The sequence below is a fragment of the Streptomyces sp. cg40 genome, from assembly GCF_050320165.1.
Lineage (GTDB): Bacteria > Actinomycetota > Actinomycetes > Streptomycetales > Streptomycetaceae > Streptomyces > Streptomyces hokutonensis.
Map to the genome: position 1 here is coordinate 10,231,489 of NZ_CP190128.1, position 57,671 is coordinate 10,289,159.

46 protein-coding genes, 3 pseudogenes and 1 riboswitch (2 of these 50 only partly in view) are annotated in these 57,671 nt (G+C 70.9%); of the genes and pseudogenes, 27 read left to right on the plus strand and 22 right to left on the minus strand.

Features of this window, described 5'->3' with window-relative positions; all coding sequences use genetic code 11:
• Together ACQHII_RS46105 and ACQHII_RS46110 are read left to right on the plus strand one after the other, a co-directional pair.
• On the plus strand, positions 1-761 hold the 3' portion of the coding sequence (locus ACQHII_RS46105; RefSeq protein WP_427924906.1) for a maleylpyruvate isomerase family mycothiol-dependent enzyme. It extends 13 nt beyond the left edge of the window; the window shows 761 of its 774 coding nt (coding positions 14-774); its start codon lies beyond the left edge, outside the window; it ends in the stop codon at positions 759-761.
• A gap of 57 nt (positions 762-818) precedes the next feature.
• Complete coding sequence (locus ACQHII_RS46110; protein WP_427924907.1) at positions 819-2,051, plus strand: 4-hydroxybenzoate 3-monooxygenase; 1,233 nt, start codon at positions 819-821, stop codon at positions 2,049-2,051.
• Positions 2,052-2,053: 2 nt separating this feature from the next.
• Here ACQHII_RS46110 and ACQHII_RS46115 read toward each other — a convergent pair whose 3' ends face one another.
• Entirely contained in the window at positions 2,054-2,812 is a 759-nt protein-coding gene (locus tag ACQHII_RS46115; protein WP_427924908.1) for an alpha/beta hydrolase, read from the minus strand.
• 457 nt (positions 2,813-3,269) lie between these two features.
• On the opposite strand from ACQHII_RS46115, the gene ACQHII_RS46120 reads away from it, so the two are divergent.
• Together ACQHII_RS46120 and ACQHII_RS46125 are read left to right on the plus strand one after the other, a co-directional pair.
• On the plus strand, positions 3,270-4,370 hold the full coding sequence (locus tag ACQHII_RS46120; RefSeq protein WP_427924909.1) for an LLM class flavin-dependent oxidoreductase: 1,101 nt from the start codon (positions 3,270-3,272) through the stop codon (positions 4,368-4,370).
• A complete protein-coding gene (locus tag ACQHII_RS46125) occupies positions 4,367-5,752 on the plus strand; it encodes an NtaA/DmoA family FMN-dependent monooxygenase (RefSeq protein WP_427924910.1) in 1,386 nt (461 codons plus the stop codon). Before ACQHII_RS46120 ends, ACQHII_RS46125 begins: the two co-directional genes overlap by 4 nt.
• Positions 5,753-5,882: 130 nt before the next feature.
• Here the strand turns inward: ACQHII_RS46125 and ACQHII_RS46130 are convergent, their stop codons facing one another.
• Together ACQHII_RS46130 and ACQHII_RS46135 are read right to left on the minus strand one after the other, a co-directional pair.
• A complete protein-coding gene (locus ACQHII_RS46130) occupies positions 5,883-6,860 on the minus strand; it encodes an ArsR/SmtB family transcription factor (protein WP_427924911.1) in 978 nt (325 codons plus the stop codon).
• A gap of 120 nt (positions 6,861-6,980) precedes the next feature.
• Positions 6,981-7,805, minus strand: a complete 825-nt coding sequence (locus tag ACQHII_RS46135; RefSeq protein WP_427924912.1) for a DUF1684 domain-containing protein — start codon at positions 7,803-7,805, stop codon at positions 6,981-6,983.
• Positions 7,806-7,941: 136 nt separating this feature from the next.
• Here ACQHII_RS46135 and ACQHII_RS46140 point away from each other — a divergent pair, with 136 nt between their 5' ends.
• A complete protein-coding gene (locus ACQHII_RS46140) occupies positions 7,942-8,766 on the plus strand; it encodes a DUF427 domain-containing protein (protein WP_427924913.1) in 825 nt (274 codons plus the stop codon).
• Positions 8,767-8,850: 84 nt separating this feature from the next.
• On the opposite strand, the gene ACQHII_RS46145 is transcribed toward ACQHII_RS46140, so the two are convergent.
• On the minus strand, positions 8,851-9,906 hold the full coding sequence (locus ACQHII_RS46145) for a hypothetical protein (RefSeq protein WP_427924914.1): 1,056 nt from the start codon (positions 9,904-9,906) through the stop codon (positions 8,851-8,853).
• Between the two features lie 206 nt (positions 9,907-10,112).
• Positions 10,113-10,185: riboswitch (cobalamin riboswitch) on the plus strand.
• Positions 10,186-10,242: 57 nt separating this feature from the next.
• On the opposite strand from ACQHII_RS46145, the gene ACQHII_RS46150 reads away from it, so the two are divergent.
• From ACQHII_RS46150 to ACQHII_RS46200, 11 genes and pseudogenes are all read left to right on the plus strand, one after another.
• Positions 10,243-10,458 carry a CbtB domain-containing protein gene (locus ACQHII_RS46150; protein WP_043260168.1) on the plus strand — a complete coding sequence of 72 codons (216 nt, stop codon included), beginning with the start codon at positions 10,243-10,245 and terminating at the stop codon, positions 10,456-10,458.
• A gap of 36 nt (positions 10,459-10,494) precedes the next feature.
• Positions 10,495-11,361, plus strand: a complete 867-nt coding sequence (locus tag ACQHII_RS46155; protein WP_427924915.1) for a CbtA family protein — start codon at positions 10,495-10,497, stop codon at positions 11,359-11,361.
• Positions 11,362-11,552: 191 nt separating this feature from the next.
• Positions 11,553-11,834, plus strand: a complete 282-nt coding sequence (locus ACQHII_RS46160) for a hypothetical protein (protein ID WP_427924916.1) — start codon at positions 11,553-11,555, stop codon at positions 11,832-11,834.
• Positions 11,834-12,934, plus strand: a complete 1,101-nt coding sequence (locus ACQHII_RS46165) for a cation transporter (RefSeq protein WP_427924917.1) — start codon at positions 11,834-11,836, stop codon at positions 12,932-12,934. Before ACQHII_RS46160 ends, ACQHII_RS46165 begins: the two co-directional genes overlap by 1 nt.
• 134 nt (positions 12,935-13,068) lie before the next feature.
• Complete coding sequence (locus tag ACQHII_RS46170) at positions 13,069-13,758, plus strand: hypothetical protein (protein WP_427924918.1); 690 nt, start codon at positions 13,069-13,071, stop codon at positions 13,756-13,758.
• A gap of 213 nt (positions 13,759-13,971) precedes the next feature.
• Positions 13,972-14,583 (plus strand): sigma-70 family RNA polymerase sigma factor, encoded by a 612-nt coding sequence (locus ACQHII_RS46175; protein WP_427924919.1) that lies wholly within the window; start codon positions 13,972-13,974, stop codon positions 14,581-14,583.
• A gap of 300 nt (positions 14,584-14,883) precedes the next feature.
• A pseudogene (locus ACQHII_RS46180) lies at positions 14,884-15,360 on the plus strand (aspartyl/asparaginyl beta-hydroxylase domain-containing protein); the annotation flags it as partial.
• Positions 15,357-15,666 (plus strand): annotated as a pseudogene (locus ACQHII_RS46185) (MFS transporter); the annotation flags it as partial. The pseudogenes ACQHII_RS46180 and ACQHII_RS46185, both read left to right, overlap by 4 nt.
• Positions 15,667-15,669: 3 nt before the next feature.
• Positions 15,670-16,011 (plus strand): annotated as a pseudogene (locus ACQHII_RS46190) (ABC transporter ATP-binding protein); the annotation flags it as partial.
• A 151-nt stretch (positions 16,012-16,162) separates the two neighbouring features.
• Positions 16,163-16,780 carry a hypothetical protein gene (locus ACQHII_RS46195; protein ID WP_427924920.1) on the plus strand — a complete coding sequence of 206 codons (618 nt, stop codon included), beginning with the start codon at positions 16,163-16,165 and terminating at the stop codon, positions 16,778-16,780.
• 154 nt (positions 16,781-16,934) lie between these two features.
• Positions 16,935-17,552, plus strand: coding sequence for a sigma-70 family RNA polymerase sigma factor (locus ACQHII_RS46200; RefSeq protein WP_427924921.1), 618 nt, complete (start codon positions 16,935-16,937; stop codon positions 17,550-17,552).
• Between the two features lie 219 nt (positions 17,553-17,771).
• Here ACQHII_RS46200 and ACQHII_RS46205 read toward each other — a convergent pair whose 3' ends face one another.
• The 3 genes from ACQHII_RS46205 to ACQHII_RS46215 form a co-directional block, all read right to left on the minus strand.
• Positions 17,772-18,794 (minus strand): LLM class flavin-dependent oxidoreductase, encoded by a 1,023-nt coding sequence (locus ACQHII_RS46205; RefSeq protein ID WP_427924922.1) that lies wholly within the window; start codon positions 18,792-18,794, stop codon positions 17,772-17,774.
• Positions 18,795-18,884: 90 nt separating this feature from the next.
• A protein-coding gene (locus ACQHII_RS46210) for an IS5 family transposase (RefSeq protein ID WP_427925200.1) occupies positions 18,885-19,744 on the minus strand; the annotation gives its coding sequence in 2 pieces (ribosomal slippage) (positions 18,885-19,399 and positions 19,399-19,744; 861 coding nt in all).
• Between the two features lie 22 nt (positions 19,745-19,766).
• The gene (locus ACQHII_RS46215; RefSeq protein ID WP_427924923.1) at positions 19,767-20,546 is read right to left on the minus strand and encodes an SDR family NAD(P)-dependent oxidoreductase; all 780 of its coding nucleotides are present in this window, start codon (positions 20,544-20,546) and stop codon (positions 19,767-19,769) included.
• A gap of 104 nt (positions 20,547-20,650) precedes the next feature.
• Between ACQHII_RS46215 and ACQHII_RS46220 the strand changes: the two genes are divergently transcribed.
• From ACQHII_RS46220 to ACQHII_RS46240, 5 genes are all read left to right on the plus strand, one after another.
• Positions 20,651-20,887 (plus strand): hypothetical protein, encoded by a 237-nt coding sequence (locus ACQHII_RS46220; protein WP_026179556.1) that lies wholly within the window; start codon positions 20,651-20,653, stop codon positions 20,885-20,887.
• Positions 20,887-21,264, plus strand: coding sequence for a toxin Doc (locus tag ACQHII_RS46225; protein ID WP_427924924.1), 378 nt, complete (start codon positions 20,887-20,889; stop codon positions 21,262-21,264). The genes ACQHII_RS46220 and ACQHII_RS46225 overlap by 1 nt, the downstream gene beginning before the upstream one ends.
• Before the next feature lie 58 nt (positions 21,265-21,322).
• Positions 21,323-22,279, plus strand: coding sequence for a GlxA family transcriptional regulator (locus ACQHII_RS46230; RefSeq protein WP_427924925.1), 957 nt, complete (start codon positions 21,323-21,325; stop codon positions 22,277-22,279).
• Between the two features lie 135 nt (positions 22,280-22,414).
• On the plus strand, positions 22,415-23,413 hold the full coding sequence (gap, locus tag ACQHII_RS46235; protein WP_427924926.1) for a type I glyceraldehyde-3-phosphate dehydrogenase: 999 nt from the start codon (positions 22,415-22,417) through the stop codon (positions 23,411-23,413).
• A gap of 66 nt (positions 23,414-23,479) precedes the next feature.
• Positions 23,480-24,547 (plus strand): P1 family peptidase, encoded by a 1,068-nt coding sequence (locus ACQHII_RS46240; protein ID WP_427924927.1) that lies wholly within the window; start codon positions 23,480-23,482, stop codon positions 24,545-24,547.
• On the opposite strand, the gene ACQHII_RS46245 is transcribed toward ACQHII_RS46240, so the two are convergent.
• The 5 genes from ACQHII_RS46245 to ACQHII_RS46265 form a co-directional block, all read right to left on the minus strand.
• Positions 24,531-25,034, minus strand: coding sequence for a GNAT family N-acetyltransferase (locus tag ACQHII_RS46245; protein WP_427924928.1), 504 nt, complete (start codon positions 25,032-25,034; stop codon positions 24,531-24,533). The two genes, ACQHII_RS46240 and ACQHII_RS46245, sit on opposite strands and share 17 nt — an antisense overlap.
• 116 nt (positions 25,035-25,150) lie before the next feature.
• Positions 25,151-25,807, minus strand: a complete 657-nt coding sequence (locus ACQHII_RS46250; RefSeq protein ID WP_427924929.1) for a response regulator transcription factor — start codon at positions 25,805-25,807, stop codon at positions 25,151-25,153.
• A 32-nt stretch (positions 25,808-25,839) separates the two neighbouring features.
• A complete protein-coding gene (locus ACQHII_RS46255; RefSeq protein WP_427924930.1) occupies positions 25,840-27,597 on the minus strand; it encodes a histidine kinase in 1,758 nt (585 codons plus the stop codon).
• Between the two features lie 123 nt (positions 27,598-27,720).
• A complete protein-coding gene (locus ACQHII_RS46260) occupies positions 27,721-28,266 on the minus strand; it encodes a hypothetical protein (RefSeq protein WP_427924931.1) in 546 nt (181 codons plus the stop codon).
• 105 nt (positions 28,267-28,371) lie between these two features.
• Positions 28,372-28,512 (minus strand): hypothetical protein, encoded by a 141-nt coding sequence (locus tag ACQHII_RS46265; protein WP_427924932.1) that lies wholly within the window; start codon positions 28,510-28,512, stop codon positions 28,372-28,374.
• 215 nt (positions 28,513-28,727) lie between these two features.
• Between ACQHII_RS46265 and ACQHII_RS46270 the strand changes: the two genes are divergently transcribed.
• Positions 28,728-31,364: an alpha-L-rhamnosidase C-terminal domain-containing protein gene (locus ACQHII_RS46270; RefSeq protein WP_427924933.1), complete on the plus strand. Its 2,637-nt coding sequence runs from the start codon at positions 28,728-28,730 to the stop codon at positions 31,362-31,364.
• Between the two features lie 211 nt (positions 31,365-31,575).
• The gene (locus ACQHII_RS46275; RefSeq protein WP_427924934.1) at positions 31,576-32,697 is read left to right on the plus strand and encodes an MFS transporter; all 1,122 of its coding nucleotides are present in this window, start codon (positions 31,576-31,578) and stop codon (positions 32,695-32,697) included.
• 7 nt (positions 32,698-32,704) lie between these two features.
• On the opposite strand, the gene ACQHII_RS46280 is transcribed toward ACQHII_RS46275, so the two are convergent.
• From ACQHII_RS46280 to ACQHII_RS46325, 10 genes are all read right to left on the minus strand, one after another.
• On the minus strand, positions 32,705-33,916 hold the full coding sequence (locus ACQHII_RS46280) for an acyltransferase family protein (RefSeq protein ID WP_427924935.1): 1,212 nt from the start codon (positions 33,914-33,916) through the stop codon (positions 32,705-32,707).
• 98 nt (positions 33,917-34,014) lie between these two features.
• Positions 34,015-34,665 (minus strand): ScbR family autoregulator-binding transcription factor, encoded by a 651-nt coding sequence (locus ACQHII_RS46285; RefSeq protein ID WP_427924936.1) that lies wholly within the window; start codon positions 34,663-34,665, stop codon positions 34,015-34,017.
• Between the two features lie 132 nt (positions 34,666-34,797).
• On the minus strand, positions 34,798-35,394 hold the full coding sequence (locus ACQHII_RS46290) for a VOC family protein (RefSeq protein WP_427924937.1): 597 nt from the start codon (positions 35,392-35,394) through the stop codon (positions 34,798-34,800).
• Positions 35,395-35,479: 85 nt separating this feature from the next.
• A complete protein-coding gene (locus tag ACQHII_RS46295; protein WP_427924938.1) occupies positions 35,480-36,325 on the minus strand; it encodes a PaaX family transcriptional regulator in 846 nt (281 codons plus the stop codon).
• A 12-nt stretch (positions 36,326-36,337) separates the two neighbouring features.
• A complete protein-coding gene (locus ACQHII_RS46300) occupies positions 36,338-36,793 on the minus strand; it encodes an acyl-CoA thioesterase (protein ID WP_427924939.1) in 456 nt (151 codons plus the stop codon).
• A complete protein-coding gene (locus ACQHII_RS46305) occupies positions 36,790-39,159 on the minus strand; it encodes a bifunctional salicylyl-CoA 5-hydroxylase/oxidoreductase (RefSeq protein WP_427924940.1) in 2,370 nt (789 codons plus the stop codon). Before ACQHII_RS46305 ends, ACQHII_RS46300 begins: the two co-directional genes overlap by 4 nt.
• Positions 39,156-40,814 carry an AMP-binding protein gene (locus ACQHII_RS46310; protein WP_427924941.1) on the minus strand — a complete coding sequence of 553 codons (1,659 nt, stop codon included), beginning with the start codon at positions 40,812-40,814 and terminating at the stop codon, positions 39,156-39,158. The genes ACQHII_RS46305 and ACQHII_RS46310 overlap by 4 nt, the downstream gene beginning before the upstream one ends.
• Before the next feature lie 61 nt (positions 40,815-40,875).
• A complete protein-coding gene (locus ACQHII_RS46315) occupies positions 40,876-41,829 on the minus strand; it encodes an acyl-CoA thioesterase (protein ID WP_427924942.1) in 954 nt (317 codons plus the stop codon).
• Positions 41,826-42,311 carry a cupin domain-containing protein gene (locus tag ACQHII_RS46320; RefSeq protein WP_262061655.1) on the minus strand — a complete coding sequence of 162 codons (486 nt, stop codon included), beginning with the start codon at positions 42,309-42,311 and terminating at the stop codon, positions 41,826-41,828. Before ACQHII_RS46320 ends, ACQHII_RS46315 begins: the two co-directional genes overlap by 4 nt.
• 2 nt (positions 42,312-42,313) lie before the next feature.
• Positions 42,314-43,138 (minus strand): fumarylacetoacetate hydrolase family protein, encoded by an 825-nt coding sequence (locus tag ACQHII_RS46325; RefSeq protein WP_427924943.1) that lies wholly within the window; start codon positions 43,136-43,138, stop codon positions 42,314-42,316.
• Between the two features lie 144 nt (positions 43,139-43,282).
• Here ACQHII_RS46325 and ACQHII_RS46330 point away from each other — a divergent pair, with 144 nt between their 5' ends.
• The 4 genes from ACQHII_RS46330 to ACQHII_RS46345 all read left to right on the plus strand — a co-directional run.
• Positions 43,283-43,723, plus strand: a complete 441-nt coding sequence (locus tag ACQHII_RS46330; protein WP_427924944.1) for a RidA family protein — start codon at positions 43,283-43,285, stop codon at positions 43,721-43,723.
• 683 nt (positions 43,724-44,406) lie between these two features.
• On the plus strand, positions 44,407-48,411 hold the full coding sequence (locus ACQHII_RS46335; protein ID WP_427924945.1) for a non-ribosomal peptide synthetase: 4,005 nt from the start codon (positions 44,407-44,409) through the stop codon (positions 48,409-48,411).
• A complete protein-coding gene (locus ACQHII_RS46340) occupies positions 48,411-57,527 on the plus strand; it encodes an amino acid adenylation domain-containing protein (RefSeq protein WP_427924946.1) in 9,117 nt (3,038 codons plus the stop codon). The genes ACQHII_RS46335 and ACQHII_RS46340 overlap by 1 nt, the downstream gene beginning before the upstream one ends.
• Positions 57,528-57,537: 10 nt before the next feature.
• Positions 57,538-57,671, plus strand: partial view of a GSCFA domain-containing protein gene (locus tag ACQHII_RS46345; RefSeq protein ID WP_427924947.1) — the 5' end (the start) only. Its footprint extends 928 nt past the window's final position; 134 of the gene's 1,062 nt are visible here — the first part of the coding sequence; the start codon lies at positions 57,538-57,540; its stop codon lies beyond the right edge, outside the window.

Genomic DNA, 57,671 nt, shown 5'->3' on the forward strand with positions numbered 1-57,671 from the left:
TCGAATTCGCGGACCTGCTGCGGCTGATCGACGAACGGTCGACGGCGTTCCGGGCCGCGGTCGCCGCCGCGTCCAGCCTCGACGCACAGGTGCCGACCTGCCCCGACTGGACTCTGTTCGACCTGGTGCAGCACCTGGGCACCGTGCACCGTCGCTGGGCCGCCGTCGTCGCCGCCGGGCCCGCCGACAGCCGGGCGACCCCCGCCGCCTCGGAAGTACCCCGGGAGCGCGAGGCCCTGCTCGCCTGGTCGGCCGAGTCGACACGGCAACTGCTGGGCGCACTGCGGGAGTTCGGCCCGGATCGGGGCTGCTGGACATGGTGGGCCGACTCGCAGTCCCCGGAGACCTCCGGTGCCGTCGCCCGGCACCAGGTCCAGGAGGCCACGGTGCACACCTACGACGCCCAGCTCACCGCCGGCGACCCGCAGCCGCTCCCCGAGGAGGCGGCGCTGGACGGTGTCGAGGAGTTCGTGTTCACCTGCAACGCGACGACGAGCGCCTGGCCGCACGACCCCGCCACCGTCGACTACCACGCCACCGAGGGCCGGTCCTGGCGCCTCGAACTCTCCGCCGCCGGAGCGCGGGCCACGCCCATCCCCGCGTCCGCGCCGATTCCCGCCGACACCGCCCACGTCTCCGCCCGGGCCACGGCCGGAGAACTGGTCCTCTTCATGTACGGCCGTACCTACGTCGAACCCCTGAAGATCGACGGCGAGCAACGAATCTTCGACCAGCTCATCGCCTGGGTCCCGGGGGCGTAGCACAACGCCCTCCGCTCGCGGGATCCGCTCGGCTAGGGTGCTCCCGGAGGTGGTCAAGTGGCCGACATTACGCGGGAGTTGAGCCAGGTGCCGGAGTCCACGACCGTGGTGGTGATCGGCGCCGGCCCGGCCGGAATGACCGTCGCGAACCTGTTGCAGCGCAGCGGCGTCGACTGCGTCGTCCTCGAACGCCGGACCCGCGAGTACGTGGCACAGCGCCAGCGGGCCGGCATCGTCGAGACCCGCGCGGTGCGCATGTTCGACTCCTGGGGGCTCGCCGACCGCGTCCTGGGCGGTGTCCCGCACCAGGGGATCCTGGAACTCCGCGTCGACGGCGAACCCCATCTCGTCTCGGACTACGACGGCTCCGAAGGCCCGACCGCCCGCCTCTGCCCCCAGCAGATGCTGGTCCAGAAGCTCACCGCCGAGTACCTCGCGAACGGCGGCGACCTGCGCTTCGAGGCCGCCGACGTCACCCTGCACGACCTGACCGGCGACCACCCCACCGTCCGCTACCGCACCGCGGGCGGTGAACTCCGCACCCTTACCTGCGACTTCGTCGCGGGCTGCGACGGCGAGCACGGCATCAGCCGTACCTCCGTCCCCGACGGGGCCCTCACGCCGTACGCCTTCGACCACGGGATCGGCTGGCTGACGGTCCTCGCCGACGCCCCGCCCCCGGCCCACCCACTGCTGGCCGTCAGCCCGCAGGGCTTCGCCGCGCACTTCCCGCGCGGCCCGTACACCAGCCGCTACTACCTCCAGTGCCCGCCGGACGACCACCCCGACGCCTGGCCCGACGACCGGGTCTGGGACGCCCTGCGCACCCGGCTCGGCGACCCGGCCCTCGTCTCCGGCCCGATCACCGACCGCGAGATCTTCCGGCTCCGCAGCCTGGTCCACGACCCGATGCAGTACGGCCGCCTCCACCTCGTCGGCGACGCGGCGCACATCGTCTCGCCGATGGGCGGCAAGGGCATGAACCTCGCGCTCTACGACGCCGATCTCTTCGCCCGGGCCGTACGGGACTCCGTCCAGGACCACGACGACACGGCCCTGCGCACCTACTCGGAGCGCTGTCTTCGCCGTGTATGGAACGACCAGGAGTTCTCCCACTGGATGACCGGCATGCTCCACGACGCGGGTGACGCGACGGGCTCCGGCCCCTTCCGGCGCGGCCTGGCCCGCGCCCGGCTCGACCGGCTCTTCACGGCCCCGGGGGCGGCCGGCGCCTTCTCCGAACTCATGACAGGGCTGGAGTTCGGAGAGAGCGCGGGGCCGTCGCGCTGAGGTCAGCAGCGGCGCAGCTGCCGTACTAAGAACCTCACCGCGCTGTCCGCCTCGAACCTCGGCAGCTCCTTGTGGGCGCCCGAGTTGACGTGCAGTGACTTCTCCTTCGAGGCGAAGGCGTCGAACAGCGCGAGACCGGACGGGCGCGGGATGTGCTCGTCGTCCCACTGGAGGGCGAACTCGACCGGAACGGTGATGCGCCGGGCCGACTCGGCGAGGGCGTCGTCGTACCAGAAGAGGCCGAACACGGCGGCGGTGATGCGGGGTTCGGCCGCGGTCAGCGGGATGCCGATCGCGGTGCCCATGTTCAGGCCGTAGTAGCCGACGGGCCCTTCGGCGCCGATCTCGGGCAGTTCCTGGAGGGCGTCGAGGGCGGCCCGCCACTCCGGTACGGCGCGCTCCGCGAGGTGGCCGTTGTAGCGGACGACGATCTCGCCGACGGGTTCGCCGGCCGCCATCGCCTTCTGCATCGCGGCGATCTCCCGCTCGTCGTGTGCTGTGCGGGGGCGGCCGCCGTGGCCGGGTGCGTCGATGACGGCGACGTGGAAACCGCCGTGAGCCAGGAGGAGTCGGGCGCGGCCCGTCATGGCGGGGGACTTCCGGTGGTTGCTGCCGCCGTGCCCCATCAGGACCAGGGGCGCGCGGTCGGCACCGGTTTCCGGCGACCAGAGGGCGCCGGTGACCTCACCCATGGTGAAGTCGTGCTCGATGACGCCGTTCGACGTCGTCTCCGCGGTGAAGTGGAAGTGCGGTGAGTTCATGGGGTGTTGCCTTTCGGGATCGCCTTGTCGTGCGGCGCTCCCGGCGACCTCTAGGTCGCTGGCCCAACCGTGGAGAAGAGGGGGAGCACCCACCTGGTTACTGCGTTCATGGGTCTCACCTCCTCGCGTGCGTTCACGGCCTACGGCAAGCTAGCAGCCCCCTCGTCCGTGCGGCCACCGCATTTCGTCGAGCCGCTGCCGCATGCACGTACATCTAATGTTCTTGACATCTTCCGGGACCGGCGACGAAGGTTGAGGCGATCGCTCCCGGACGGGTGGAGGCCCCATGTGCGCACGTGACGCCGCACCTCGCGGTGCCGTCCCGGGTGCGCGGCTGATCATTCGCCGGCATGTCGACTACTGCCGTACCGCCTCCGCCGTCTGTCCTTCCGTACGCCCCTGACCCATGTCGGCCCCACGGGCCGTCCGTCTCGACGCGTTCTCGGAAGGAACTCCCATGTCCGGCTCCGCTCTGCGGCTCGCCCTCGAAATCGACGGCGACGGCGCCCATCCCGCGGCCTGGCGCCGCGCCGCCCACTCGCCCGACCACCTGCTGAGCCCGCGCCGGGTGGCCCGTGTCGCCGCCGACGCGGAGAACGCCGGGTTCACCCTGCTCACCCTGGACGACGGCGCCCTCCCGCCCGGCATCGGCCCGGACGTGGTCGGCCGGATCGGCGCGGTGGAGCGCGCCGCGTTCGTCGCCGCGTCGACGAGTGTCGTGGGTGTCGCGCCGGTCGTGCCGCTCACCTACGCCGAACCGTTCCATGTCTCCAGCCAGTTGGCGTCCCTGGACCACATCTCGGTCGGACGTGCCGGGTGGGTGGTGAGCGAGGAGACGCGTGCCGAGGCCGCCTCCGTGTGGGGGCGCCCGCTCGTCGAGGGGGCCGCGGCCCGCGCCCGCGAGTCGCGGGACGGCGTCGAGGTCGTCCGCGCGCTGTGGGACTCCTGGGAGGACGACGCGGTCATCCGCTCCGTCGCCACCAGCCGCTACCTCGACCGCGAGCGACTGCACTACGTCGACTTCACCGGAGACACCTACACGGTCAAGGGCCCGGCGATCGTGCCGCGACCGCCGCAGGGCCAGCTCGTCGTGCTCGGCCACTCCGACCGCGTACCCGCCGGGCAGCTCGACGTCGCCCTCGTCGAGGGCCGCGACCTCGCCGCCGTCGCCTCGGGCGCGGCCGGCGCCGGAACACCCCTCGCCTTCGCCGAGATCGAGATCGCCCTCGACACCGCCCACGCCACCGCCGAGGAACGCGTCGCCGACCTCGAACGCCGCGCGGCCTGGCTCGACCGGGGACGGCTGCGCCACATCGGCTCGGCCGCCGGACTCGCCCTGCTGCTGGGGGAGTTGAGGGGAGTGGTGGACGGGGTCCGGCTGCACCCGCTGGTCCTCGACGAGGACCTCCCGGAACTCTCCCGGCTCGTCCTGCCCCACCTCTTCGAACGACGGCACGCCGTACGGCCCCTGCCCGCCGCGACCCTGCGCACCCACCTGGGCCTCGACCGGCCCGCGAACCGGTACGCCGCCGCGGCCGTCCAGGAGGAAGCCCGATGACCCGCACCGACCCCCTCGACGTCCCCCGCCCGGACGCCCAGCTCCACCTCGGCGTCTTCTTCCAGGGCGTCAACCACTGGACCGTCTGGTCCGACCCGGCCAGCGGTTCCCAGATCGACCCCGCCAACTTCCGGCGCGTCGCCCGGACCGCCGAACGCGGCCTGTTCGACGCGTTCTTCCTGGGGGAGGGGCTGCGGCTGCGCGAGGTCGACGGACAGATCCACGACCTCGACGTGGCCGGACGGCCCGACGCCATCACCCAACTCGCCGCGCTGGCCGCCGTCACCGACCGGATCGGTCTGGTCAGCACCTCCAACACCACCTTCAACGAACCCGCCGACCTCGCCCGCCGCCTCTCCGGCCTCGACCTGCTCTCCGAGGGCCGCGCCGGCTGGAACGTGGTGACCACCGACAACGCCTGGACCGGCGCCAACTTCCGGCGCGGCGGCTACCTCGACCACGCCGACCGCTACCGGCGCGCCGAGGAGTTCCTGACCGTCGCCCGCGCCCTCTGGGACGGCTGGACGGACGCGGCCGTCTCCGACTCGGCCGACGCACCGGCCTGGGCGGCACCCGGCGCCGTACGCCAAGTCCGCCACCGGGGACCGCAGTTCGACGTCGACCTCGCCCCCACCCTGCCGCGCAGCGCCCAGGGACACCCGGTGATCTTCCAGGCCGGGGACTCCGGCGAGGGCCGCGACTTCGCCGCCCGCAACGCCGATGTCGTCTTCTCCGCGCACGGCAACGACTTCGACGACGCGCTCGCCTTCGCCGACGACCTGCGGGCCCGACTGCGCTCCGCCGGCCGTCCCGAGGACGATCTGCGCATCCTCCCGGGCACCGAGATCATCATCGGCGCCACGGAGGAGGAGGCCCTGGAGAAGAAGCGCTGGATCCGTCTCCAACAGGTCACTCCGGCAACGGCGTTGGGCATCGCCGGACTCATCTGGGGCATCGACCTCTCGGGCCGCGACGCCGACGGGCCGCTGCCCAAGGAGGACCCGGTCGTCGCCGAGAACGACGGCTCCTTCGGAGCGCGGCGCATCGCCGATCCGCGCCAAGTCGTCGCCGAATGGCGGGAGAAGGCCGACGCCAACCGCTGGTCGCTGCGCGAGACCGTCATCGCGCTCGGCCCCCAGCGCGGCCATGTCGGCACCCCGCAGGGCCTGGCGGACAAGTTCGCCCACTACGTCCGGCACGGCGCCGTGGACGGCTTCAACGTCACGCCGTATCTGATCCCCGACGGCCTGGACGACATCGTCGACCTGCTCGTCCCCGCGCTCCAGGAACGCGGTGTCTACCGCACCGAGTACACCGGCACGACCCTGCGCGAACACCTCGGCCTGCGTGAACCGCTCACGCACCGCGGGCAGGCGAACTGACCCACGGCCGCGGCGGCCACCGTCCCCCTGTGTACGGTGGCCGCCGCGTGCCGTCGCCCAAACCCTCGCCGTGCGGGAATCATGGGGCAATGAATTCGAAAGCGCTCTAAATGATCTCAGCGGGGGTGAGTCACCGATCCAGCAGGCGCAGGCCCAGCGGAGTCGCCGAGTGCCGTACGAACTGGCCGTCCCGGTGGCTGGCGATCAGACCTCCGTCGCGCAGCACCCCGAGCTGGTAACTCGCGCTGGGCAGCGCGATGTTGGCCGCCGAGGCCACCTCCGACGTGGTCCGCGCGCCATGGCGGGCCAGATGCGCCAGTACGGCCGTCCGGGTACGGCCGAGCAGTCGCTCCAGCCCGTCCTTGCTCTCCCGGACGATCTCCAGGGGCTGTTTGGCGACCGGGTAGACGAGCACCGGCCCGAGCGTGGGGTCCGCGAGGGCGGTGGGCCTGCGCCAGCAGAAGTAGGACGGGACGAGCAGCAGGCCCCGCCCCTCCAGGTGCAAATCGCGGTCGACGGGATAGTCCACCTCAAGCACCGGATCGTGCCAACGGGCGTGCGGGCGCAGACTGTTGAGGAGGGCCGTGGTACCGCCGTCGAGGAGCGCGCGGGCGCGCAGTTCGACATCGTCGCCGACGGCGGCCTGGACGCGGGGCAAGTACGGTTCGAGCAGGGTTCCGCAGGACAGTTCCAGGGCCCGCGTCAACGCCCCCAGCGCCTTGGTGCCCGGCCGGTCGAGGGTGGAGACCCACGACGGCAGCGGACGCGACTCGGCGAGCCGGGACAGCTCACGGGTCAACCGGGTGCGGGAGGTGGCCCGTACCTCCTCGAGGCCGCCGGCCAGACCGCCTCCCGTGACGGAGGGCGTGAGGAAGTCGGGGATGTAGCCCACCGCGGGAATCAGCGTCCGCAACGGCGACAGGGCCCGCCCGGCCCGCGGGTCCTCGGCCAGCCGGTCGCGCACCGAACGACGCCAGTGCCCGAATTCGAGCGCCCCCTGCCGGCTGTCCAACCGGCAGACACCGCACACGAGTTCCCACAGCGCATGAGGCTGGCGGGCGACCCGGATGCTCTGCAGATCCCGTGAGGTGAAGTGAATTCGGAGCATGCGACCTCATTCCCGCGCGTGGTCAGTGCGCGTGATCGGTGGGGGGTCACGGCCGCACAAAAAGCCGGCGCGCCACTCATGGGGACGACTGAGAGGCGCGCTTGGTTGTGACGCCGGGCTTCAGATCCCACCCCGCTCACGCGGAATCTTCTGCCCCGCTTCGACGGCCACCGGCAGGCGGTTCTCCGTCGGCGGCAGGGGGCAGGTCGCCAAGTCCGTATAGGCGCAGGGGAAGTTGGCCGCGCGGTTGAAGTCCAGGACGACCGTGCCGTCGGCGGCGGGCGGAGCGAGCGAGAGGACCCGGTTGGCGGCGTACGTCGTCACCCCGGAGGTGGCGTCCGTGAAGAGGACCAGCAGACTGCCCGGCCCACGCCCGGGAAACGCGGTCAGCGCCAGCGGATGCCCGTCCAACTCGAAGTCGACCCGGCCCGGAGCGTCGTACACATGCTCCAATCCCTCCACTGCCGCGCCCACGGTCGTCGGACGCGGAGTCTCGAAGGCCGTGTACCGTCCCCGCACCACCCAGCGGGGATCCGGCGCGTAGGCCGGGGTACCGGCGAAGGCGGTGCGCAGCGGCGCGTCCGGGTGCCGGGGCCGCACGATGTCGTACCCGCCGCGCCGGGCCACCTCGATCACGGCGTCTCCCCACACCGCGTCGACACCGCCCCGCTCGGGCAGCACACCGAAGCGGTGCTCACCCCGCACGGGCGTGCCGCCCACGACGAGTTCCTCACCCTCGTCGAGGACTACGGCCACGCCGTCGGCGTCGGTCCACCAGGCGCCCGGCGCGTCCGGGAACCGCTGCGGCCGGTCGTCGAGCCAGTGCAGTCCGGTGATCGCCAGGAATCCGTGCGGGGCGGCGAGCCGCTCCTCCTGACCGCGGTACCACTCCAGCCATTCCTGGGTGAAGGCCTGCAGATCCGTCGCAGTGAGGTCAACGGTCACGATCACTCCTTCGTAGCACGAGGCCCGGCCTCGAAACGGGTCGTACCAGTGCCAACCCCGGCCACCCGGCGGCGGATTCCGGCCGTGTGTGACAGCTTTGTGTCCAGATGGTCGAGCCCGAGGAGGAGAAACGGTCATGAGCACGTTCCCCACCGCGCGAGACGTCAGGACCACACCCGAGGGACTGCTGTGGGAACCGAGCCCACGCCGGGTCCGCGGCCTGAAGGGCGATGTCACCGTCGTCGACAGCAGGCACCCCGTCCTCGTCTGGGAGCCGGGAGTCCCGGTACCGCTCTACGCCTTCCCGCACCACGAGGTCCGCGAGGACCTGCTCCGCCCCGCGAAGAACCCCCGGACCGGCACCCATACGGGTTCACGCGTCTTCTACGACCTCGAAGTCGACGGCGAGTCGGTGGAGAACGCCGCCTGGACCTTCCCCGCGCAGGACCTGGCCGGATACATCGCCTTCGAGTGGTTCCGGCGGGTCGGACGCGGCCTCGACCACTGGTACGAGGAGGAGGAAGAGATCTTCATCCACCCCCGCGACCCGCACAAACGGGTGGACGCCCTCCCCAGCAGCCGCCACGTCCGGGTCGCGATCGACGGCACGGTCGTCGCCGACACCCACCGTCCGGTCCTCGTCTTCGAGACCGGCCTGCCGACCCGGTACTACATCCCACGCGAGGACGTCCGCCTGGACCTCTTCGAACCGACCGACCACAGCACCGGGTGCCCCTACAAGGGAACCGCCGCGTACTGGTCGTGGCGCGGCGAGTCCGGCGGCCATGGCGTGCCGCCGAACATCGTCTGGAGCTATCCGCAGCCACTGCCCGCGGTCGGCGCGGTGAAGGACCTGCTCGCCTTCTACAACGAGGCGGTCGACATCACCGTGGACGGCGAAACCCTGGAACGCCCCGTCACTCCCTTCACCGAGGCACTTTCGGGGCGGTCGTCGACCTGACGGTGTCGTCAACAGGCTTGGCACCACCGCCCGTTGAGCCTCCGCTCCGGCTGAGCGGAGGCTGTTGTACGACGGTGGCCGATGCTAGTCAGACGACTGGTGCGCCTCGGCCAGCGCGCGGTCGGGAAGCGCGAGCCGCCTGCTGAACCTCCGTGAAGTGAGCAGCGCGAGCAGGGCCGTGAGTGCCGCCAGCGCGGCGAGGGCGGCCATCAGCCCCGCCAGCCAGGGCGGCGCGGCGGTGATCCGCAGCGCCTGGGACAGCCGCGTGGAGTGGAACAGTCCGTCGAACAGCTGGATCGCCGCCAACGCCGCCGGCACCACCGTGGAGACGGCGACTACGGGCAGCCCACCGTGGAGGACCAGCGCCGGTGCCAGCAGCACGCACAGGATCGAGACCCCGAGCGCGAGACCGTAGGCGGCGCCGGAGGCCCCGTCCCGGTGCAGCGGGAAGTAGGACAGCCCGCACAGGACGAGCGCTCCCGCCGCGAACAGCCGCGGCCAGACCGGGAGTTCGGCGCGGCGTGGCGCCGTACGCGCAGGCCGGGGACGGCGTCGGCGAGCCGGACGGTCGCCCGGGTGCTCCGGCTCGTGTGTGTCGGTGGGGACTCGTCCGGTTGCCTCCGCCTCGGCAGCGTCCGGAGCGTTGGACCGATCCAACGCCGGTCCCGAGGCCCGGACGGGTGTGTCCTGTTCCTCGGCCAAGCGGCCGATCAACTGGGCGAGTTCCTCGACGGGCCGGCCGGCCGCGGCCCGTATCGCCTCCTCGCCGCAGTGCGGCTCCAGCGGGGCCCGGTGCAGCAGGGCCATCAGCCGGGTGACGTCCTCCACGGGACGGGACTCCGCTGCCGCGCGGATCGTCTCGTCGGCGGAGTCGGGATGGCGCGGCGGCTGCGTCAGCAGGGTCACCAGGCGCGTCACATCCTCGATGGACCGGTCCACACCGATCGCCCGCAGGGCGTCGACGGTGGCCTGCGCGTACTTCGGTGACTGCTCCAGCAACGTGATGAGCTGGAGAACCTCTTCCAACGGCCGGTCGGTGACAGCGGCGTGCACCAGGCTGTGCAGCGCGAGCGGGTGGGCCGCTCTGTCGTTTGCTATGTCGGGTTGGTCCGGGCTGGGCGGGAAAGAGCGGGTGGTCATGCTCGGCTCCATGAAGAGGGTGATGCTGCTATCGCCCCCCGAAGCGCGATGAACCAGCTGATCCTGTCCAGTAGTAAGCGCCTGCCGTCCGCGCCGCCACGCGATTGCGCCACCCGTGTGACGCCCGCGGGCCGCTGGTCCCGGCGCAGGCCTGATTGACGGTCCGGAGAGCCGCGCCGTACGCTCCTCCTGTAGTGATGGCATAAGGAAGCTGGTGGAATTCCAGCACGGTCGCGCCACTGTGAGCCCGCCACCGGAGGTGGTGGGCGAGTCAGACACTGAGCCCTCACTCGCCCGTACACGCAAGGGACGCACGATCCCGAAGGAGGGCTCACCTTGAGCAGCATTTCCACATCCCGTCCGGTGTCCACGCCGGTCGTCCTGCCGATCTCGAAGTCGATCGTCTGGCTGGTCGGCACCGCGCTGATCGCGCTGGCCGTCTACTACTTCGTCGGTGTCGACCAGGGCGCCGTGTCGGTGTTCGGAAACGACATGCACGTCCACGAGTTCGTCCACGACGCCCGCCACTTCCTCGGCTTCCCCTGCCACTGACCCTCCGCCGGCACCTGGACGTTCGGACAACTCGACATGGAAAAGAAGCTCATACTGCGCGGCGTCCTCGCCGGCGCAGTAGCGGGCCTGCTCGCGTTCGTGTTCGCGCGGATATTCGCCGAACCGCAGATCGCGAAGGCCATCGACTACGAGAGTGGCCGTGACGCCGCTCAGAACGCCCTGGACAAGGCGGCGGGCATGCCCGTCGACGGCCACGAACACGAACTGTTCAGCCGCACCATCCAGGCCAACGTCGGCATAGGCGCCGGCATGATCCTCTTCGGCATGGCGATGGGCGCCCTCTTCGCCGTCGCCTACGCCGTCTGCCTGGGCCGCACCGGCGGTCTGCGGCCGCGCAGCCTGGCGCTTCTCGTCGCCGGCGGCGGGTTCCTCGGCATGTACCTGGTGCCGTTCCTGAAGTACCCGGCCAACCCGCCCGCGATCGGCCACGAGGAGACCATCCAGCAGCGCAGCGCCCTGTACCTGATCATGGTCGTGTGCTCCGTCGCCTTCCTCGCGGGCGCCGTCTATCTCGGCAAGCGCCTCCAGGCCCGCTTCGGCAACTGGAACGCCACACTTCTCGCCGGTGCCGCCTTCGCCGTCGCCATCGGGATCGTCATGCTGCTTCTGCCGCAGCTCGGCCATCTCTCGTACAACAAGGCCAACTTCGGCAACCAGGCCACCGAGACACCGCTGCCGCTGAAGGACCCGAAGGGCACGATCGTCTACCCGGGCTTCCCGGCCGACGTGCTGTTCTACTTCCGCTTCTACTCCGTCGCCGCACAGCTCATCCTCTGGACGGCCCTCGGCCTGATCTTCGCCCCGCTCGCCGAACGCCTCCTCCAGCCCGCGCGCCCGGACTCCACCACCCCGTCGAAGGAGCCGGACCCCGTCCCGGCCTGACCAACTCCCCACGACGAGCGCGGTGATCGAGGAGATCACCGCGCTCGGTCTGTCTTTTGTACGCCTTCCCCTGTGACCTACGTCATGGACAGGCATCGGAACTCGGCCCTCCACCTTGCCGACTACTGGAGCGGTGTGGCTTCAACTGCCCTGCTTGGCAGGACGGTTCGATGCGATCAGGAAGGCCGGGCATGGCCGAGTTCCCACAGTCTTCGCCTCTCGTGGGTGTGACGCCCCGCAGACTGCCGCTGCCGCCGCCTGCGTTGTGCGGCTTCCTGCTGCTGCTCGCGTTGGTGTTCTCGGTGCCGTACGCCGTCGGCTCGGCCGCCGGACCGGTGGCGCCCGGCACGCACGGGACAGGGAGCGCCGGGAGTACCGGGAGCACCGGTACCGGCGGCGGGGGAGACGGCGGCTCTGGAGAGAGCGGTGGTGGCATGCAGGACATGCCCTGGATGCACGGGACCGGTGAGTGATGGCGGGCGAACCGGTGACGAGCCTGATGGTCACGACCGACATTACCGTCGGCGGAATGACCTGCGCGGCCTGCGTCCGCAGGGTGGAGAAGAAGCTCGCCAAGCTGGACGGCGTCACCGCGACGGTGAACCTGGCCACCGGGCTGGCCCGGGTCAGCCACCCGGAGTACGTTCCGGCGGAGGATCTCGTTGCCGCCGTCGAGCAGGCCGGATACCGGGCCGCCCTTCCCGCGCCACCCGCTCGCGAGGAGGAGGGGGTGGCGCACGCGGATACTTCGGACGCCGCCGCCCGGCAGGAATGCGAACGGCTCCTCGTCACCGCGCTGCTCGCCGTGCCGGTCCTGGTGCTCTCGATGGTGCCGGCCCTTCAGTTCCGCAACTGGCAGTGGCTGTGTTTCGCGCTGGCCGCCCCGGTCGCGGTGTGGAGCGCCTGGCCCTTCCACGCCCGGGCGGTACGGGGGCTGCGGCATTCCATGGCCACCATGGACACGCTCGTCTCGCTGGGCGTCGTGGCCTCCTTCTCCTGGTCGGCGTACGCGCTGTTCCTCGGGGGAGCGGGCGACCCCGGGATGCGGATGCCGTTCAGCCTGCTGCCGTCCGCGTCGGACGGGACGGCGCACGCCGCACTCGCCGCCCTGGTGCCCCTCGCCGCGTGCGCGGTGGCCCTGGCGGGTCCGACCGCATGGACGAGCACGGGCAAGGCCGGAACCCCGGCGCGTATCCGCGTCACCGACGGACGCCTCGTGCTGCCGTCAACCGGAGCCGCCGAGACGTCGGCGTACTTCCGCGTCGCCAACGAAGGCGGCTCCGCCGACTGCCTGATACGGGTGGCTTCACCCGGCGCCCCCGGTGGCATCGCCCTCTCCCGGCACCGTATGACCGAAGGGGACGCGGCCTACGACACCACGATCGACTCCGTCGGCATCGCGGCGGGCGACAGCCTCGCCATGTCGCTGAGCGGCGTCGGCCTGACGGTCTCCGCGGCCTCGGGACAGTGGCGTTCCGGCGACCTCGTGCCCGTCACCTTCGAGTTCCGGCGCAGCGGGCGGGTCACGGTGCCCGCCGTGGTCGTGCGTCCCGACAGCGTCTCGCTCCAGTAGTCGTCCGGAACAGTCATCGAGTTCCCCATGCCACCGTGTGACATGAGTCACTGCATTCGTGGTGAGTCGAAGCCCCTGTGTGCGCCCGTACCCCCTGATGACGATCGGACGTCGGGTGCAAAGATGGGCGCGCTATGACTGTCGGAGGGTGGTGCCGCACGCTGCGGGCGGGTGTGTTCGCCGCCGTCTGCGTGCTGCTGGCCGCCCTCGGCCACGTGATGATGTCCGGCGCTCCCGTCCCTTGGTGGACCATGGGCGCCGGTGCCGTCGCGACCGGCACGGCGGGCTGGTTCCTGGCCGGCCGTGAGCGCGGGCGCGGGCTGATCGTCACGGTCGTGGTCGCCGCCCAGGCCCTGCTTCACGAGACGTTCTCCCTGGGCCAGAACCTGATGCCCGGGAGTGGTGCCGCGTCGGCCGACATGGGTGGCGCGGCCATGGGCTCCTCGGACTCCATGGCGTCGATGTCCATGGACGCCATGGACATGAGCGGCATGGCGTCCATGGCGCGCGGCTCGGCCGACATGGGGCCCGCGCACACCATGACGGGCGGCGCCTCGTTCGGCATGCTCGCCGCGCACCTCCTCGCCGCCGTCCTGTGCGGGCTGTGGCTCGCGTACGGCGAACGCGCCGTCTTCCGCGTCCTGCGGGCCGCGGTGGCACGGCTGGCCGAACCCCTGCGCATGCTGCTGGCGCTGCCGGTCCCGGACCGCCGCCCGTCCGCGCGCAGGCGCCGCACCCTCCCGTACCGGTCGCCCCTGGCCCGCTTCCTTCTCTGCTACTCCCTCACCTCCCGGGGACCGCCCACGGGCCCCGCTGTCGTCTGAGACAGCCGGATCCACCGGGGGCTCACCCGCACTTCGTCGTACCGCGTCCCGACGCGGATCTTCCGAGCGCCGCACGCCACTTCGTGCGTCTGACGAGCGCGTGCCGAGCCCCGGGCATCGCCGTACCCATCGCGTACGGCCGCACCCCATGTGCCGGAGAGCCGTACCCCCATCGCGGGACGTCGGCCCCGGACGACCCGAGAAGGACACCACGTGATCACTTCTGTGCTGCCCGCTCCCCGCCGGGCGGAGCGTGCCGCGGCGGACGCCTCCGCCACCGCCTGGGCCCTGGCCGCCCGAAACGGCGACCCCCACGCGACCGAGCACTTCGTCCGCGCGCTGCACGGCGACGTACTGCGCTACGTCGCCCACCTCAGCGGCGACCCCCAGACCGCGCACGACCTGACCCAGGACACATTCGTACGGGCCCTCGACAGCCTGCCCGGTTTCGAGGGCCGTGCCTCGGCCCGCACCTGGCTGCTCTCCATCGCCCGCCGCGCGGTGGCCGACAGTTTCCGCCGGGCCGCGGTCCGACCGCGCCTGGCCGACGCGCACGACTGGCAACTGGCCCTGGAACGCGCCCAGCCCAGCGGCCTGCCGGGCTTCGAGGACGGCATCGCGCTCCTCGACCTGCTCGAGACGCTGCCCGACGAACGCCGTGAGGCGTTCGTAGTGACCCAGGTGGTCGGTCTGCCGTACGACGAGGCGGCCCGCTTCATCGGCTGTCCCGTCGGCACGATCCGCTCCCGGGTGGCCCGGGCGAGGACCACCTTGGAACGGCTGCTGCGCGAGGCCGAGACCGAGGCCGCCGTCCAGGCCGCGTGACGTGAGGGCCGGTGCCTCCTGGTGGGTGCCGGCCCCCAACTCCCCGTCATTGCAGAAGAGTTGACGCAAATTCCTGGGAACTCGCCCGCTCCTGCTCCCGACTACTAGTGCGACGGCTCGATCCAGCGCCCGATCGCTACACCAGTCACCAAGTGGATCCTGCCCGGACTGTCCGCGACTCCGTGGCACGACTCTTGCGCCTATCCCGAACTGCTTCCAGTGGTCGAAGCGCTGGAATCGGCCCACCCGGCCGTCAGAGAAGAACTGAACTCCGCCTGAAGTGCCAGATGTGAGGCGTTCTCCGACTACGAGCACTACCTGACCCGGCAGGAGAACTGGCAGGCCCTGTACCTCTATCGGAACGGAAACCTGGTCGAGGAATCGGCCGCCACCGCGCCCACCGCGTACAAGGTGCTCAAAGAGTTCGCCGTCGACACCGAGACCATCTGCCCGTTGCTGGAATCACATTCCTCCACACTGCTGCCCGGAGCTTGCGTCGCCCCGCACTGCGATCTGTGGAACTTCAGCATCAACCTGCACCTCGCCGTCGACATCCCGGACGGATGCGGCATCACCGTGGCAGGTCAGACCCGTACCTGGCGAGAGGGTCGCTGCCTGCTCTTCGACTACTCCTTCGAGCACGAGGCGCGCCATGCCGGGAACCGGCCGCGGACCTGCCTGTTGATCGACCTGTGGCATCCGGAGACGACCCTTCCCGAACGGGAGGCGCTGGTTGCTCTCATCGCGGAGACAAGGCGTCTGATGGGGGAGCGATGAGGTACACCCGGCCGTCCCTGCTCGTGCTGGCGTCGGCCCAGCTGGTCATCGCGCTCGATTACCACATCGTGATCGCCCACGTCGTGACGACAGGCGGCTTCCTCCTGCTGGGCGGGGCCGGGCGGCGGACCTGCTCGGGCGCCGCCGGACGTTCGTCGTGGCAGCGCCGATCTACGCGAGCGCCTCTTGGGTGGGAGGGCTCGCGGAGTCCCCGGAGTGCTTGTCGCCGTACGGGCGGTCCAGCGCATCGGCGGATCGCTGCTGTTCCCGGCCACTCTCTCCCTGATCAACACGATCTACGAGGAGGCCCAACTTCTCGTCCTCGACGAACTCACCAACCACCTCGACATCCGCCCCAGGTTCGAGTTCCCCGACCTGATCCGCGTCACCGGCATCACCACGCTCGCGGTCCTCCACGACCTCGACCTGGCCGCCCGACTCTGCGATCGCCTCGCCGTCCTGCACGGGGGAGCGGTGGTGGCCGTAGGACCGGTCCTGGACGTACTGACCCCGCGGATCCTCCAGGAGATCTTCGGCGTCCGGGCGAGCGCCGAGCGGCACGCCGACGGCGTCATCCGCGTCACCTACGACGCCCAGCCGCTGGCCCGCGATGAGACATCGGCGACGGAGGCCGAGCCCGCCGCGCGCTGACCCCCGTCCACAACAGAAGTCGGACGGAATTCCCGTTGAGTTCCGGGCTTTTGGTGTGGCCCGGGTCACATGCTGTGGGTTGGGTGTGGTGCGCTGTGGGTTTGCTTACCCGCACGTGACATGCGGTTTCCTGGTGCCAGGATGAGGCGTCATGAGACCAGGGTGGAGTTCTCGCGCGATACGGGCCGCGGTGTTCGCGGCCGTCTGCGTGGTGCTCGCCTCCCTGGGGCACGTCATGATGTCCGGGAATCACGTGCCCGTGTGGGCGCTGTCCGCCGGACTGGTCGCCACCGGCGCCGCGGGCTGGTGCCTGTCGGGCCGTGAGCGCGGGCTCCCGCTGATCGTGACGGTCGTGGTCACCGCCCAGACGGTGCTGCACTCGGCGTTCTCGCTCGCTCAGTCGGCGTCCGGTGGATCGGCCTCCATGGACGCGAACATGACCATGGGTTCGATGCGGCCGGGCTCCATGGACATGGCGGCATCGTCGGCCGGCGGTACGCCCTCGACCGGCATGCTCCTCGCCCACCTGCTCGCCGCCCTGCTCTGCGGGCTCTGGCTGGCCCACGGCGAGAAGGCCGCGTTCCGTATCCTGCGCGTCGTCGTCGGCCGACTGGCGGCTCCGCTACGACTGCTGCTGGCACTGCCCGCTCCCATGGACCGCCCGCGCCTCCGCAGGCACCGCCTCGGGTCGGACCCGGCCCCGCACTCTCTCCTCCTCGTCCACTCGATCACCTCCCGGGGCCCGCCCGCGGGGACCGCTGTCGCCTGAGACAGCCGGTACCCCGAGGCCGCCCGTACGGCGTGCCTCCGGCCTCGGCCGTACGTCCGCGCGAGCGCGCCGTAGGGCCGTCTTCCCCATTGCCGGACCGCCCGCGTTCCCGCGTGCCCAGGTCCGGATCACGGTTGACCGAGAAGGACACCAGGTGATCACTCCTGCCCTGCCCGCACCGCGCGGCACAGGCGAGAAGAAGTCGGCAGCTCTCGACGAGTCGATAACGGCGTGGGCGCTGGCCGCCCGCCACGGAGACGCGGACGCGGTCGAGCACTTCGTCCGGGCCTTACAACGTGACGTCCAGCGGTACGTCTCTCACCTGTGCGGCGATCCGCAGGCCGCCGACGACCTCGTACAGGACACGTTCCTGCGCGCGCTCGGCAGCCTGCACCGCTTCGAAGGGCGTTCCTCGGCACGCTCCTGGCTGCTGTCGATCGCCCGCCGTGCCGTCATCGACAGCTACCGGTACGCCGCCGCGCGACCCCGCCTGTCCGACGTACCGGACTGGCAGTTGGCGATCGAACTGGCCCAGCCGATCGACCTGCCCGGCTTCGAGGACGGCGTCGCGCTCCTCGACCTTCTGGCCTCGCTGCCGGACGACCGCCGCGAAGCCTTCGTCCTGACCCAGCTGCTCGGCCTGCCGTACGCGGAAGCCGCCGAGGCGAGCGACTGCCCGATTGGAACGGTCCGCTCCCGCGTGGCGCGGGCCCGGGCCACCTTGACGGACCTACTGGCCGAGGCCGACGAGCCGGCCGTAACGGCGGTCTGAGCACTGGGGCGAGGTCCGAACCGATCTCCACCCGCGCGTGGCTGAAGTCCACCTGCGGGTTCGCGAACGGGTGGTGCCCGGCCTGTCGGCCGTGGACCGCTTCACCCTCGCCAAACGGGCCGAACTCTTCGGCCCCGGACGCCGGCTCCCGAGCAGGTCAGGATCCGGCGGGGGCGGTCGGCTTCGACATCCCGATCCCGAAGCAGGGCCGCGGACCGCTCAGCGCCAGCCGAGCTCCGGTGCCACCTCGGTCAGGATGCTCTCCAGCACATGGGCGTTGTAGTCGACCCCGAGCTGGTTCGGGACGGTCAGCAGCAGGGTGTCCGCGGCCTGGATCGCCTCGTCGTCCTTCAGCTGCTTCACCAGCACGTCCGGCTCGGCGGCGTACGAGCGTCCGAAGATGGCCCGGGTCGTGTCGTCGATCATGCCGACCTGGTCCCGCGAGTTGCGGTCGTGGCCGAAGTAGGACCGGTCCAAGTCGTCGGTCAGGGCGAAGATGCTGCGGCTGACGGACACCCGCGGCTCGCGCGTGTGGCCCGCCTCCTTGTACGCCTCGCGATACGCCTCGATCTGCTTGCGCTGCTGGACGTGCAGCGGCTCGCCCGTCTCGTCGTCCTTCAGCGTGGAACTCTGCAGGTTCATCCCCAGCTTCGCGGCCCAGACGGCGGTCGCGTTCGAGCTGGAGCCCCACCAGATCCGGTCCCGCAGCCCCTCGGAGTACGGCTCGACGCGCAGCAGCCCCGGCGGGTTGGGGAACATCGGACGCGGATTCGGCCGCGCGAAACCCTCGCCCTCGATCACCTTGAGGAACGCCTCGGCATGCTGCCGGGCCATGTCCGCGCCGGTCTCACCCTCCGCGGGGGCATAGCCGAAGTAGCGCCAGCCGTCGATCACCTGCTCCGGTGACCCACGGCTGATGCCGAGCTGGAGCCGGCCGCCGGAGATCAAATCGGCCGCGCCCGCGTTCTCGGCCATGTACAGCGGGTTCTCGTAGCGCATGTCGATCACGCCCGTACCGATCTCGATCTTCGAGGTCCGCGCCCCGATGGCCGAGAGCAGCGGGAACGGGCTGCCCGCCTGCTGCGCGAAGTGGTGCACGCGGAAGTACGCGCCGTCCACGCCCAGCTCCTCGGCGGCGACCGCCAGGTCGATGGACTGGTCCAGGAAGTCGGCGGCGGACCGGGTCCTGGAATGCGGACTCGGCGACCAGTGACCGAACGAAAGGAAACCTATCTTCTTCACGCAGGCCAGAGCGTTCGGCGGCCACGATTGATTCCCCACCCGCCCTCGTCATCGGCGCCGTAGGCGTTGGGCTAGGGCGTTTCTTGTGGATCAGCGTGCGGACCAGATGAAGATGCCCGCGATGTGCAGTGCGGCAAGGTAGACGGTGGCGGTCTTGTCGTATCGAGTGGCAAGGCCGCGCCACTGCTTGAGCTTGTTGATGCACCGCTCGACAGTGTTGCGCTGCCGGTAGGCGGTCTTGTCGAAGGCGGGTGGCCTGCCGCCGGACCGGCCCCGCCGCCTGCGCTTGGCGATCTGGTCGGCAGGCTGCGGGATGACGGCCCGGATGCCGCGGCGGCGCAGGTGGGTGCGGATGGCCCGGGAGGAATACGCCTTGTCCGCCAGGACTGTCTCCGGGGTGGTCCGGGGCCGTCCGACCGGCCGGGCCACCCTCAAGCGGGCCATGACCTCAGTGAATGCGGGTGCATCACCCGCCTGTCCCGGTGTGAGGCAGAAGGCCAGGGGGCGGCAACGTCCGTCGGCAACCAGATGGATCTTGGTGGTCAGTCCGCCGCGGGAGCGACCGAGGGCATGGTCGTGCGGCTCGCCGGCCGGGGCCCCTTTTGACGGGCCCCGGCGGCGTGCTGGTGGGCGCGGACGATGGTGGAATCGACGGCGACGACCCAGTCGAGGTCGCCTTCGGAGTCGGCCTGGGCCAGCAGCGCGGCGAAGACCTTCTCCCAGGTGCCGTCGGCCGCCCACTTCCGTAGCCGGTTGTGGACGCCCTTCCAGGAGCCGAACTCCTCGGGCAGGTCCATCCACGGGCAGCCGGTGCGGTACTTGAAGGCGATCGCGTCGATCACCTGCCGATGATCCCGCCACCGCCCACCCCGCCTCGGTGCCCGATCGGGTAACAGCGGCTCGATCCGGGCCCACTGGGCGTCAGTCAACGACACACCCAGACCAACGATCAGATGATCCGAAGGAAACGCCCTAGTGCACGGAGAACCCGCCGTCGACGAACACCGACTGACCGGTGACATAGGCGGAGGCGCGGCTCGCCAGGAACACCGCGGCGCCCGCGAAATCCTCGGCAAGTCCGTTGCGCCCGATCATCGTCCGGGCGGCCAGCGCCGCCACCTTCTCCGGGTCGTTCGACAGCCGCGCGTTGAGCGGCGTCATCACGAACCCCGGCACCAGCGTGTTGCAGGTGACGCCGTACGGCGACCACGCCTCGGCCTGTGACCGGGCCAGCGACTCCAACGCCCCCTTGGACACCCCGTAGGCGCCGCTCTGCACGAAGGCGCGATGCGCCTGCTGGGAGGTGATGTGGATGATCCGCCCGAAGCCGCGCTCGGCCATACCGGGACCGAAACGCTGCCCCAGGAGGTAGGGCGCCTCCAGGTTCACCGCCATCGTGGTGTCCCACACGTCCTCGCCCAACTCGCCCATCGGCGGCCGGAGGTTGATCCCGGCGCTGTTCACGAGAATGTCCGGCTCGCCGAACGCCTCGGCCGCCGCCTCCGCCGCCGCACGCACCCCGTCACGGGTCCCCAGATCGCCGCTGGCCCACGCGGCCCGGCACCCGTCCGCCACCAACTCGTCGACGGTGGCGGCCAGTTCCGCCTCCTTGCGGGCCACTACGACGACCTGGGCCCCCGCCCGCGCGAGCGCCCCGGCGACCGCCCGTCCGATGCCGGAACTGCCGCCCGTCACCACGGCCACCCGGCCGTCCAGCGAGAACATGTCGAAGAGATAGTCGCGAGAGATCATCTCCGCAGCCTAGGTGCCGCCCCCGTCGTCCGGTCCTGGGGACTGCGAAAAGCGAGGAGGCGAGGCCCCTCGCACCCATGGCACCAACTAGGTACCATCGACGTATGCCATCACTGAATGTGTCCTTCACCGAAGAGGAACTCGACGGAGTGCGCGCCGCGGCCGCGGCCGAGGGCAAGAGCCTCAAGCAGTACCTGCACGACCTCGGCGTCCGCGAGATGCAGCGCGGCCGGTTCGTCGCCGGCGCCTCCGCGTGGGCCGAGCGGCTGCGCGGCGAGTTCGACGACGCCTTCCCCGAGGAGGTGCCGCCCTCCGAGCGCGGTGGGGCCGCGGCCGCCTGATGCACCTGTACATCGACGTCTCCTGGCTGCTCGACGTCCAGGAGGCCGCCCTCTCCGACGAGGACATGTCGGTCTCGGACTACTCCGCGCTCGTGGCGGCCGTAGCCCGCCACAGGACCAAGCTGCCGACCCTCGCCGCCGCCGATCCGGACGCCGCCTGGCGGGCCGCCGCGCTCATGCACACCATCGTGCGCCTGGAGCCGCTGCCGCACCGCAACAGCCTGTACGCCGCGTTCGTCGCCGCCCAGTACATGGGGCAGTCCGGCGAGGGCATCGACCCGCCCTACGGCGCGCTCTCCGAGCTCGTGCGCAAGATCCGTGACACCCGCGTCGGGGTCGTGGCCGTCGCCGACCAGTTGCGCTCCTGGAAGGTCTGACCTGGTCCTTCCCGGGTCCTCGCGACCGGGTGGCCGTACCTCTGCGTACGCTGTTGGCGTGTCAGTCGCCCGCCTCCGCCGTGTCGCCGTCCTCGTTCTCGAAGGCGCCAAGCCGCTCGACGTCGGTATCCCCGCGCAGGTGTTCACGACCCGGGCGAGCATGCCGTACGAGGTACGGCTGTGCGGTGCGGCTCCCGGTCTGGTGACCGGCGGTGACGGCCTGTCGTACCACGTGGCCGACGGGCTCGACGCTCTGGCCTGGGCCGACATCGTCTTCGTCCCCGGCTATCGGTTCCCGGACCGGGAGGATCCGCCGCAGGCCGTCCTCGACGCGCTGATCACCGCCCACGACCGGGGCGCTCGGCTCGCCGCGATCTCCACGGGGGCCTTCGCACTCGCCGCCACCGGCCTGCTCGACGGCAAGCGGGCGACGACCCACTGGCACTACACGCGGGCGCTCGCGGCCAAGTACCCACTCGTCAAAGTTGACGAGAACGTCCTGTTCGTCGACGAGGGCAGCATGCTCACCTCGGCGGGCGCCGCCTCCGGCATCGACCTCTGCCTGCACATCCTGCGCGGCGACCTCGGCGTGGCCGCGTCCAACCACGCCGCCCGGCGCCTGGTCGCGGCCCCCTACCGCAGCGGCGGCCAGGCCCAGTACGTGCCGCGCAGTGTGCCCGAACCGCTCGGCGAACGGTTCGCCGCCACCCGCGAGTGGGCCCTGCACCGGCTCGGCGAGCCCCTCACCCTGGAGACACTGGCCCGGCAGGCCGCGGTCTCACCGCGCACGTTCTCCCGGCGCTTCGTCGACGAGACCGGCTACACACCGATGCAGTGGGTCATGCGGGCCCGCGTCGACATGGCCCGCGAACTGCTGGAACGGTCCGAGCGCAGCGTCGAGCAGATCGCCGCCGACGTCGGCCTCGGCACCGGCGCCAACCTCCGGCTGCACTTCCACCGCCTGCTCGGCACCACACCGAGCGACTACCGGCGTACCTTCGCCCAGGGGGAGTAGCCGAGACCCGGCTTCGGCGTTGACCGAAGGCCCTGAGACCGCCTTGGCGAAATCCTTTTGAACCGTGGCGATCGCGCCACTGTCACCGACGGTTGCCGCGCGCGAGCCTGGTGTGGAACCGAAGGGACTTCACTTATGACTCGCATCGCCGTCAATGGATTCGGCCGCATCGGACGCAATGTGCTGCGCGCCCTGCTCGAACGCGACAGCACCCTCGAAGTCGTCGCCGTCAACGACCTGACGGAGCCCGCCACCCTGGCCCGGCTGCTCGCCTTCGACACGACGTCCGGCCGGCTCGGCCGCCCCGTCTCCGTCGACGGGGACACCCTTGTCGTCGACGGCCGCCGCATCAAGGTGCTTGCCGAGCGCGAGCCCGCGGACCTGCCCTGGGCCGAGCTGAATGTCGACCTCGTCCTTGAGTCCACCGGCCGTTTCACCTCCGCCAAGGCCGCCCGCGTCCACCTCGACGCGGGCGCACGCAAGGTGCTCGTCAGCGCGCCTTCGGACGGCGCCGACGTCACGCTCGCGTTCGGGGTCAACAACGACGCCTACGACCCGGCCACGCACACGATCGTCTCCAATGCCTCGTGCACGACGAACGCGCTGGCCCCGCTCGCCGCCGTACTCGACGAACTCGCCGGTATCGAGCACGGGTTCATGACCACGGTGCACGCCTATACACAGGAGCAGAACCTCCAGGACGGTCCGCACCGCGATGCCCGCCGCGCCCGTGCCGCCGCGGTCAACATCGTGCCGACCACGACCGGCGCCGCCAAGGCGATCGGTCACGTCCTGCCGAACCTCGACGGCAAGCTGTCGGGCGACTCGATCCGGGTGCCCGTACCGGTGGGCTCGATCGTCGAGCTCAACACCACGGTTTCCCGCGACGTGACCCGCGAAGACGTGCTGGCGGCCTACCGCACCGCGGCGGAGGGACCCCTCGCGGGCGTCCTGGAGTACTCCGAGGACGCCCTCGTGTCCTCCGACATCACCGGCAACCCGGCGTCGTCGATCTTCGACTCGGCCCTCACCCGCGTCGACGGCCGCCATGTGAAGGTCGTCGCCTGGTACGACAACGAGTGGGGCTTCTCCAACCGGGTGATCGACACCCTGGAACTCCTCGCCGCCGGCTGACACCGACAACGCGGGGCGGGTGACCTTCGTCCGCCGGTGTGACCGGTGCTGCCGTAGTGTCTGGCCATGCCCGAGTCGCCCCGCCCCGTTCCGCTCGTGCCCGCCGTCCTCCGCCGAGCCCGTGAACTCGGGCTCGGTATCGGCGACTTGCCCACGGGGACGCACAACGCGATCACGGACGTGCCCGGCATCCGCGTCGGGCACACCACGCTGATCCGCCCGCCGCACGTGCACAGCGGTGTCACCGCGATCGTTCCCGAAGGAGTGGGACCCGCCCATCCGTTGCCCGCCGGGGTGTTCGCGGGCAACGGCTACGGCAAGCTCGTCGGCACCACGCAGATCGCCGAACTCGGCGCGCTGGAAACCCCGGTGCTGCTCACCTCGACCCTGTCCGCCTTCCGGGTCGCGGACGCCCTGGTCGGCTGGGTGCTGGAACAGCCCGAGGGGGCGAACGCCCGGAGCGTGAACCCGGTGGTGGGGGAGTGCAACGACGGTCTCCTGTCCGACATCCGGTCGCGTCCGGTCCGCGAGGAGCACGTCCGCGCCGCACTCGACACAGCGTCCGTCGGTCCGGTCGCCGAGGGCTCGGTCGGAGCGGGCACCGGGACGACCGCGCTCGGTTTCAAGGCAGGCATCGGCACCTCGTCGCGACGCGTACCGCTCGCGGGCCGCGAGACGATGCTCGGCGTTCTGGTGCAGGCCAACTTCGCCGGCACACTCCGGGTACGCGGCCGTACGGTCACTCCCGCCGACGTGGGCCTCCTCGGCGAGGAGTCCGATCCCGGCCCAGAGACGGGCTCCTGCATGATCGTGGTCGCGACCGACGCTCCCCTGGACGCCCGCCAACTCACCCGACTCGCCCGCCGCGCCGTCTACGCGCTGGCGCGGGTCGGTGCGGGCTACGGCCACGGCAGCGGCGACTACGGCCTCGCGTTCGGCACCCGTCCGTTGGGCACGCCCGCCGGACCCGCGGTGGTGCCCGATGCCGGGCTCGACGTGCTCTTCGGCGCGGTGCTGGACGCCGTGGAAGAGGCGGTCCTCAACTCACTGCTGACCTCGACACCGGCGACGGGGCCACGCGGGCACACCCGTCGGCCCTTGCCCGCGGCGGCGCTGCTCAGTCTGCTGGGGTGAGGGCGCGCTCGTACCAAGTGCCCTGCCTGCCGCCGATCTCGGCCGGAAGCGCCGGGCCGACCGGGACGAACCCGGCCTTGGCCAGCACCTTCCGGGACGCGATGTTCTCGTCCGAGGTGGCAGCCCGGAGCGTACGCAGACCGTGCCGTGTCGCCGCCAGCCGGCACAGTTCCCCGACGGCCGCGGTCGCCACCCCGCGCCCGGTGACGTGCCGCGCCACCCGGTAACCGAGGTCGGCGGTCCCGCCCTCGACGAGGTCGAACAGGTTGAACCTGCCGATGACCGAGCCGTCCTCGTCGACGAGCACATGGAAGGCACAGACTCCGGCCTCCTGCTCGGCCAGCAGACCCTCGTACCGTGCGGTGAAGTGCTCGAAGTAGTCGTCGCCGCGGTCGGAGACGGAGGCGGCGAAGTAGGCACGGTTCGCCAACTCGAAGGCCAGGACCGCCGGGGCATGATCGGCGCGCAGCCGTTGCAACTCGGGCACCGCCCGACCCTACCCAGGCGGGCCCGGAGCCGGGCAACTCACTTTCTGACGAGGAAGCAGGTCCCGTCCGCCTCCCGGCCGGTCGACGACCACCCATGACGGCGGGGGCCGGCGCCTCAGCCGGGCTCCAGCCCCGCGTCCCGCGCCAGCAGCGCCGCCTGGACCCGGTTCTCGCACCGCAGCTTCGTCAGGATCCGGCTGACGTACGTCTTCACCGTCGCCTCGCTCACATGGATCCGCTCGCCCGCGTCGGCGTTCGACAAGCCCTCACCGAGCAGCGCGAGCACTTCCAGCTCGCGGGCGCTCAGTGTCTCCAGACGCCGCCGCGCCTCCTCGCCGCGCGCCGCGGACTGCCCCGAGGCGAGCGAGTCGACCACATGGCGGGTGGCGGCCGGCGACAGATACGCGTCCCCGGCCGCGGCCGCCCGCACCGCCTGGATCAGTTCGGCCGGCGCCGAGTCCTTCAGCAGGAACCCGGCGCCTCCCTGGCTCAGCGCACGCAGCACGTTCTCCCGCTCGCCGAACGTCGTCAGGATCAGCGGTCGTACGGCCGGTGCCGCTCGGCGCAGTTCGGCCAGCGCGGACAAGCCGTCCAGCACAGGCATCTGGATGTCCAGGAGGGCCACGTCGACGGAGTGGGCGCGGACCAGGTCGACGGCCTCGCGGCCGTTGGCCGCCTCCGCCACGACGTCGATGTCGTCGGCGGAGGTGAGGATCATCCGGATGCCCGCGCGGATGAGCGGTTCGTCATCCGCGACGAGGACTCTGATCACAACTCTCCTGCAAGGACGTGCGGCGACGGCTGCTACTTGACCAAGTAGGCCCTTTTCTCGATCAGTTTGCCGTCCCTGAAGCAGAAGCGGTAGGCAGGCATCTTGTCCCCCTCGTTCGGCCAGTCCTCCGTCGACAGGTACGACGCGCACGTCGCCCCCCGCGGCACGGCGGGCGTCTTCTCGTCGTCTATGGCCCCGGCCAGGAACGACTTGCCGTGCGGCAACCTGTCCCGCACCGCCGTCTCGGTGTCTCCGACCTTCACGGAGTTGTAGACGGACGGCTCGATCATGAGTTTGTCGGACTCCTTCTCCACCAGGTTGACGATCAGCACGACGGCCAGTACCCCGAGAACCAGGAAGATCACTACCGCGGCACTGCACCCGATCACGAGGCCTTTCCCCTTGCGTCCCATGGCGATGTCGAACTCCTTCTGCCTGTCCGGCGCACCGGACCAGTCGATGTCCGCACCACCGTCGCCGGGCACCACCCCTTCGCTCTGCCCCCGGAAGTCGTTCGCCCCGTCGACGAACGTCGTTCCTTTCCGCACCGCATCCGCCCGCTGCGTGTCCTCGTCCGGCGCGCGCTGCGGGGAGCCGTACGGCAGAACGCCCGCGACCCGGAACCCGCCCTCGGACGTGGCGCCCGTATGCACCATGCCGCCGACCAGCCGGGCCCGCTCCTGAAGGCCCGTGAGGCCCTGCCCGCCGCTGACCACGAGGTGCCGTCCGCCGCCGGTCGTCACGGGTATCGGCCCGTTGGCCACCTCGACCACCAGGGAGTCCGGCTCGTACCGCAACTCGACGGCGATCGAGGCCCCCGGCGCGTGCTTCAGGGCATTGGTCAGCGCCTCCTGCACGATCCGGTACGCCGCGTGATCGGCGGCGGGCGTCAGCGGTCGCGCCTCGCCCGCCTGCCGTAGCTCCACGACCGAGTGCGCGCCCCGTGACGCCGCCACCAGGCCGGCTATCCCCGCCACACCCCGCGCCGCGGGCTCCGGGTCGGGATCGCTTTCCCGGGCCCGATCCGGTGTGCCGTCGTGCAGGATGCCGACGGCCTCGCGGAGCTCGTGCATCGCGGCCACGGACGCCTCCCGCAGGACGCCCACCACCTCCCGCTGCCCGTCCGTCAGCTCCCGGTCCACCTCCAGGGCACCCGTGTGGACGGCGATCAGCGCCAGTTGGTGACCGAGGCTGTCGTGCATGTCCTGCGCGATACGCTGCCGCTCGCGCAGGCGCGCGTGGGAGGCGATGATCTCGCGTTCGCGCAGCAGCTGGGCGTTGTGCTCGTGCAACGCGTGCACCAGCCTGCGCCGCTGGGCGCGGTAGCGACTGGTGAGACCGGGCACCACCGTCGTCGCCAGGAACGCGAGCGCGGTGAACACCAGCGTCTGCGCCGCGAACAGGTTGAAGGGCCCTTGGCTGACGGACAGCCCCGTGAAGAGGACGAAGGTGGCTCCGAACAGCGCGAGTGCCCGCCGCGGGGCCTCGATCCGGGCCCCCGCCGACCAGCTCGCGGCCATCAGCACGACCCCGAAAGTGCCCAGCGCACCGGCGAGCGCACCCGTGAGAACCAGCACGGTCGCCGGGAAGGACCGCCGCAGCAGCGAGAGCACCACCGCGATCACCGCCGCGGCGATCATCCGCGGCATGCCCGCGTCGGAGAAACTCAGCATCGCGAACAGACCCAGCACGAGAGCCAGCACCGTCTCCCCGACGATCTGCCGCCGGGACCACAGGCCTGCCGCCCCCAACTGCTTCCGGACCTCGCGCGCCTTCGTCTTCACGTCCACGCGCCAACGGTAGACATCACCGCCCGCGCGCACAGCCGCCGTTCGTCGCTGCCACGAGCGACCAAAGTCGTACGACGGACCGCAGGGGCCGGTGGATTCGGGCGTGTGGCGTCCACGAGGCCGTCAGCCGCCGGCGCTGAAGGACTTCACCTGGCACTCGACCCTGTACTTGTCGAAGTCGGGCAGGTTCATGCTGTCACCGCTGACCAGTCCCCAATTCCCGTTGGAGACCACGCTCTTGATCCCGTGACGGTTCATGCACTTCACCATGGCTCGTACGCCGTCGCTGTAGCGGGGATTCGCCGCCGGATCCATTTCCACCGGCTGGAGCGGGTACTTCAACTCGCACGCCTTGAGCGCCGGGCTGCCGGCGGGGGCCTTCTGGTTGCCCGGCACACCGTGTTCGTGGAGGCAGTTCGTCCAGGCGTCCCAGAGCCTGTTGATGTCCTGCTGGTTGTCGTCGAGCCGAATACGTACGTGTCCGGCGTCAGGGTCCGCAGTCTTCTGGACGGTGCTGGAAGGGGTGGCGATGGAGGCGACACCCTCGTCGCGGGTGCCCTTCCCGCCGTCGCCGCAGGAGGAGAGCAGGACGAGGGCGGTGCCGGCTGCGACGACGGTCAGGACGGGACCGGTGATGCCGCGGCGCCGGGGATCGGTGAATGAGGACATGGCACCAACATCCCGGCCAGGTATGAAGATCCTGTCAGCGAGCGATCAGCATCCTGTCTGCGGGAGCGGCGCCGCGGAGGCCTGACGCGGACCGTTCGGGGAGCTTCAGCCGAGCAGCGAATGCAGCTCGGCGAGTCCACCCCTGACAAGCTCGGAGTCTTGACTGCGCGAGTCGGTGAGCCGCAGTGCCCCGATCTCCAGGGCCTCGCCCATCCCTGCCGTCGAGGAGGCCAACCCACCAGACATCAAGGGCCAGTTGGCTGCGTTCCCCCCCCACCCGACTGTGCGCGGAGCGCGGCCGTTGCCGCCCCAGGCCCGGATCTCCGCACGATCCGACCGGCGTGCCCGACGCGTCGAACAACTTCTGTCCCAACGCTGTACGCCCATCCGGTGTTCGAGATAGCGTCACCACGCAGCTGCCGAGTGAAACGATTCAATCCACCGTCGCACAAGGGGACAGCATGGCGTCGAACAGCACACCGGACCAAGGCATTTCCCGTCGCGCAGCTCTGGCCGCAGCCGGCACCGTCGGACTCGCCGCCGTGTCCCTCTCGACCGGACTTCCCACGGCGGAGGCGCTCCCCGCCGCCGAAGCCTCCGCTTCACTCACCGGCAGCGTGTCGCGCCGCGCCGGCGGCTGGCACCGCTACGTCCAGGGACCGTCCTCGCGCACGGTCCGGCCGGTGCGGATCGTCGCGTCCACCGGAGACGTGAAGAACCCCGACGCGCTGCTCAAGCCGGGTGGTTCGAGATCCGTCCTGCGGCGCCCGCAGCCCGCGGCGGCCCCCGCCTGGCCCGCCGGCACCACGGCCGAGGCCTCCTCGTCCCACGCGGGCAACAACGGCAACGACGGACAACCGCGGACCTACGACGCCTCCAACGCGATCGACGGAAACCCGGACACCTTCTGGAACGACGACACCCTCGGCGTGTTCCCCGACGTCCTCACCATCACCGCGCCGCAGGTCGCGGCCCTGCGGGGCATCACGGTGATCTCCAACAGCGACGGCGTACCGACCGACTACACCGTCGACGTGTGGCGCGACGGCGACTGGCACACCGCCGCCACGGTCGCGGGCAACGACGCGGTGCAGCGGGCCGTTCCGTTCGCGGAGCCGGTCAGCACCGACCGCGTGCGCATCACGGTGACCCACGCACAGGACACCTCGCACGGCAACTTCACCCGGATCAACGAGGTCTGGCCCGCACCGGTCGAGCCGATCCCCGTACCGAGTGTCACCGTCGACTTCGGCAAGGTCGTCGTCGGATTTCCGCAGATCAGGTTCACCTCCGCCTCCACCAACTCCCCAGGTGTACGCGTCGCGTTCTCCGAGACCCGCCAATTCCTCAGCGACCGCTCGGACTTCACCCGCTCCGACCAGGCGGGTGGCACCGGACAGGGCACGGACCAGTTCGCCGTACCCGCGAAGGGCGCCAACTGGACCGACCACAAAGGCTTCCAGGCCGGCGACAAGGTCTTCGCGGACGGGCTGCACGGATTCCGCTACCTCAAGATCAGCCTCGACGCGCTCGCCTCGGACAGCCCCGCCGCGCAGCCCTGGGGGACGGTCGAAATCGACTCCGTGGCTCTCCAGTTCACCGCGTACGTCGGCACACCGAGCACCTACCGGGGCTGGTTCCTGTGCTCCGACGACGAGTTGAATCGTTACTGGTACGGCGCCGCGTACACCAACGAACTGGTCACCGACACCTTCCGCCAGGACGACGTCGATCCCCGCAACGCCTGGAGCGCCACACTGGAGGGCAAGTTGGTCCTCCAGGACGGGGCCAAGCGTGACCGCGACCCGTACGTCGGCGACCTCGCCGTCTCCGCGCGCACCCTCTACCTCACCCACGACGACGCGGCGCCCGCCGCCCGCAACGTCCTGGCCGACCTCGCCGACCACCAGCGCGCCGACGGCTGGATACCGCCCGCCTCCATCGGCAACTACACCCTGCCGCTCTTCGACTATCCGCTGTACTGGGTCACGTGCAGCTGGGACTACGTCCTCTACACCGGGGACCGTCAGTACGCGACGCGCTACTACCCCACGCTGCTGAAGGTCCTGGACACCTGGTACCCCAGCGTCACGGACGACGCCGGCCTGCTCAGCAAGGGCCTCAACGGCACCGGCGGATACGGCGACTACGCGTTCCTCGGCCGCACCGGGCGCGTCACCTACTACAACGCGCTCTACGTCCAAGCCCTCCGGAACGCCGCCCAGTTGGCGACTCTGCTGGGCCAGCAGGCCGACGCCACCCGGTGGAGTGAGCGCGCGGACAAGGTCGCGCAGGCCGTCAACTCACTGCTGTGGGACGCGGACGCGGGCGCCTACCTGGACTCCTCGACGGGCGCGGTGCGCCACGCGCAGGACGGCAACTCCCTCGCCGTCGTCACCGGCATCGCCGACGTGGACCGTGCCACCTCCGCGCTCGCCCATCTCGACGCGACGACGAAACGGCCGTACGGCAACGCCTTCATGGACAACGACACCATCTTCGACCAGGCCTCCCAGCGGGTCTACGCCTTCACCTCCTACCCGGAGATCGAGGCCCGCTTCCTGACCGGCCAGGTCGATTCCGCGCTCGACCAGATCCGGCGCATGTACGGCTGGATGGACAAGAACGACCCCGGCATCACCAACTGGGAGGGCATCGGCCCGAACGGGTCCCTGTACGAGGACGCGTACACCAGCATGGCGCACGGCTGGTCCACCGGAGTCCTGCCCGCGCTCACCAACAACCTCCTCGGCGCCCGGCCCACTTCGCCAGGCTACGCCACCTGGGAAGTACGCCCGCGGCCCGGCGCCGTCGACTGGGCGACGGGACAACTCCCCACCCCGCACGGCCCGTTGGGCGTCGAATGGGAGAACAGCACCCGCCTCTTCCGGCTCACGGTCCGCGTACCCGGGCACACCCAGGGCTCGGTCACCCTTCCCGGCGACGCGCGCAGCCGACGCGTGTCCGTCGGCGGGCGGATGCTCTGGGACGGAAAGCGGGCGGCGACCCGTGACGTGAGCGTGGCCGACGGCACGGTCACGGTGTCGGGTCTCGGCCCGGGCGAGCACAGTTTCGTGAGCGAACAGCACGGCAACTGACGCTGTGCCGCGCCTCGTTGGCGCGGCACCCGAACGAGCCGCTCCGGGACAGACCAACTGCCGTCTGGCTCGGGGCGGTTCGCTGTGAAATGGGTGAACCAGACGTTCCCTTCGGCTAATTGTGGCGAGTGTTTTGCCGGTCCGCGCATTGCCCGCTCCACGGCCCCACCGCCCCGACCTAGCCTGACCGGCGGGCCAAGGGAGGGCTGGCATGCTGCGGACCGTCCGGGAACAGGCAGCGGGTCTCACCACGGCCACCCTGGTGATGCGGCCGGTCGGCGCGCTGCTCTTCGGCCTGTGGGCGGACCGCAAGGGCCGCCGTACCCCGCTCATGGTCGACGTGGTCTTCTACTCGGTCGTCGGCTTCGCCTGCGCCTTCGCGCCCGACTACACCGTGCTGCTGGTGCTTCGCCTGCTCTACGGCATCGGAATGGGCGGCGAATGGGGACTGGGCGCCGCGCTCGCCATGGAGAAGATCCCCGCCGACCGGCGCGGTTTCTGGTCGGGCCTGCTTCAGAGCGGCTACTCGCTGGGCTATCTGCTCGCCGCGGTCGCGTTCTTCGGCATCGAACCCGCCTTCGGCTGGCGCGGGTTGTTCGCCTTCAGCCTCGTCCCCGCCCTGGTCGCGCTGTGGGTGCGCACCCGGGTGGAGGAGAGCGAGGTGTGGGAGAAGAGCGTCCGGCTCAACCGCACGCCCGCCTACCAGGTGTTCAAGAACCCGGCCGTACTGCGGCGCTTCGTCTACCTGGTCGCGCTGATGACGGCCTTCAACTGGATGTCGCACGGCACCCAGGACATCTACCCCACCTTCGTCAAGAAGGGGCTGGGCCTGTCCCCGGACACCGCGATCGCCATCGCCGTCGTCTACAACATCGGCGCCATCATCGGCGGCATGGTGCTCGGTGCCTACTCCGAGCGGCTGGGACGCCGTCGCACGATCAGGGTCGCGGCAGCCGCCGGCCTGGTCGTCGTCCCCTTCTTCGTCCTGTCCACCGCCGTGGGCCGGCTGATGCTCTCCTCCTTCCTGATGCAACTGTGCGTACAGGGAGCCTGGGGCGTCATCCCGGCCCACCTGACCGAGATGAGCCCCGACACGATCCGCGGCTTCTACCCCGGCGTCACCTACCAGCTCGGCAACCTCGTCGCCGCCCTCAACCTGCCGATCCAGGAAGCCCTGGCCGAGCGGCACGGCTATCCGGCGGCGATGGCGTGGACCGTCACGCCCGCCCTGGCCCTGGTGATCGTGCTGAGCGCCGTGGGCCGGGAGGCCAAGGGCATACGGTTCGGCGGCACGGGGGCGCAGGTGCCGACCACCGCGGTGGCCGACACCTAGGGGTCTGTCAGATCGCCGGTGAGCGTCCTGAGGCGACGACCGGTTCCAGCCGCCCTACGCGAAACCGGTCGCGGCGCAGCAGGGGCCGTTCGACGAACGCGTACGAGGCGAGAGCCGCGACGAGCGTCGCCGCGAGGCCGGCCGGGAGCAACGGGTCGCCGCGCACACCGAGGTCGTGGAGCAACCGGATCACGGGGTAGTGCCACAGGTACATCCCGTAGCTCAGGTTGCGTCCGATCCACACCGGCACGGACAGCGAGAGCAGACGGGTGGGCCAGGACTCGGGGCACAGGTCGAGTGCGGCCACCACACAGGCTGTCAGCAGTGCGGCGACCAGGAATCCCACCGTGTACCAGACCGGATTCCACCCGCTGACCTCGGTGATCGGGATCTGCCAGGCGATCAGCCCCAGCAGCACGAGCGCGGGGCAGCACAGCCGTCCCGCCCAGCGGCGCAGGAGTTCCCGCCGGGGGTCGTCGGCGCGCAGCCGGGCCAGGACGAGGGCCAGCAGGGCGCCGACGAGGAGCTGGTCGGCGCGGGTGTCGGGCCCGTTGTAGATGCGGTGCGCCGCCGAGGGATCCCAGAGCACGGTCCGCCAGAGCACCGGCAGCACGCACAGCACCGCGACCCAGCCCAGTACGGTACGCGCCCTCGCGTGCCGGAGCAGGACCAGCAGGAGGAGGGGCCAGGCCAGATAGAACTGCTCCTCCACCCCCAGGGACCAGGTGTGGCTGAGCGGCGCGGTGAGATCCGAGTACGCCCCGTCGTTCCCGGCCCGTACGAGGTTGACGACCGAACCCGCGGCCAGCACCGCCGCCACCCACGCCCCTTGGAAGAGCGGCAGCGCGAACGTGACCGACAGGACGGCGGTCACCGCACACATGACCAGCAGGGCCGGCATCAGCCGCAGCCAGCGCCGGCGGTAGAACGACCACAGCCCGACACGACCGGTACGGGCGTACTCGGTGACCAGCAGCCGGGTGATGACGAACCCGCTGATCGTGAAGAACACGTCCACGCCCACCGAACCACCCGGCACCAGGTCCGGTTCCACGTGGTAGACGATCACCAGCACCACGGCGACCGTCCGCAGCCCGTCCAGCCCCGCCACCCGCCCACCACCGCGCGGCCCGGACGCGAAGCCCTGTCTTACGTCGTCTCCTACGTCAGGGCTCTGTCCGGTGGCCTCGTCTACCGCGCTTCGATGGAGGGTGCTCATAACGGCGGCGTCTGCCCAGCCGGACCGGGATCACACACATTCTCATGTTCCTCATGGAGCGGCGGCATGATCCGGCCGCTGCCGCCGCCTGCCAGGAGTCAGGCTGTCCCGGTCTGCGTCTCGGCGTGGACGGCGAGGGCGCGCAGCGGGGTGAGGTCGAGGGAGGTGAGGACGGAGGAGTGCACGATCGAGGGGAGCGTGTGGCGGAGGAGAGCGGAGGTGGCCTGGGGGAGGTTCTGGTAGGCGGTGGTCGCCTGGGACATCGCTTGAATGCCGGCGAGGGCGCCGACCAGGACCTCGGCCGTCTCGACCGGGTCGACGTGGGGGAGGAGTTCGCCCTGGTCGCGGGCCTTGTCGAGGAGGTCGGTGACGAGGGTGGTCCAGTGGTGGAACGGACCGGTGCGGTCGACCCCGTCGGCACGCTGGTCGAGAGCGAGGCGGGCACCGGCCCGGACCATGGGGTCGGTCTGAAGGTGGTACGCGTGGAGCATGGCCGTGTCGACGAGCTCCTGGGTCTTGCAGGGGCGGTCGGGGACGACGAGGTTGTCGTGCTGCCCGGCCAGGACGCCTTCGGCGAGCTGTTCCTTCGACTTGAAGTGGAAGTACAGGGCGCCCTTGGTGACATTGGCGGTGGTGAGGATCTCGCTGATCGTGGCCGCTTGGTAACCGCGCTCCTCGAAGACGCTGGCCGCGGCGACGAGGATGGTGCGGCGGGTACGGATCGCCCGGTCCTGTTTGGGTCCTGGCATGGGCCGGCGCCTTTCGTTGCGGGAGAGCTGCGCTGTTCAACTCGCTAAAAATACCGTCCAGTTCGTATAGTCTACGGCGCTTCGACACTCGTCGAGGGGCCGGTGGCAGGCCAGTTGACGGCTGAAACCTCGTCAACGGGCATGTGGTAGCCGGTTTTCCGGACCGGCCATGCCGTTTTTTCGAACCCTGTTCGGCCGACCGGTCGCCCTGACCGGTGCGCTGCTGCGCCCGCCGGGCCGACCACTGAGCTCGGCGTCCAGCGTCTCCTGGGCGACGCGCATGGCTTCGGCGTACACGGGATCCCGCAGCCGCTGCCACATGTCGTCCTCGGAGACGTCCTCGATGTGGCTGACCACCCACCAGATGTTGCCGAAGGGGTCCTTGATCCGCCCTCCCCGCTGTCCGAAGGCGTTGTCCGCGAGCGCGGTGACGACCCGGCCGCCGGCTTCGACCGCACGGGCGAACGTCCTGTCCGCGTCGGCGACGAAAACACGCAGCAGACTCGGCATGGCCGGCCAGTCCGTGTGGCGGTCGAAGGCCAGCACGACGGTGTCGCCGACGAGGATCTCGCCATGGCCGATCGAGCCGTCCTCGGTCGCCACCCGCCCCAGTTCCGTACCGTCGAACGCCCGGGTGACGAAGTCGAGGAACGCTCCCGTGTCGTCGGTGACGACCCAGGGTGCGACGGTGGTGCAGCCCGCCGGTGCGTTGCCGCTCTGCTCGGACATCGTGGTCCTACCTTTCGCCGAAGTCCGTTGTCGGCGGCGACACTAGGCAGGAAGTAGGTCAGTCGCTGTCCTGCACGTCAGAGGATCACGAATTCTCGGTCAGCAGGCCGCCGGCGAACTCGTGTGCCGGATCCGCCAAGGTGCTCCGGAGCGAGGCGAAGAGGTCCGCGGCCGTCGTGCCCGACCAGGTGGCGGGGAGCAGGGTGTCGGGCAGGCCCGGGTCGAGATAGGGGAGTCGGCGCCAGGCGGTGAGGACGTGGACGTAGTCGATGAACGCCTCCTGGTCGGACAGCGCGCCACCGGCCCAACGCCCGGCCATCGGCGTGAACTCCGCGACGAAATCGTCGTAGAGCTTCTGCAGCGCCTCCAGGTCCCACCAGCGGCCCACCTGTTCGGCGGGATCGCCGAAGGCCACGTAGTCGGCGCGGAACAGGTCGACGTACTGCTCCAGGCCGTGCTGGAGGAGATGGTCGCGGGTGTCGTCGAGGGCGTGGGCGGGGGCGATCCAGACCCCGGAGGAGACCGTGCCGAAGCCCAACCAGGCCAGCCGGGATCGGAGTTGGTGACGATGCTGCCGTTCGCTCTCCGGGACGGAGAAGACCGCGATGACCCAGCCGTCGTCGGTGGCCGCGTGGCGCTCGAAGATACGGCGGTCACCGGTCTCCAGGACGGAGCGGGCGTACGGCGAGAGCGCGTAGCCCGCGCGGCCGTCCCGGCGCTCGGCCACCAGGATCTCGCGGCGCTTCAGCCGGAAGATCGAGGAACGGACCGCCTGGGCGTCGACGTCCAGCTCGGCGAGGAGCCGGATCAGCGCGCTCACGCTGATCCAGCCGCCGACCTCGCGCGCGTAGAGGCCGTAGACCGTCACGATCAGGGATCGCGGAGGTGCGGGCTGGCCCGGGCTGTCGTCAACGAGATCGCTTGCCGTCATGATCGGATTATTTTAGTGCGCCGCACGGGCGTCCGGTTCGGCCAGGTCGGCCGCCGTGCCGGTCCCGCCCAGCGCCGCACGCCAGGCCGTCGGCCACGGTGCGCTGCCGCCCGTCTCCTTGTCGGGGACGTGCACGGTGACGTAGCTGCCCCGGGCCGCGCGCCGGCGCGGCCCGCCCCCGGAGGCGGCGCGCCACACCTCGAAGCCGAAGGTCATCGAGGACCGGCCGAGGCGGATCAGCTCGACCCGCGTCTCGACCTCCTCGCCGAACCGGATCGACGCCTCGAACTCCACCTCGTAGCGCACCCTCGGGGCCACCGGGAAGTAGCCCGGGATGTCGTACGCACGCATCAGCTCGGCCTCCGCCGCCTCGGCGAACCGGACGACGGTGGTGTTGTGGTAGATCCCGGCGGCGTCGGTGTCGATCCACTCCACGCGGGTGCGGTGGACGGCGTGGGGGACGCTCATTCCGCCGCCCCGCCCGGGGTCCACCGCAGGTGCACGGCGTCCCGCGGAGTCTCGCGCAGCAGCGCCAGGCGCGGACGCACCGCGTCGGTCCGTGAGGTGGGCGGCTTGCGGCGGCCTGCCGCGAACTGCACCGGCCAGTCGGCGCCCGCTCCTCGGTACTCCTGCTCGGCGGCGGCCTGGAGCGTCCACTGCGGGTTGTACAGGTGCGTACGGCCCAGCGCGCACAGGTCGGCGCGCCCGGCGAGCAGGATCGAGTTGACGTCGTCGTACGACGAGATCGCTCCTACGGCGATCACCGCCGCGCCCGCCGGAGCGGCCACCTCGTGCCGGATGCGGTCGGCGAACGGGGTCTGGTACGAGCGGCCGTACGCCGGCTTCTCGTCCTTGGTGACCTGGCCGGACGACACGTCCACGGCCGCCGCGCCATGCGCTACGAAGGCGCGCGCGATCTCGACCGCGTCGTGCTCGGTGTTCCCGTCCGGGACCCAGTCGGTGGCGGAGATCCGTACCGTCACCGGGCGGTCGGCGGGGAAGGCGGACCGTACGGCGTCGAAGACCTCCAGCGGGAAGCGCAGCCGGTTGGTGAGGTCGCCGCCGTACTCGTCGGTGCGGCGGTTGGCGACGGGGGAGAGGAAGGAGGAGAGCAGGTAGCCGTGGGCCGCGTGCACCTCCAGCAGGTCGAAGCCCGCGTCGGCGCCCCGGCGGGCGGCGGACACGAAGTCGGCGACCACGGCGTCCATGTCGGCCCGCGTCATCTCGCGCGGCTGGTGGCAGCCCGTGCCGTAGGGCAGCGGTGACGGGCCCATGACCTGCCAGTTGCCCTCGGGCAGGGGCTCGTCAATGCCCTCCCACATGAGGCGAGTTGAGCCCTTGCGGCCCGAATGGCCCAGCTGGAGGCCGATCTTCGCCGTGCTGCGGTCGTGGACGAAGGACGTGACCCGCGCCCACGCCTCGCGCTGCGTGTCGTTCCACAGGCCCGTGCAGCCGGGGGTGATGCGGCCCTCGGGGGAGACGCAGACCATCTCGGTCATCACCAGGCCCGCGCCGCCGAGCGCCTTGGAGCCGAGGTGGACGACGTGGAAGTCGTCCGGCACTCCGTCGACGGCCGAGTACATGTCCATCGGCGAGACCACGATCCGGTTCTTCAGCTCCAGGCCGCCGATGCTGAAGGGCTGGAACATCGCAGGGGCGGACTCGGCCAGGCCTTGGGCGTCCGCGAAGCCGCGCTCGATCAGGTCGGCGAAGCCCGGGTCGCGGTCCTTGAGGTTGTCGAAGGTGATCCGGCGGGAACGGGTCAGCAGGTTGAAGCAGAACTGCGCCGGATCCTGGTCGGTGTAGCGGCCGATGTTCTCGAACCATTCCAGCGAGGCCTGGGCGGCGCGCTGGGTGGACTCCACCACCGGGCGCCGCTCGGTCTCGTACGCCGTCAACGCCTCGTCCACGGTGGGGTGTTCGTGCAGACACGCGGCGAGCGCGAGGGCGTCCTCCATGGCCAGCTTGGTGCCGGAGCCGATCGAGAAGTGCGCGGTGTGGGCCGCGTCGCCGAGCAGAACCACGTTGTGGTGGTGCCAGCGCTCGTTGCGGACCGTCGTGAAGTTGAGCCAACGGGAGTTGTTGGTAAGGAGGCTGTGGCCGGCGAGCTCGTCGGCGAAGATCTCGCGGATCCGGGCCACCGACTCCTCGTCGCTGATGCCGGGCGGGAACTGGATGCCCTCCGTCGAGTCGAGGCCCGCCTTGCGCCACACGTCCTCGGCCATCTCGACGATGAAGGTCGAACCGCCGTCGGAGAAGGGGTAGCCGTGGATCTGCATGGTCCCGAACTCGGTCTGCTTGACGAGGAATTGGAAGGCCTCGAAGACCCGGTCGGTGCCCAGCCACATGTACTTGTTCGTCCGCTGGTCGAGGGAGGGGACGAAGGCGTCGGCGTACTTGGTGCGCACCGCCGAGTTGATGCCGTCGGCGGCGACCACGAGGTCGTAGGACAGGCGCAGTTCGTCGACGTCCGGGGCGAGGGCGCGGTAGTGCACGGTGACGCCGAGCTCGGCCGCCCGTTCCTGGAGGATGTGCAGCAGGTCCTTGCGGGCCATCGCCGCGAAGCCCTGGCCGCCGACGGTGAAGGGGTGGCCGTCGAACTCGATGTCGATGTCCGTCCAGCGGGCGAAGCGGCTCTCCATCGCGTCGTGGACGACGGTGTCCGCGTTCTCGATGCCCCCGAGGGTCTCGTCGGAGAAGACGACACCGAAGCCGAAGGTGTCGTCGGGCGCGTTGCGTTCCCAGACGGTGATCTCATGGCCGGGGTCGAGCTGCTTCATCAGCGCGGCGAGATACAGCCCGCCCGGCCCGCCGCCCACGATGGCGATCCTCATGCCTGGTTCTCCTTCTCGACGATCTGACGCAGCAGGAAGTGCTGGAGCTTTCCGCTGGTGTTGCGGGGCAGGGAGTCGCGGAAGCGCACCGCGCGGGGGTACTTGTAGGGCGCCAGCTGCGCCTTGACGTGGTCCTGGATGTCCTTGACCTTGGCGTCGTCGGCCGCGACCCCCTCGGCCAGGACGACGAACGCGCAGACGACCGAGCCGCGTTCGGGATCCGGCTTGGCGACCACGGCCGATTCGATGACGTCCGGGTGGGTGTTGATCGCGGACTCGACCTCGGGGCCGCCGATGTTGTAGCCGGAGGAGACGATCATGTTGTCCGTGCGGGTGCGGTAGTAGAAGTAGCCGTCCTCGTCGCGGACGAAGGTGTCGCCGGTGACGTTCCAGCCGTTGACGACGTAGTTCTCCTGGCGCCGGTCGTCGAGATAGCGGCAGCCGACCGGGCCGATCACCGCCAGCCGCCCCTCGACACCCGGGCCGACCTCCTCGCCGTCCAGGTCGAGGACGGTGGCGCGGTATCCGGGGACCGGCCTTCCTGTCGATCCCGGTCGGATGTTGTCACCGGCGGCGGAGATGAAGATGTGGATCATCTCGGTGGCCCCGATGCCGTCGATGACCTTGATCCCGGTCTCCTCGTGCAGCTGCTGCCACACCTCTTCCGGTATGTGCTCCCCGGCACTGACAGCGGCCCGCAGACCGTGCAGCCGGTCCGCCTTCCCGGCCTTGAGGATCTGCCGGTACGCCGTCGGCGCGGTCGCCAGCACGGTGACCCCCGCCTCCGCGACCAGCTCGGCCAGCGGTTCCGGCGCGACCGCCTCCGTCAGCAGCGCGCACGCACCGGCCCGCAGGGCGCAGACGACCAGGATGCCGAGCCCGAAGGTGAAGGCGAGAGGCGCCGTGCACGACACGAGGTCGTCGGGCCGTAGCCGCAGCGTGTGCCGTCCGAAGGTGTTGTCGATCGACAGGATGTCGCGGTGGAAGTGGGTGGTGATCTTCGGTACGCCGGTGCTGCCGGACGTGGGTCCGAAGAGGGCGACGTCGTCGGCGGCCGTGTCGACGGCCGTGAACTCCCCTGGTTTCGCCGCCACTTGGCGCGTCAGGTCGGCGGGTCCTTCGCCGCCGTACACCACGATCCTGAGGTCCGGCAGGACCGAGTCGCGTACGGCTTCGACGTCCGCCGTGAACCGGTGGTCCACGAGGGCGACGGCCGGGCGGGTCTTCTCCACGACGGGGGTGAGTTCACGGGCCCGTAGCGCCGCCATGGTGGTGACGACGATGCCGCCGGCCTTGAGGACGGCAAGCCAACACGCCACGATCCAGGGGTTGTTGGGGGCGCGCAGAAGGACTCGGTTGCCGGGGACCAGACCGAGGTCCTCGGTGAGGACGTGTGCGATCTGGTTGGTACGGCGCAGCAGTTCGCCGTAGGTCCACACCTCGCCGTCCGGTGTGCGCAGGGCCGGGCGGTCGGGGCCGAAGGCGGCGGTGGGTACGTCGATGAGTTCGGTGCCGGCGTTGAGGCGCTCGGGGTACTGGAGGTCGTCGGTGGTGAACTCCAGTACCGGCCACTGGGCGCGCGGCGGGAGGTGGTCGCGGGCGAACGTGTCCGGATAGGCGGAGGGCGAGAGAGCAATGGGGTCCAACTGGTCCATCGGGAGGTTCCTTTCCGCAGGCCGGCGGCGGGCCGTGCAGGGATCAGAAGCTGCGTGGGAGTCAAGAGCTGCGGATCAGGCCTTCCTGGGCGACGGTGGCCAGGTGGGTACCGGAGGAGGTGAAGAAGCGGCCGACTGCGAGGCCGCGACCGGAGTCGGCGGCGACGGCCTCCTGGGCGTAGAGGAGCCATTCGTCCATGGGACCCGGCCGGTGGAACCACATCGAGTGGTCGAGGCTCGCGGTGACGACTCCCGGCTGTGCCCAGGACAGGTCGAGCATGCGCAGGACGGGTTCGAGGATCGTGTAGTCGCAGACGTAGGCGAGCGCGGCGAGGTCGCGCTGCTCGTCGGTGAGGCCGTCGACGGGACGAAGCGCGTCGAACGGCCTTACCCACACGGCCTGTTGGGGCACGCGTTCGCCCTCGACCGTGAGGTAGACGGGGCCGGGCACGTGCCGCATGTCGAAGCTGCGCCCGCCGCTCCAGTACTCCTCGGAGGTGTCTGTCATGGTGCCCCGGGATGCGGTGGTGTCGCGCAAGTACGTTGCGGAGCTGGGTAGTTCGGTGGGATCCGGGACGCCGGCCGGGGGCTCGGCGGCGAAGGTGGCGCCCGGCTCGCCCGCGGCGAAGTTGGCGAGGCAGGTGTAGACGGGCTTGCCGTTCTGGAAGCCGCGGACCTGCCGGGTGGCGTAGCCGCGGCCGTCGCGCAGCAGCTCCACCTCGTAGCGGACCTCGGCGCCGATGTCGACCGGCCGCAGGAAGTAGGAGTGCATCGAGTGCAGCGTCTTGCCCTCCACCGAGCGCATCGCGGCTGCGGCGGCCTGCGCCACCATGTCGCCGCCGTACGCCTTCGGCCAGGGGCAGGGCTGGGTGGTCGCGGTGAAGGCGAGGTCGAAGTGCTCGGGCTCGGCGGGGGTCAGGGCGATGGCGGCGGTGAAGGTCGCCGAGGTCGGGACGGACCGGACGTCGGTGCGGGTGCTCCGGGCGTCGGCGCCGGTGCTCTGGAAGTCGTTCACGGCCGGTCCAGCCAGTCGCGCAGGTCGGCGTCCGCCACCTGTTCCAGGTTGACCACGATGTTCTCCGGGGTGCGGGTCGTCATCCAGGTCAGCGGGTTGTTGCGGTCGAGATTGCACTCGACGTGCGGCATGAACGGCGGGACGAATACCCAGTCGCCCTCCGACAGGTCGAGGTAGTCCTCGAAGCGTTCGCCGAAGTAGATCCGGGCCCGGCCGGAGAGGACGTAGCCGCCGGTCTCCGCCTCGCCGTGGTGATGCGGCACCGACCGGTAGCCCGACTCGTTGCTCACCTTCCCGAACCACAGCTTGGTGGCCGGCGTGTGCTGCACGGAGACACCGGAGATCCGGCTCGCGCCCGCGGACTGGCCGGTGTCACCGACCTCCAGGCCCGCGCGGGTCACGACCGGTACGACCAGGCCGGACTCGTTGGCGTACAAGGAGTTGTCGCCCTCTAGGACGTACTTGGAGAAATCGGGTTCCATGATCAGCTCCTGGAGTCGGTGAGACGGAGACGGTTGCGCAGGGTGCCGATGCCCGGGATCTCGGTCTCGACGAGATCGCCGTCGGCCAGATGGACCGGCGGGGTCATGCCCGACCCCACGCCACCGGGAGTGCCGGTGAGCACGAGGTCGCCGGGACGCAGAACCGTGAAGGTGGAGACATAGGCGAGCAGGTCGGCCGCGTCGAACACCAGCGTGCGCGTGTTGCCGCGCTGCCGCTCGACGCCGTTGACCCGGCAGATCACCTCGACGCCCGCGACCGGGTCCAGCTCGTCGGGGGTGACGACCACCGGGCCCAGCGGGGTGGTGCGGTCCCAGGCCTTGCCCTGGAACCACTGGAGCGTGCGCTTCTGCCAGTCCCGCACGCTGATGTCGTTCGCGACCGTGTACCCGGCGATCCCCCGTGCGGCCGTGTCCCGGTCCGCGCCCTTCAGCTCGGCCCCGACCACCACCGCGAGCTCCGCCTCCCAGTCGACGTCGAGACCGGGCGGGAGGGACAGGTCGTCCTCCGGGCCGGTCAGCGTGTCGGCGAACTTGGCGAACAGGGTGGGGTGTTTGGGCAGCTCGCGGCCCATCTCGGTGATGTGGTCGGCGTAGTTGAGGCCGCAGCAGACGACCTTGCGCGGCGACGGCAGAGGCAACACCGGGGTGGCGCCCGGCAGTTCGGCCTCCGCGAGGTCCGCGAGGCGGTCGGGGGCCGTCGTCGCCAACAGCGCGGAGAGGTCGTCGGCCGGCAGCGCCCGCCAGCGGTCGCCGTCCAGGACGGCGGCCGTGGTGCGGCCTTCGTTGGCCACGGTGGCGAGCTTCATGGGCGGTGCTCCCTCGGGTGCTCGGGGTGACGGCGGTCGGGGGCCGAGCCGCGTCGGCGATATAGCGAGATTTTCACGACCGTCTAAAACAGTCAATAGATGGGTTACGCTGCCTGCATCAGCCCGTCCGAGGAGGAACCCGCAATGACGACTCCGATCCCGGTGAACCCGCCCTCGCTCCCCGCGCCGAGCGGCTACTCGCACGGCACCCTGAGCGGCAACACGCTCCACCTGGGCGGACAGACGGCCCTGGACGCGGACATGCGGATCGTCCCCGGGGGCATCGTCGAGCAGTTCCGGCAGGCGTTCGGCAATGTGCTGACGACGCTGCGGGCCGCCGGCGGCATCCCCGAGGACCTGGTCAGCCTGACGATCTACCTCACCGACATCCCCGACTACCAGGCGCATGGCAAGGAGATCGGGAAGGTCTGGCGCGAGCTCGCGGGCCCGGTCTACCCGGCGATGGCCGGCATCGGCACCACCGCGCTCTGGCAGCCGGAGGCGATGATCGAGATCCTCGGCGTCGCGGTCATCCCGGAGGAGCGGCTCGTCCGGCCGACGGAGGGGAAGGCCGCCGGGCTGTGACGGGTACCCGGTGGTAGGTGAACGCCGGCCTCGATCTCGCGTGAGCCCTCGTCGCACGTCGGCGGGGGCTTCTTGCTGCCGGAACAATGCGAGCATTTCGCGACCCCCGTTGTGGGGGTTCCGCTTCCGGTCGACGCACGGCCATTCTGACATCCCTGCCGAGTGGCGCGGATTTCAAACATTCAATTCAGTTGGTCTGCCGAAATGGGCAGACTTCTTTGCCCGTCTCGCCGCTCCGGCGGCCGATTCGCCTTCCTGTGGGGGAAGTTGTGTGACGGTGTGGAGGCGTTCTTCCCATATGGGGGTTTCGTGGGATTCCTTTTCGAGGTGACGTCCGGGTGCGGCTCCGGGAAATATCAAGTGTTGACATGCCCTGAGCGTGTGATCGATGATTACGACTGCGTCACGGAGTTCCGGAAGGGAATCCGAGGGAACAGGAAAATGACGTGACCAAGTAATTGGCCAGCGATTTCGTGCATCGAATTGTCGAATCCCCGGGCCGCTTTCGGCGGCCCTGCGCGTCCCGGCCGTCGGCCCCCCGCCCGCCACCTCTCCTGCCCCCCTCACGGCACCCGCTCGACGGCGAGCGCGCCCTTTGCGGACCGTCGGCAGCCCGGTGATCCCGGTTTGTCGCGCCCCGATGTCACCCAGCCCCACACCGATGGGAAGGCCAGGTACCGCCGGTGCACCACACCCCCCACCCTGTCCCCGCTCCCCGCGCGTCCACCGAAACACCCCCGCACGGCCCGGAGGGGACGCGCGTCCGGCCCGCCTCCTTCGCCCAGCAGCGGTTGTGGTTCCTGTCCCAGCTGCCGGGCGCGAACGCCGCGTACAACGAGACGATCGCCTTCACTCTGGTCGGCCCGCTCGACGCGGACCTGCTGTCCCGTGCCCTCGACGCACTGACGGATCGTCATGAGACGCTGCGGACAAGGCTGGTGGCCACGGAAGGGGACGTGCACCAGCACATCGACCCGCCGGGCGCAGGATTCACCCTGACCCGGGAAGACCTCACCGAAGCCGAAGCCGAAGCCGAAGCCGAAGCCGAAGCCGAAGCCGACGACGCAGGCGCGCTGGTGGCCGCCCGTCAACTCGACGAGGCGCAACGGCCGTTCGACCTAGAGGCCGGCCCCCTCGGCCGAGGCCGCCTGCTCGCTACGGGACCCGAACGCCACGTCCTGCTCCTGACGTTCCATCACAGCATCTACGACGGCGTCTCGATGAACGTCATGATGGACGAACTCGGGCAGCTCTACGCGGCGTTCGGCGTAGGCGCCCCGAACCCCCTGCCGCCGCTCACGGTGCAGTTCGCGGACCACGCGCGCGCCCAGCGCGAAGCCGAGCTCGGCGCTCAGGAGACCCACTGGTTGCGCGCGCTCGACAATGCCCCGCCCGTCCTGGAACTGCCCACCGACCGCCCACGGCCGGCGGAACAGCAATACGCGGGCGGGCGGGCCGAGTTCACCCTCGACGCCGAGGTCACCGCCGGACTCCGAGGCCTGGCGAGACGGCACGGCGCCACCCCCTATGTAGCCCTGCTGACCGGCTGGGCGATCCTGCTCTCACGGCTTTCCGGGCAGGAGGACATCGTTGTCGGGAGCCCGTTCGCGGGCCGGCGCGGTCCGGGAGCGGCCGGTCTCATCGGCTTCCTCGTCAACTCCCTCCCGCTGCGCATCGATCTCTCCGGATCCCTCACCGCCGCCGAGGCCCTGACCCGCACCCGCGCCGTCGTACGCGAGGCCCTCGCCCACCAGGACCTGCCCTTCGAACGCATCGTGGAACTGGTCAACCCGCCGCGCAGCGCCTCCCGCACGCCCCTGTTCCAGACCATGCTCGCCTGGCAGCCCGACCGGCGGGGCCTGCTGCACCTGCCCGGAGTCGAGGCCGAGCCGCTGCCGATCGCCCACGCCCCGGCCAAGTTCGACCTCGCCCTGTCGGCGACCGAGTCCGACGGGCGTATCACCGGACACCTGGACTACGCGACCGCGCTCATCGATGCCGACACCGCCCAGCGCTGGTCCGGCCATCTCCGACAGTTGCTCGCCGACATGGTCCGCCACCCCGAACGGGACATCCGGGCACTGGAGTTGATGACCCCGCACGAACGTCGACGGGTGCTCCTCGACGGGTATGGCGACGTCGCCCCGCCCAACCCGGCGGAGACCGCCCTGCGTTCCGCGTCCGGTCTCGTCGAACTCTTCGAGACGCAGGTCCGCGAGCGCCCCGCCCAGACCGCCGTCGTCGACCGGGACGGTTCGCTGGACTACGCGGCACTCGACCGTCGCGCCGACCACCTCGCGCACGCGCTGGTCGCCCGGTCCGTCCGCCCAGGCGACGTGGTGGGCCTGCACGCGAAACGCTCCCGCGACCTGGCCGTAGGCATTCTCGGCATCCTCAAGGCGGGTGCCGCCTACCTCCCGCTCGACCCGGGCCAGCCCGCCGAACGTCTCGCCCGCATGATCGAGGACGCCGCCTGCCCCCTCGTGCTGAGCGACCACGAAAGCTCCGAACGCGCCCCGGAATGGCTCGACTTGGGCACCGTAGAGGCCGAAGGAGTGACCCGCGAGGGACCACCGGCGGACATCGACCGCACACCCGACCAGCTGGCCTACGTGATCTTCACCTCCGGGTCCACGGGTCGGCCCAAGGGCGTCGCGGTCGAACACCGCAGTGTGCTCAACCTGTTCGCGACCTGGCACGCCCGCATGGGCACCGCCCCCGGCGAGGCCGGCTCCGCCTGGTCCGGTATCGGTTTCGACGCCTCGATCCACGAACTGCTGCTGCCGCTGACCACTGGTGGTGAACTGCACATCGTCCCCGAGGAGTTGCGCGGCGACCCCGAGGCCCTGCTGGCGTGGATGCGCGAACACGCGGTCACCCAGGCGTTCCTGCCGCCCGCCTACGTCAAGTGGATCGACGAGGACCCCGCCGTACGACTGCGCGGACTGCCCCTGCGCAAGCTGCTCGCCGGCGTCGAGTCGCTCACCGAAGCCGCACTCCACCGCATGACGCAGCACCTCCCGGGCCTGCGGATCTGCTTCGGCTACGGCCCCACCGAGGCGACCCTCTACGGCACCGCCTACTACGACCCCCGCCCACTGGAACGCCAGTGCCCCATCGGCCGCCCGCTGCCGCATACCCGCATGTACGTGCTCGACGGCCGCCTGGAACCCGTCCCGCCCGGAGTCGTGGGCGAGGTCTACCTCGGCGGAGCGTCGCTGGCCCGCGGCTATCTCGGCCGCCCCGACCTCACCAAGGAACGCTTTCTGCCCGACCCGTTCGTGCCCGGCGAGCGGATCTACCGCACCGGCGACCTCGCCCGTCGACTGCCGGACGGGCAGACCCACTTCATGGGACGCGCCGACGACCAGGTCAAACTGCGCGGCTTCCGGATCGAGCCTGCCGAGATCGAGGCGGCGCTCACAGCCCTGCCCGGCGTACGGGAAGCAGCGGTCCTCGTCGACCACGACGCGACGGGCCAACCCCGCCTCATCGCCGGAATCGGCCGGGGCACGGCACCCGCCCGCACCGCCCACGACTGGCGCACCGCGCTCGCCCACCGCCTCCCCGACTACATGATCCCCGCCGTCTTCCTCGACCTCGACGCGCTCCCGCTCAACCACAGCGGCAAACTCGACCGGCCCCAACTCCTGCGCCTGGCCCAGGAGTCGACCTCCGACCAGGTCAACACGGCCAGCCCGCGCGACCACGTCGAACACGGCCTCTACCGGATCTGGCAGCGCATCCTGCTCCACCCCGACATCGGCGTCAGCGACAACTTCTTCGAGATCGGCGGCACTTCACTCTCGGCCATCAAGATGGCCCACGCCGTCACCGAGACCTTCGGCCGCCGCCTCCCCGTCGGCGAGGTGATGACACGCCCCACCATCGAGGCCCTGGCCGCGCTGCTCCGCGAGGACGGCACCGCCCAAGTCCCCGGCAGCCTCATCGAGTTCCGCCCCGGCAGCGGCCCGCGCGTGGTCTGCGTCCACCCCGCCGGCGGCACCGCGTTCTGCTACCTGCCCCTGGCCACCCTCCTGCCCGAGACGGTCGGGCTCTACGGCATCCAGTCCCCGGGAGTGAACCCCGGCGAGGACCTCCTGCCCACGGTGGAGGCCATGGCCGAGACATACCTGCGCCTCCTGGAACCGCTCGACGACCAGCCCCTCGTCCTGACCGGTCTGTCCTACGGCGGCCTCGTCGCCCACGAGATGGGACGCCTCCTGGCCGCCGCCGGACACCGCGCGGTCAGTGTCGTCCTTCTGGACACCCAGGCCACCGACGACGCGTCCGCCCGCGCGGAGATCGGCGCCGTCGACGCGACCGAGTTCCGCGACAAACTCGTGAGGTTCAACGGGATGTACCCCGGCATCGACGACGCCCAGGTCGACCGCTACTTCCACCTCTACAACCACAACCGCCTCACCGCCCGCGAACACCTCCCGGCAGCCTCCCCGGCCCGCCTGATCCTCGCGCAGGCCGTACCGGACGGCACCGACACCCCCTTCCACGCCGAGGTCCGTGACTTCTGGCAGTGCAGGGCCGAGGGAGCGTTCCGGGTGGAGACGCTGGAGTGCGACCACTGGGAGATCCTGGAGGGCGTCGGAGCGGCCCGGGTCGGCACCCTGCTCGGCGCCGAACTGGACCACCACACCGCCCAGTTGGCCCTGCCGATACGGGAGGCGTGATGGACCTCCGATCCACCCCCAGCACCTTCCCAGCACCGCTCGACCCGCCCCCCGCACGGACTGCCTCCCTCGCCGAGACCGTCCTCGCCCAGGCCCGCCGCACCCCCGCCGCTCCCGCCGTCGAGGACGGCGACCGACTCCTCGACTACACGGAACTCGTACGGGCCAGCGGCCGGGTGGCGGCGCGTCTGCACGCGGCCGGAGTGCGCCCTGGACACGCGGTGGCCGTACAGTTGCCGCGCTCCTGGCAGTTGGTGTGCGTCATGCTCGGCATCCGCCGCGCCGGAGCCACCGTCGTCCCCCTCGACCGCCTCAGCCCGTCCGACCGGCAGCGCCACATCCTCGACGACGCGGGGGTGGTGGCCGTGATTCATGGGGCTGGTCCCCAACTGGCCGCACATCTGCCGGTGTTGGACGTCGATCTGCTCCTGAGCGGCGACGGCACCGGCCTGCCCACCCTGTCCGCGGGACACCCGGGCGACACCGCCACCGGCTTCGTCTTCTACACCTCCGGCAGCACAGGGCATCCCAAGGGCGTGGAGGTCACTGACGAAGGAGTGCTGCGGCTTGCCCGGCCCGGCTATCTCGATCTGCGACCCGGGATGCGTATCGCGTGTCTGGCCAACCCCGCCTTCGACGCGCTCAGTTTCGAGGTGTGGGTCCCGTTGCTGACCGGTGGTGTCTGCGTCGTACTCGACGACAGCCAGGTGCACAGCGCGCCGGGACTCGCGAGGGCGCTCGTCGAGCGCCGCGTCGACACGCTGTTCATCACGACGGCACTCTTCAACGCGGTTGTCGAGCAGGTCCCCGACTGCTTCGCCACCGTCGCTCAGGTCCTCGTCGGTGGCGAACAGCTCAACACCCGTATCGTCCGCCGCTGGTACGAGGCCAACCCCGAGGCCCACACCGTCCTGCACAACGTGTACGGGCCGACCGAGGCGACGACCTTCGCCCTCTGCCACCCCATCCCACGCGACTTCCCCGGCGACACGATTCCCATCGGCACCCCGCTCTCCGGCACCGGCATCCTCCTGCGCACCGAGGACGGCCGCACCGCCGAACCGGGCGAGGTGGCCGAACTCCTGCTCTCCGGAGCTGCGTTGGCCCTCGGCTACCGCAACCTCCCGGAGCGGACCGCCCACAGCTTCGTACGCCTGCCGAACGAGCAGGCCGCACAAGGGCGTTGGTACCGCACCGGCGACCTCGTACGCCAGGACACCGAGGGCCGGATCACCTACGTCGGCCGGGCCGACCGCCAGGTCAAGGTGCGCGGCTTCCGCATCGAACCGGGCGAGGTGGAACGGCAGATCCTGTCCGAGCCCGCCGTGCGCCAGGCCTACGTGTGCACCCGCCGCGACACCGAGGACCGCAACGAACTGCTCGCCTTCCTCGTCCTGGGCGACGACCTCTCCTACGACACCTACGACCGCCACCTCGCCGCGACCCTGCCCTCGTACATGCGGCCCCACCACACCTACCTCGTCGCCGAACTGCCGCGCAACGCCAACGCGAAGGTCGACCGGGAGGCCCTGCTGCGCGGTGCCCGCACCCCGTGGCGCGGCACACCCGAAGGCGACGCGCCGTCCGTCAGCCCTGGGCAGCGGCGGGTGTTGGAGGTCGCGGAGGACATCCTCGGCGTCAACGGCCTGCGCCCCGGGGACCGTTGGGCGGCCAGTGGCGGCGACTCGCTGAAGGCGTTGCGCTTCCGCTTCGAGATCCTCGGCCGCTACGCCGTCGACCTCCCGCACGACTTGGTCCTGCGCGCCGACTTCGCCGCCCTCGCGGACGCCGTCGACGCCGCCGAAACGGCCGTAGGAGAACACCCACCCGTACCCGGCCCCGCCGGTGCAACGACCGCGCCCGCCACCAGTGAGCAGGAGCGGTTGTGGCTGCTGCACCGGCGAACGCCCGAAGACCGGTCCTACGATGTGCCGTTGGCCTTCCGGGTCCGGGGGCTTGTCGACACGGCGGCCCTGCACCGCGCGGTGCGTGGCCTGGTGGAACGGCATGTCGCCCTGCGCACCCGGCTGATTCCCACCCCGGACGGGCTGCTCCAGCGGACCGGTGATGCCTACGATCCGTGGCAACTCCTCGAAGCCCGTCCAAACGAGGAGTGGCAGGACACCGCCGACCGCTTCTTCGACCACCGCTTCGACCTCACCGAGGGCCGGATGCTGCGGGCGGCCTGGGTGCCGGAGGCCGACGGCGGACTGCTCCTGCTGCATCTGCACCACGTCGCCGTGGACGGCTGGTCGCTGAATCTCCTCCTCAGTGACATCACCGACGCCGGTATCGCCGACGGCTCGGCCCATACGCCCCTGGACTTCGCCCACTGGCAGCGCGCCTGGCACACGAGCGCTGCCTACGAGGACCGTCGCGCACGGCTGCGCTCCCACTACGGCCGCGACGGCGAACCGTCACCCGCACTGCCGGCCTCCTACGCGCCACGGGCCCGCCTGCTGCGCACCACGCTCGACGTCGTCCGCCGCAGCGCGCTGGACCGGCGCGCCGCACAACTCGGCCTGACCCGGTTCCAGTTGCTGGTGTCCGCGTTCGCCGCGAGCGTCTACGGTGTCACCGGTCAGGGCCGCCCGCTGATCGCCACGCCGGTCGCGAACCGTCCCCGGCTCGAATTCGCCGACACGGTCGGCATGTTCGCCAACACCGTGCTCCTCGACCTGCCGATGGAGCCGCACCGCTCATTGGACGCTCAGCTGTCAGAGCACGCCGATGTCGTGCACGCCGTGCTGCGCGACCAGGAGGTCGCCCTCGCCGACGTCCTCGCGGACCGCGCCTTCGGCGAGCGAACCCCCTTGTTCGACTACCTGTTCGTGCTGGAGAACACCGACTTCTCCGCACTGCGGCTGGACGGCTGCGACGTACGGCCGCTGTGGCCCGAGCCGCTCGGTGCCAAATGCGCGCTCACCCTGTCGGTGGTGGAGCACGAGGGCGGCTTCGACTGTCTGTGGGAGTACCGCGACGACCTCGGCGCCGAACGCGCCCGGGGCGCGGCCCGACTCTTCCGCCAGGCCCTCGACCACCTGACCGGCGACACCGGCATGACTTTGCGCGAGTTGGTCGCCGACTACCGCCGCGCCCTGCCCGATCACGGCCGAGGTCCTGTTCGGCCGGCGGACTTCGCCACCGTTGCCGAGGGCTTCGCCCGGCAAGTGGCCCGGAATCCGCACGGACCGGCCGTCGCCGCAGGCGAGTTGTCCCTCACCTACGCCGAACTCGATGCGCAGGCAGCATGGTTGGCGAGCGTCCTGGCCGCCCGTCTCCCGGCCGATCCCGCAGCACCGGCGGCCGTCGCGCTCCATCTCCGGCCCTCCGCCGAACACATCGTGGCTCTCCTGGCGGCGGCCCGGCTCAACCTCACCGTCGTACCGCTCGACCCCGCCTATCCGCCGCCCCTGTTGCGCCATGTGCTCGACCGGGCCGACCCGTTGTGCGTGCTCGTGACACCGGAGGACGAGGACGCCCTCGCCGCGATCGCGCCGATGTCTCTGCCTCGGCACGTTCTGACCCTCGCGGACGCCCCGGCCGCCGCGCCCGACACTCCTGCACACCAAGGAGCACGTCCCCTCTACACCCTGTTCACGTCCGGCTCCACCGGTGAGCCCAAAGGCGTCCAGGTCTTCGACCGGACCCTGTGCAACCTGCTGACCTGGCAGCGCACCGACGGTGGCCTGCGTGGACCCGCCGTCACCCAGCAGTTCTCCATGCTGTCCTTCGACGTCTCCTTCCAGGAGATCTTCACCACCCTGTGCTCCGGGGGGTTGCTGCGCCTGGTCGAACCCGCCTGGCGGCACGATGTCCCATCCCTGCTCAGGGAGTTGGAGACCGGGGGTGCGGAGCGGATCTTCCTGCCGTACGTCGCTCTGCAACTGCTCGCCGAACACGGCGTGCGCACCGGGACGTTCCCGTCCCGGCTGCGTGAAGTCGTCACCGCCGGGGAGCAGTTGGTGTGCACGGACGCGATCCGCCGCTGGTTCGCCGGACTGCCGGACGCCCGCCTGTTCAACCACTACGGCCCCACCGAGACCCACGTCGTCAGCGGCCTCCGCCTCGACGGCGATCCCGCCGCCTGGCCGCTGCGGCCGGCGATCGGACGGCCGGTCGCGAATGCCGTCCTGCGGGTCGTCGACGAGGCCGGCGATCCCGTCCCGCCGGGCGTCACCGGCGAGTTGCTGATCGGCGGCCTCATGGCCCACCGCTGCTACCTCGGCGACGAGGCACCGCACCACGACCGCTTCACCGACGACCCCGACCTCGGCATCTTCTACCGCACCGGCGACCTCGCGCGCTTCGACGTGGACGGCCTGCTGCACTACGCGGGCCGCGACGACAGTCAGGTCAAACTCGGCGGACACCGTCTGGAGTTGGGCCAGGTGGAGGCCGCGCTGTTGCAGTACCCCGGCATCACCCATGCCGTCGCGGCGGTGGCGGACGGGCTGCTGGTGGCCTGCCTGCAATGCCGGGGCGGCGACCCCGACCCGAAGGACCTCGGAGACCATCTGTCCGGGCAGTTGCCCGCCTATGTGCGCGTCAGCCGGTTCCGCCGCGTGACGGAACTGCCGCGCACCCCCAGCGGCAAACTGGACCGCCGGGCGGCACTTACCGTCCAGGGCCGTGAACTGCGCCCGGCGGGCGCGATCACCCAGGCCGCACTGTCTCCTCTCGAAGCGCGGCTGGCCGCCCTGTTCGAGACGGTGACCGGCAAGGGGATCGGTGTCGAGCAGCGGTTCTTCGACGCCGGTGCCACCAGCCTGGACCTGATGCGCTTCCAGCTTCGGTGTGCGGGCGAGGACCAACTTGCCTTCGGCGTACCGGAGTTGTTCGAGCACGTCAGCCTCCGCGCACTGGCCCGGCTCATCGAGGGACGCGCGTCGGAGGGTCGTACGGATTCGATGCCCCTTGACGCGCCGCGACCCGTGGGCGAACCCATCGCCGTGATCGGAATGGCCGTACGGCTGCCGGGCGCTCCCGACCTGGCCGCCTTCTGGGACCTGGTCGTCTCCGGCCGTCGGGGCATCGAGCACTTCCCGACGGCGGACGGCCGGGTCGGTGCCCGCAGCCAGCTCGCCGGGCCGCTCGCCTTCGACCCGGGCCGCTTCACCATCAGCCCGCACGAGGCCCGACTCATGGACCCCCAGCAACGACAGCTCCTGATGAACTGCGTCGAAGCACTCGCCCACGCAGGCATCGCGGACCCGGCGGCCCACCGGGTCGGACTCCTGGCCGCCTGCGGAGAGAACACGTACTTCCAGCGCATGCTGCGCGAGGCCGAACCGGACCGACTGCCCGACTCCTTCCGGCTCGCGCTGCACCACGAGAAGGACTTCCTGGCCACCAAGACCGCCTACCATCTCGGGCTGACCGGCCCCGCCTTCACCGTGCAGTCCGCGTGCTCCAGCTCCCTCGTCGGCGTACACGTGGCCGCCGGGATGCTCCGGCAGGGCGACGCCGACGTGATGCTCGTCGGCGGGGTCCTCGTCGACATCGACCTGACCGACGGCTACACCTACCGGCCGCAGCACATCTTCTCGCCGGACGGCCACTGCCGGCCCTTCAGCGTGGACGCCGCCGGTACCATCGGGGGCAGCGGCACCGCCGTCGTCGTCCTCAAGCCGCTCGCCGCCGCACGCCGCGACGGCGACACCGTCTACGCCGTCGTCACCGGCTCCGGCATCAACAACGACGGTTCGGACAAACTCAGTTACAGCGCCCCCGCCCTGGCCGGACAACGCGCCGCGATCCGCACCGCCCTGCACCGCAGCGGCCGTAGCAGCACCGACCTCGGCTACGTCGAGGCACACGGCACCGGCACCCGGCTCGGGGACCCGGTGGAGACGGCCGCGCTGCGGCAGGCGTACGGGCTCGCGGACGACGCGCCGCGCGTGGCACTGTCCTCCGTGAAGAGCCAGATCGGGCACCTGGGCGCCGCCGCGGGCGTCGTCGGCCTGGTGCGGGCCGTGCTCGCCGTGCACCACGGGGTCGTTCCGCCGACGGCGGACTTCGACCGGCTCAACCCCGAGATCGAGGACGGGCCGTTCCGCATACCCGTCACCGCCGAACCCTGGCCGTCCGACACCCGGAGAGTGGCCGCCGTCAGCAGCTTCGGCATCGGCGGGACCAACGCCCATCTGCTGCTGGAACAAGGGGAGTTGTCGGAGCCCGGCCCCGTTCCGTCCGAGTCGGTGCCGTGTCTGGTGCTGTCCGGCAGCTCCGCGTCTGCCGTACGCGCGGAGGGGCGCCGTATCGCCGACTACCTGAAGGCGAACCCCGACACGTACCCGCAGGTGCTGCGCCACCTCCAGGCCGGGCGGCCGGCGCTCGGCCATCGGGCGGCGGCCGTGTGCCCAGACGTCGCCTCCGCTGTTGCGTGGCTCGATGCGCTCGGTGAGGTCGGCGAGCCGCTCGCGCAGACCGAACTCAAGGCATCGGACCGGGACCCCCGCACCCTCTGCGAGGCATGGACGGCCGGACACACCCTCGTATGGCCCGAGGGACCCGCGCCCGCGCCCTGGGACTTTCCGCCGCCCGCCTTCGACACGGCGGAGTACGACTTCCGGCGCGCGCCCGGAACGGACCAGTCCGAGGCCGGGAGTGCCCCGCAGCGGCTGCCCGCCGGTCTGTGGCTGCACCAGCCGCTGTGGACACGTCTGCGCCGTGCCCGCACCGGCGCCCACCAGCCACGGCGGACCGCCGTTGTGGTCACCGCGCCGGACGCGGACGGCCCGGCGTGGCGGTTCCTGGAACGGCACTACGCCCGCGTGGTGACCGTGCGCGCCGGGCAGGGATTCGCCCGGCTCGACGAGGACCGCTACGAGGCCGATCCCGCCGATACCGATCAACTCGCCCTCGTACTGGCGGAGATCACCCGGCGGGCCGGCTCCGGCGTCGACTGGCTGCACACCCTGCCCCTGGCCCTCGACGGCAGCCTCGACGACCAGGCGCTGGAGAGGGCCCAGTGGGCCTGCCTCGACACCGTCGCGGCTCTTGCCCGGGCCCTCGCCCAGATCCCCGAAGTCGAACGGCCCCGCGCCTGGCTGTTGTCCCACGGGGCGCAGCCGGTCACGGGTCCCGTTCGCACCCCCGAGGCGGGTCTGCTCGCCGCCGCCCTCGAAGTGCCCCGGCAGGAACTGGGCGTGACCCTGCGCTGGACCGACCTGCCAGGACCGCGCCCGGCCGACTGGGCGGCCCAGCTGCCGGACCTGCTCCTGGACGACACGGTCACCGATCCGTCGACCGGCCTGCGCGACGGCTTCTGGTGGCAGCGCACCCTTCAGCCGGTCCAAACCCCCGAGCCCCCAACTACCGCCGTCCGTACGGCCGTTCCCGGAACCCACCTGGTGCTCGGCGGCACCGGTGGCATCGGCACCACCCTCGCCGCCCGCCTCCTGGAACACCCCGGCAACCGTGTGGTCCTCGTCGCCCGGGGGACCGGGACACCACCCGCGCTGCGCGTACACCAGGACCGCGTCACCCTGGTCCCGGCCGACCTCGCCACCGATGACCTGGACACGGTCGCAGACCTGCTGGCCCCGCACCTCGACGGCCTCGCCGGCGTCGTCCATGCCGCTGGTACCGCCGCCGGCGGGCTCCTCGTCCGCCGCGACCCTGCCACCGCCCGCCGTGCCACGGCCGCCAAATTGCGCGGCGCCCTGCTGGTCGAGCGGATCATCGCCGAGTACGACCCCGACTACGCGGCCTACTGCTCGTCAATGGCCGCCAGATTCGGGGGAGTCGGACAGTTCGACTACGCGGCGGCCAACGCCTGCCTGGACGCCTACGCCCACCACACACCACCCGGCGCCGACGACGCCACCGTCCGTATGAGCATCGGCTGGGACGCCTGGCGGGACGTAGGCATGGCACAGCACGCCCTGACCGCCGACGCCCGCCACCAGGACCACCTGAGGGCGGCCCTCACTCCCGAGGACGGCGCGGCGGTCTTCGAACGGGCCCTGCACTTGCAGTTGCCGCACCTGCTGGTCAACACCACGCCCTTGACGGAGGCCCACTACTTCTACGAGCGCGAACGCGAGCACGAGTCGGAGTCCGTCGCTGAGTCCAGGCCGGTGCTCGCCGCGCACCCCACCCCCGGCGACCCCGCCGCCGACCTCACCGAGATCCTGCGCGACCTCCTCGGCGTGGACACCGTCGACCCCGAGGCGGCGCTGTACGACCTGGGTGCCGACTCGCTCACCCTGCTGGAACTCATCGACGAGGTGAAACGCCGCCACGGCACCGACATCGACCTCTCCCGGCTCAGCCACCGGGTGAGCCTCGCCGAGATCCTCGGTCACCTCGACACCGGAACCCGCCGCGCGTCCGCCGAGGTGGCCGTCGAAGTGTGGCAACGAGGGCCAGGCCCGGACGTGTTGTGCCTGGTCCATCCGGTCGGCGGCGACATCCAGGCCTACCGCCCACTGGTGGCCGCCCTCCCCGCCGAGTCGACCGTCTGCCTGATCGCCGACCCGAAACTGCGCGACCCGGGACTGCCCGCCCGGTCGATCGCCGACCGGGCCGCGCACTACCTGGAGGCGGTGCGGGCCGCCTTCCCGGACCCCAACTACCGCCTGAGCCTTACGGGTTGGTCGTTCGGCGCCTGGACCGCCCTGTCCATGGCGGCACTCGCCGAGGCCGAGGGCAGACCCGTCGAGACCGTCCACCTCCTCGACCCACCGCCACCGGGCGCCGACCAAGGCCTCGCCGCCTACGACGAACAGCAGGTGGACGCCGTGTTCGCCCGCGAACTCAGCGGCAACGGCGGCGGACCACTCTCGGAGTCCGGCCGAGCCTACGCCGAACGCCTCGCACACTGCTGCCGCACCAACCTCGCGGCCATGGCCGAACACCGGCTGCCACGACTGCAATCGACACCCGCCGAGGTATGGCTCGCCCAACGCCCAGTGGAGGAAGGGCTGTTGAGACCTGAGCCGACCGCGCCCGGCGCCTGGGACGCCCATCTGCCCAGCCCCTACCGCCTCCACCACCTCGACGCCACCCACTACGAACTCGTAGCCGAACCCCACGTGCAGGCGATCGCCGCCGCACTCGCGACAGCCGCTTCCGAGCGCGCTCTGCGCCATCCCGTCGGACGATCCTGAGGAGGTCACCGTGCGGCACCCCTACACCCGTCTGCCCGAGCGGTCCTTCTGGCGCACCGCGGTCGCCGAACCCGACCCGCTCGACATCACCGACCTGTGGACGCCGAAGTTCACCATCGGCCAGGACGATCCCGTCGTCACCGC

What these genes read in the sequence shown, in the direction of transcription:
- ACQHII_RS46125 (WP_427924910.1), top strand. Translation starts at nt 4,367, where the DNA reads ATGACCCGCACCGACCCCCTCGACGTCCCCCGCCCGGACGCCCAGCTC.
- ACQHII_RS46275 (WP_427924934.1), top strand. Translation starts at nt 31,576, where the DNA reads ATGCTGCGGACCGTCCGGGAACAGGCAGCGGGTCTCACCACGGCCACC.
- ACQHII_RS46320 (WP_262061655.1), bottom strand. Translation starts at nt 42,311, where the DNA reads ATGGAACCCGATTTCTCCAAGTACGTCCTAGAGGGCGACAACTCCTTG.
- ACQHII_RS46285 (WP_427924936.1), bottom strand. Translation starts at nt 34,665, where the DNA reads ATGCCAGGACCCAAACAGGACCGGGCGATCCGTACCCGCCGCACCATC.
- ACQHII_RS46130 (WP_427924911.1), bottom strand. Translation starts at nt 6,860, where the DNA reads ATGCTCCGAATTCACTTCACCTCACGGGATCTGCAGAGCATCCGGGTC.
- ACQHII_RS46290 (WP_427924937.1), bottom strand. Translation starts at nt 35,394, where the DNA reads ATGTCCGAGCAGAGCGGCAACGCACCGGCGGGCTGCACCACCGTCGCA.
- ACQHII_RS46215 (WP_427924923.1), bottom strand. Translation starts at nt 20,546, where the DNA reads ATGATCTCTCGCGACTATCTCTTCGACATGTTCTCGCTGGACGGCCGG.
- ACQHII_RS46260 (WP_427924931.1), bottom strand. Translation starts at nt 28,266, where the DNA reads ATGTCCTCATTCACCGATCCCCGGCGCCGCGGCATCACCGGTCCCGTC.
- ACQHII_RS46220 (WP_026179556.1), top strand. Translation starts at nt 20,651, where the DNA reads ATGCCATCACTGAATGTGTCCTTCACCGAAGAGGAACTCGACGGAGTG.
- ACQHII_RS46300 (WP_427924939.1), bottom strand. Translation starts at nt 36,793, where the DNA reads ATGAGCGTCCCCCACGCCGTCCACCGCACCCGCGTGGAGTGGATCGAC.
- ACQHII_RS46240 (WP_427924927.1), top strand. Translation starts at nt 23,480, where the DNA reads ATGCCCGAGTCGCCCCGCCCCGTTCCGCTCGTGCCCGCCGTCCTCCGC.
- ACQHII_RS46195 (WP_427924920.1), top strand. Translation starts at nt 16,163, where the DNA reads ATGAGACCAGGGTGGAGTTCTCGCGCGATACGGGCCGCGGTGTTCGCG.
- ACQHII_RS46155 (WP_427924915.1), top strand. Translation starts at nt 10,495, where the DNA reads ATGGAAAAGAAGCTCATACTGCGCGGCGTCCTCGCCGGCGCAGTAGCG.
- ACQHII_RS46165 (WP_427924917.1), top strand. Translation starts at nt 11,834, where the DNA reads ATGGCGGGCGAACCGGTGACGAGCCTGATGGTCACGACCGACATTACC.
- ACQHII_RS46160 (WP_427924916.1), top strand. Translation starts at nt 11,553, where the DNA reads ATGGCCGAGTTCCCACAGTCTTCGCCTCTCGTGGGTGTGACGCCCCGC.
- ACQHII_RS46270 (WP_427924933.1), top strand. Translation starts at nt 28,728, where the DNA reads ATGGCGTCGAACAGCACACCGGACCAAGGCATTTCCCGTCGCGCAGCT.
- ACQHII_RS46265 (WP_427924932.1), bottom strand. Translation starts at nt 28,512, where the DNA reads ATGTCTGGTGGGTTGGCCTCCTCGACGGCAGGGATGGGCGAGGCCCTG.
- ACQHII_RS46280 (WP_427924935.1), bottom strand. Translation starts at nt 33,916, where the DNA reads ATGAGCACCCTCCATCGAAGCGCGGTAGACGAGGCCACCGGACAGAGC.
- ACQHII_RS46310 (WP_427924941.1), bottom strand. Translation starts at nt 40,814, where the DNA reads ATGGACCAGTTGGACCCCATTGCTCTCTCGCCCTCCGCCTATCCGGAC.
- ACQHII_RS46145 (WP_427924914.1), bottom strand. Translation starts at nt 9,906, where the DNA reads ATGACCACCCGCTCTTTCCCGCCCAGCCCGGACCAACCCGACATAGCA.
- gap (WP_427924926.1), top strand. Translation starts at nt 22,415, where the DNA reads ATGACTCGCATCGCCGTCAATGGATTCGGCCGCATCGGACGCAATGTG.
- ACQHII_RS46295 (WP_427924938.1), bottom strand. Translation starts at nt 36,325, where the DNA reads ATGACGGCAAGCGATCTCGTTGACGACAGCCCGGGCCAGCCCGCACCT.
- ACQHII_RS46170 (WP_427924918.1), top strand. Translation starts at nt 13,069, where the DNA reads ATGACTGTCGGAGGGTGGTGCCGCACGCTGCGGGCGGGTGTGTTCGCC.
- ACQHII_RS46305 (WP_427924940.1), bottom strand. Translation starts at nt 39,159, where the DNA reads ATGAGGATCGCCATCGTGGGCGGCGGGCCGGGCGGGCTGTATCTCGCC.
- ACQHII_RS46330 (WP_427924944.1), top strand. Translation starts at nt 43,283, where the DNA reads ATGACGACTCCGATCCCGGTGAACCCGCCCTCGCTCCCCGCGCCGAGC.
- ACQHII_RS46340 (WP_427924946.1), top strand. Translation starts at nt 48,411, where the DNA reads ATGGACCTCCGATCCACCCCCAGCACCTTCCCAGCACCGCTCGACCCG.
- ACQHII_RS46225 (WP_427924924.1), top strand. Translation starts at nt 20,887, where the DNA reads ATGCACCTGTACATCGACGTCTCCTGGCTGCTCGACGTCCAGGAGGCC.
- ACQHII_RS46325 (WP_427924943.1), bottom strand. Translation starts at nt 43,138, where the DNA reads ATGAAGCTCGCCACCGTGGCCAACGAAGGCCGCACCACGGCCGCCGTC.
- ACQHII_RS46120 (WP_427924909.1), top strand. Translation starts at nt 3,270, where the DNA reads ATGTCCGGCTCCGCTCTGCGGCTCGCCCTCGAAATCGACGGCGACGGC.
- ACQHII_RS46115 (WP_427924908.1), bottom strand. Translation starts at nt 2,812, where the DNA reads ATGAACTCACCGCACTTCCACTTCACCGCGGAGACGACGTCGAACGGC.
- ACQHII_RS46140 (WP_427924913.1), top strand. Translation starts at nt 7,942, where the DNA reads ATGAGCACGTTCCCCACCGCGCGAGACGTCAGGACCACACCCGAGGGA.